The sequence below is a fragment of the Acidaminococcus nyctereutis genome, from assembly GCF_052216985.1.
GTDB classification, from domain to species: domain Bacteria; phylum Bacillota; class Negativicutes; order Acidaminococcales; family Acidaminococcaceae; genus Acidaminococcus; species Acidaminococcus fermentans_A.
This window is the reverse complement of the sequence record NZ_JBQOUY010000014.1, coordinates 1-57,671: the sequence shown is the minus strand read 5'-3', so window position 1 is coordinate 57,671 and position 57,671 is coordinate 1. Positions and strand designations below refer to the sequence as shown.

The window sequence follows — 57,671 nt, the reverse complement described above, 5'->3', positions numbered from 1 at the left end:
ACGAAATCAGGCTCCTTAGATCTGATGCTTTTATTATAAGGAAGCCTCCATTTATGTCAACTCCGATTTTAAATAGGTTTACTTATTTATTTTTTCAAATCGATATCTTTGCCGGATCTCCGGATACTTCTTGCGGTCTACTTCGCTGCTGAACATGGCGGCCGGTCTGACATACAGGCCGAAATCCCCGTACAGGGCCTGGTACACCATCAGCGGTTCCCGTGTTTCAGAGTGGACAGCTGGCCCTACGATTTGATACAGATACCGATTGGTCTTCCGCTCTTCTTCCGTCATCTGTTCCCGCTTGAAATGCTGTACAATATCCCCAGGATGAAAAATACGGTTTTCCATTTATCTTCTCCTCTCTCCGCTGATCATACCGCCCAGCACCAAAACGACTCCAGCTAGCTGCAAATGGGTAATGGGTTCCTGGAGCAGGAATACCGAAATACACACGGCTACCACCGGATCCACATAACTGAGGAGAGCCGTCGTCTGAGCCGGCACCCGGGTCAGGCTGCCGAAATAGATCCCGTAAGCCAGCCCCGTATGGACGATGCCCAAAAGCAGCGTCAGCCCCCACCCGGTACCATCCATGGCGGAGAAGTCCAGCTGTCCAGTCAGCAGGCAGTAGAGCAGCAGGAATAAGGCAGCCGTCCCCAGCTGCACAGCCGTCTGTTCATAGGGGTCCAGTCCGCTGATAGTCTTACTGAGGATGATGATCCCTGCATAAAAGAAGGCGCCTGCCAAGGCATAGAACACGCCTGTGATATCCCCCATCTCTCCCCGGCTTCCTAACACGCCGGAAACCAGCAGCATCCCGCCGACGGTAACGGCCCCGCAGACCAGTTTCCTGCCGCTGAGGGTTTCCCGGAACACCAACGGCGCTGCCGCCAGCATGAAGACCGGAGCCATATAGTAACATAGGGTAGCGATGGCCACCGTAGTATGATTGAAAGATTCAAAGAAAAAGACCCAGTCCAGCCCCAGGAGGAGCCCGCTGAGCAGGAGTTTCGGAGCCCGTGCTTTCAGTTTTTCCCTCTGGAAGGGGATCCGCTTCATCTGCATCAGGACCAGCAAGGTCAGGCAGCCCAGGGCCGCCCGCAGCAGGGCTAACGGCACAGAGCCCAAGGGAATGTGCCGGCGCACCAGGCCAATCGTCCCAAAAATGACCAGGGACAGGAGCATCCGGGAGCGGGGTGAAAGAAAAGAGAGATCCATAGCAGCGCCATCCTTTGCATCAAGATGATGAGTTGATTTGTCAGAGGCCAACAAAGAACAGGGACTGTGGATGGATATGGTCCACAGCCCCATACAACATCGTTGTACTACCTTTGTCCCAGGGTTGTCTGCTGGGTTCCCTCACCGATAAGCTTTCTGGTAAATAGCCACACATTCTTCCCGAGAAGGAGACCGCCGGTCATTCAGGAACAACCCTTTCATAGCCGTGGTGGCATTCTCTGCCATTTTAGGGAATTCTTCCGGTGAAATCCCATAATCGCTCATCTTCAGTCCGGCTACGCCGCATGCTTCCTGTAATTTCTCCAAGACATCCAAGAACTCGGTAGGCTTTGCGGCATTTTCTTTCCCCAGGAATCTGGCCATATCCACGAACCGGTCATCACAGATATGCTGGTCCAGCATCCAGCCAAAATATGACAGAGTGATCATCAGCAGCCCTGCCCCATGGGGAAGGGTTTCATGATAAGCGCTCATGGCATGTTCCAGGGAATGCTGGCTGGTGCAGCCTCCCGTCACCATGGCATAGCCAGAAAGAGTATTGGCAAAAGCCAGCTGGGTCCGGGCTTCCATGTCCCCACCGTCGGCTACGGCACGGGGCAGATATCGTCCCACCGCCCGGATGGCCGTAGAGGCCAGCATATCGCTCAGCAGATTGGCTTTGCAGCTCACATAGGTCTCCAGGCTGTGGAACAGGGCATCGAACCCCTGGTACGCCGTCAGACGGGCGGGGACGGTCAGCATCAGTTCCGGATCGACGATAGCCAGCCAAGGAAACAGATCCGGCAGCTTCAGGCCGATCTTTTCATGGGTCCCCTGGTTGGTGATCACACTGCAGGCATCCACTTCCGATCCGGTCCCAGCCGTGGTGGTGATGGCAATCACGGGCAGAGCCCGATGGGCATGCTGTACTCCCTTTCCGGTCCCTGCGTTGACGTAGTCCCACAGGCTCCCTTCATTGACAGCCATCAGGGCAATAGCCTTGGCCGCATCCATAACAGAGCCGCCCCCCAGAGCCACCACCATCTCGGCTTCCATCTCCCGGGCTGCCTGGGTCCCCGCTTCCACCGAAGCTAGGGTGGGATTGGCCTGGATCTGGTCGAAGATTGCTGTTGCGATACCAGCCACCGCCAGTTCTTTTTCCGTCCGCTCCAGATACCCGTTGGCCCGGGTAGACTTGCCGGAAGAAATCACGATCAGTGCCCGTTTTCCCGGCAGAGCCTGGGCATGGAGCTGTCCCAGCTGCCCAACCCCGAACAGCACCTTCGTGGGAATATCGATTTGAAATGGATTCATCTGCATTCCTCCTCACAAGAGATACCTCGAGTATAGCAAAAAAGCCGCTAAGAAGCCAGCCCCCTCCAGCTCAGCCTGCGGCTTTCCTGGCAGCCTGCCGGGCCCCCCAGGCTGTCAGCCCGCCGCAGACATTGCCAGCGGTGATCACCAGGAGGCGCACCAAGGCTTCCTGGCCCATCTGCCCAGCCATGAAATAGTAGAACATATCGGCTACACTGTGCTCGTACCCGCTCATAATGAACACAGTGATGCCCACAAAAATGGCCAGGTATTTTCCCAATGCCAAAGGAAAGGTCTTGTACCCTTCCACGGCGATGAAGACAAAGATGTTACAGAAAAAGCCTAGGATGAACAGGCTCAGCAGCGTATCTCCATTCTTTCCCTGCACCAGCACCAAGGCCGCTTGCCGGGCCGACGGACCGACGCGGGTCAGTCCCAGGAGCCCAGCCGCCAGCCCTGTGCCCAGCCAGTTCCCCACCCAGATCAAAGGGAAACGGAACCAGCTCCAGAGCGGCTGTTCCAAGGCATAACAGACCCTTCCGGTAAAGAGGTGGAACTGCATCTCGCAGATGGTATAAAGTCCCACGCAGAACAGCAACGCTCCCACCAGCTTTTCCGTCTGGAGCAGGAACACGGCACCGCCCAGTCCGATACAGAATCCCGCCGCTGCCGCAGAAAACAGCCCTTGGAAAATCTTCATCACGCACCTCCATGGTCGAAAAAGGATATTTGGCAAGACTATACCACAGAGGTTATCGGGAAAACGTCAAAAGAAAAAAGGGGGTGTGGATTTTTTCACAACCCCCTCTTCCGCCTTATGCTTCCTTCTCTTTGAAATATTTTTCCAGGGTATCTACGATGACCTGATGGTCTTCGTAATGCTTCAAGGCGGAGACACAGATCGTCCCCACCACGGCAGACCCTTTCAGCCGCAGCGGGAAGCCTCCGCCTTGGGCCAGATACTTCTTCTCATCCAGTCTGCGTTCCTTCAGCCCTCTGCCTCCGCAGGCGATATCCGCCCAGAAATGGTAGGTGCTGATCCGCATGGTGTCCACTGTATCCGCCTTGGCTTTCAGCCAGATGCACTGGTTGGCGCCAGTTCCCTCCGGCAGGAAACGGAAAACCGTCAGATGATTGATCCGGATCTCTACGGCAATCGGTTTGCCAAATTCTTCCATGCTTGTTTCATAAAGCATTTTCCCCAGTTGGAAAGCATCCGTCTGGGTGAAGGTAGTGAACTGATATTTTTCTTCCTCTTCGATGCATCTTTTCAGGATTTCTTCATTGGTCATGATGGTCTCCTTTCACAAAAAGGCGTGCCAGGGACGTTTTCATCCTTGGCACGCCCATAGAGAGGCTGGTTCTGAACTGATTGTCTGTTTTTTAGAAGTGGAGCTCTGTCCGCTGGATCAGGTCCTTCTGCAGCTTCTTACCCAGTTCCACGAAGTAGGCACTGTAGCCAGCCACACGCACCAGCATGTCTTTGTAGTCTTCCGGATGCTTCTGGGCTGCCCGCATGGTCGCCGAGCTCATGATGTTGAACTGGACATGCATGGCTTGATCTGCCATATACTGCCGGATGAAGTTCACCAGGTTATCCCGTCCGGTGATCCCCGCCACGGTATCTTCGGTGAATTTCATGTTCATCAGGGTCCCGTTGGTGGCCAGGCTGTGGTCCACTTTCGTCAGGGAGTTGGTCAGCGCGGTCGGGCCCTGGATATCGTGGGAACCGCCGTCCGTGTGGACAGGTCCCATGTTGTCCGAAATGGCTTCGCCTTTGGTCCGGCCATCCAAGGAAGCGTTGGTCGCCATACCCATGGCCACGTTGGCATTGACGGAATACACTCCAGGGCTGAATTCCCCGCCCCGCTGGTTCTTCCGGCCGGCAATGTGGCGGCAGTAGCATTCGAACATGTATTTGAACAGGGCATCGGCATAATCATCATCATTCCCATAATGATGGACTTTGGAACTGTTGACCAGGGCATACAGTTTTTCATGGCCCTTCCAGTTGTCTTTGATGGCCTGGAGCAGTTCAGCTCCGGTCACTTTCTTTTCATCGAACATCAACTGTTTGATGGTAGCCAGGCTGTCAGCACAGGTCCCCAACCCGGAAGCCTGCGGCCCGATACCGTTGACTTCGGCACCGCCATGGGCCAGATCCTTCCCGGTCCGGATGCAGTTCTGGAAGAAGCAGGATACATAGGGCAGCGGTTTCCGGTTCTGGTGTGCCCGGTCAATGATATTTTCGCTGCTGCACAGCTGATTGGTCCAGTATTCGAACTGCTGGTCTACACTTTCCAGCACTTCATCGAAAGATTTGTAGGTCAGGAGACTTCCCGTATTAGGACCATACTGGGTCTTGTCATCATCCAGGAATTTCCCGCCATTGAGGACCATTTCCATCATCTTTGCAGTATTCACATACGCTGCATCGTGCCAGCCATATTCCTTCCCTGGAACATCGATTTCTACGCAGCCGACTACACAGTATTCCCGTGCATCTTCCAGGCTGAAGCCTTTGCGCAAGCAGGCTTTGATGGCAGGGCCGTCGTTGTACAGTTTCGGATGGCCACAACCTACCCGGATGACTTCTGCCGTCTTCACATACAGTTCATAAGGAGTCTTTTCATGGAACCGGACGCACAGCCAAGGATTCATCATCCGCGTATGGGCCGTTGCTTCCAGGAACAGCATGGTCAGATCGTTGGTAGCATCGTTGCCATCCCGGTCCACCCCGCCGATGGTCAGGCTTTCGCCCCCGAACCCACGGCCGTTCCGTACTGCCATGGAACCGAAATCTTTCAGCTTCGTAGGATAGTTGACTTTCACATACTGGTCTTCGATCAGTTCCAGGGCAAATTCCTTGGTGATCTTTCCAGCATCCAGGTCTGCTTTGTAGTAAGGATACAGCCACTGGTCCATCCGGCCATAGGAGATGGAATGGCCGTTGCCTTCGGTCTGGATCAGCACCGTAGCGATATTGAACAGCTGCAGGGCCTGCCAGAAGGATTTCGCCGGGCCTCCGGCTACCTGGTTCAGGTTGGCTGCCATGGTCTCCAGTTCTGCTTTCCGTTTGGCATCCTGGGTTTCTGCTGCCAGCTTAGCTGCCAGATCCGCATACCGTTTGGTCCAGATCTTGGCCGCATTCATGCAGATGATCATGGCATCATAGGTGTCCCGTTTATCTGCGAAATAGGAATCGTGCATATCCAGCAGTTTCTGCTGGGCAGAGATATCTTCGATGATCCCATCAAAGCCTCTCCGCAGGATATACGCATAGTCAGCCGCCAGATGGCCTACCCCTGCATAGTGGTACAGGTTGGTCTGGAAGATCTTCTTGCCGGCTTCTGAACATTTCAGCTGATCATAGCTCAGCCGGGATTCGATTTCGTCGGCAACGGTCTGGCCCTGCCACCATTTGCACAATTCTACCGCTTCCGCTCTGTCTTCGTCGCTTTTGAAATAGAACTGGTCATGTTCCCGTTTTTCGAAAGGATGGTTATAGGCTTCATCGATGATCCAATCCACGGAAAATTCCGGATAGATCGGGGCATCTTTGGGAGCTGCAGACAGATCGCCAGCAATCAGTTCTTCATCATCGATATGCAGGGTCTCATTCTCCAGGACTTCCCGGAAGGCATAGGCCACCTTCAGCATGGTCGGGCATTTCACATGTTCTTTATAGGATTTGGTCACCAGTCTCAGACGATCCAGATCGATATCATAGGGTCTGGCCAGGAACTGTTTCCGCAGCCGGTTGATCCGCGGGAAGGGAGACCAGTCCTTATGATGGACCTGATACCCTACTCCATACTCATGATCAAAGGCTTCCGTACCGGCAGCTGTGGTGTGAGTGAACTTGTTTTCCATATCTAACATCCTCCTTTATCAAAACAAGGGACGATCAATCCCATTCTTTGGCACCTACTGAACAGTGGATTCCTCGGCTCCTGAAATAAGCGGCGTATTTTTCCATCCTTTTCTGGAAAGCCGGCCGATTCATCCTGAGGCCTTTCATTTTATAAGGGATCCCTAGGGACTCGTATTTTTCTTCTCCCAATCTCATGAAGCTGAGCAGCTGCAGAGCTTTTACCTTTCCCTGGAGGTTCTTTTCCAGGAAATCTGCCGACGCTTCCATATTTTCCATGGAATCATTGAACTTGGGGATCACCGGGATCCGCAGGACCAGACTGGCTCCTGCTGCACAGACCTTTTCCATATTTTCCAGGATCAGATCGTTATAAACGCCGGTCCTGGCTTTGTGGACTTCTCGATCCATATGTTTCAGATCTGCAATGAACAGATCTGTATACGGAATGACTTTTTCCAATTCTGACCAGTTGCAGTAAAAAGTAGATTCACAGCAGGTCTGGATATTTTCCTTTCGGCAAGCCTGGAAGAGTCCTGCGACAAAATCTGCCTGCATCAGGCTCTCTCCTCCGGAAACTGTGACCCCGCCGCCGGATTTTTCATAATAACCCCGGTCCCGCAGGATGATTTCCATACATTCTTCCACCGTCATCCATTTTCCCCAGGCCTTGATAGCATCTGAGGGGCATACCTCCTGGCATTTCATGCAGTTGGTGCATTTTTCCCGGTCGATGCCGGTCAATTTTCCCCGTTCGAACTGCAAGGCTCCCGGTACTGGGCACACGTCCAGACAGTCTTGGCAGATCTTTGTTCCCAGGCACTTTTTCCGATAGATCCCTGCCTGTACATAAGGCGCAAATCCTTCTGGGTTGCTGCACCATTCACAGCGCAGGGGACAGCCCTTCAAAAACAATTCCGTCCGGAGCCCGGGACCGTCATGGATGGTATACCGCTGGATGTTGAAGACATTTCCCCGAATGGGTTCCATCTTCGAAACCTCCCTTACGATTTCAGGAAAGCTACTCAATCTTCTTTCCTCTTGTTATCTGAATTTTATCAATCTTCATGTAGAAAAGAAGCAGGTAAGTTGGCTATCTTTTTATAAGGAATGTTCCTTATGGGCATCCTGATAAAAATAAAGGGGCTGTGAAAAAATGAAGATTCATTTTTTCACAGCCCCTTTATGCCTTCAAACGATTCTAATTTTCCCGGCTTTCGATCCATTTGTACAGCTGGTACCGGCTTTGGATGCCGCACTTGGTATAGATATTTTCCACATGTTTCTTGACGGTATGGTAGCTGACCACAAGCCGCATGGCAATGGCCTTATAGGTCAGCCCCTGGTACATCAGCTCGGCCACCCGCTGTTCCGTAGGCGTCAGCGGATCCAGATTCCGGGTGAATTCCACATGCTTGCGGCCTCCTTTGCTGCTGATGGTGATCCAGTGATACCGGTCGATGATCCGGTTGGAATAGCTCCGGTCATAGGTATAGATCCGGAACTGATAATTCTGGATCATCCGGACCCGCACTTTTTCCCACTCATCCTCTTTATCCCCGCTGCTCAGGAGGAAAGGCAGCCAGCCGCATACCCCTTCTCCTTCCAGCTGGCTGCGTACGGAAGGCCCCAGGATATCCTGCAGACACAATTCCGCTTCCTTATTGCAGTCCATCACATGCATGAAATCATCGGTGATCAGATAGGCTTTTTCTCCAGAATCGATGATACGGTTCTTGATTTCCGAAATGATCTTGGCCTGTTCATATTTCTTGAAATTCTTGTAAGCATTGGCGATATAGGCATAGATCTCGCTGAAATGCTGCATCTCTTCGTCCGTGAAATCTCCATTTTCGGCCTCTTTGAAAAAGGTCATCTGGATATAGGCATTGATCCCGAACGCCATGGTCACGCTGTATCTGGAATGGAATTGTTGTTGGATGAACTGGACATACGGATCCCTGTCATACTGATTCGGGGAGATTACATCCGTCGACTTGTACAGCCGGGGGATCGTATTGAAATAAGTCAGATGGTCCCGCAGGGCATCCATATAGACAACTTTCCGGACCGGATCCCGAGAAAGGATCTGCCGATAGGGATGGTTCTCCCCATCCAGCAGCAGCCCCTGTTGGTTCACCCAGGAAAGGAAATGATTCTGGGTGTCAAAATAAAGGATGATCATCTGGTTCAGGTCAAAATTTTTATTGAGAAAGTTCAATAAAGTAGGGCTGAAGAATTCACGGGCAGTGATCTGATGATGCTCCATTTCTAAAAAGAAATTCGTCTGCCCCTTTTTCTCGTATTTCATTGCTGGTTCTTCCTCCTTTACGGACTGGCTGCTCTTCCATCATACCTTGTTTCTTTGGGAAATAGGAATTTCCTCTCACAGGATTTCTCATGGAAAAAGTTATTTTTACATTATGCAACTCTTGCTTCAAAACGGGAAACTCATCCCTTATCTTTCGAGAATCTAGTTGAAATCGGTTGCCCCGGCTTTTCTCTCTTTGTTATGATGCTGATAAAGAATTCCGGAATTGCGCACAGCACCCCATTGTTTTCTGAAATTCAAGAATCTTCAAATACTCATTCTCTTTTCATACCTATTCCTGCCATTGAATTTCACTTATCCCATTTTCGTCCAAAAGGAGGACGGTGTCATGAGCATCAAAAATCGCACACTGCATATCTGGTTGGGTCCCATTCTCTTCGCTGTCTGCTACTTTGCCTTACAGGGAACATTCTCCGTCAAGGCCGCCAAGGCTATCGGAATCGCGCTATGGATGATCTACTGGTGGGTATCCCGGCCTGTCAATATTACGGTTACTGCCTTTGTCCCCATTGTGGCCAATGCCCTCTTCGATATCATCCCCATGAAGACCATCATCGCCCAATATTTCTCGGAAAGCATCATCCTGATCCTGGGTTCCGGCTTTTTGACTGTACCCTGGAGCGGCATCGGCCTGGACAAACGGATCTCCCTGAAGGCCCTGTCCCTGATCGGCCCCTCCATGAAAAGCCAGATTACCGTCTGGCTGCTATCCAGCATCATACTCAGCAATCTGATGCCCAATGTGGTGGTCTGTGCCCTGCTGACACCCATTGCCGTCGGCATGCTGAAAGCCGCCGGGTATGATGGGAAGAGCGAAGCGGCCATTCCCATCCTCTGCGCCATCGGCTGGGGCGTGGGGATCGGCGGGGTAGGGACGCCCCTGGGCGGCGCCATGAATATCACGGCCATTGCCCTGCTCCAGGATTTCACAGGGAAAGAATTCATGTACATCGACTGGATGACCCATCTGACCCCGTACACCCTGCTGGTCTCCTTGGCCTGTCTCGCAGCCATGCTGCTGCGCCCGGGAAAGATCAAACAGCTGGAAGGCACAAAAGAATACTTCAAGAAAGCCTATGCAGCCCTGGGGCCCATGAAGGGCGATGAAAAGATCTGTCTGTCCATGTTCCTGGTGGGACTGGCCGCCGTCTTCTTCCGTCCCCTCTATGCCCATATCCTGCCCCGTATGGTACCCGCCTATGTCTTCCTGATCCTGGGATTCGTCTGTTTCTTCATTACTTCCAAAGATTCTGCCCGTCCTCTGATGACCTGGGAAGATGCCCAGAAAGAATCCATGTGGGGCATGATGATCCTCTTCGCCGGCGGTCTGGCCATGGGTGTACTGCTCAGCGGTTCCGGAGCCAACGAAGAACTGGCCCAGATCGTAGCTGCGACCAATCTGCAGCCCGGGCTGCCTTTGATCATCGCCATCACCGTCCTGGCCTGCCTGGTATCGGAGACCACCAACAGCATCGTATCCGCTGCCGTCACCGTCCCCATCGTCATGAGTGTCACCACCAAGATGCATTTGGATCTGATGACCTACTGGTACATCGCCGTCATGGCCTTCAACAGTGAATTCCTGCTGCCAGTCAGCGTCCGGTCCATCCCTGTAGCCTACGGCCTGAGCCCGGATACTATGCTGCGCAAAGCCCTGCCGATCTTCCTGGTACGGGCCTTGGTGGTCATCGTCTGCAGCTATATAGTCCTGCAGATCCCTGGATTTGGAAAATAAGCAATTTTTTCTGTGAAAAATAAAGGAGGCCCTTATAATACAATGGATCGTATCCCTGAAAAATTACGTGCAAAAGTGATGTCAGCAGATGATGCAGCCAGACTCATCCAGTCTGGAATGACCATCGCCGTCAGCGGGTTCACCCGCACCAATTATCCCAAAGCTGTGCCGCAGGCGGTCACTCGCCAGGGAACAGCCCGGGACCTGACCCTGATCGTAGGAGCAGCGGTGGGAGACTGCATCGATGGTGCCTGGACCCGAGCCGGTCTCCTGAAACGCCGGTATGGCCATCAGTCCAACAAAGATCTGCGGAAAGCCGTCAATGCCGACCAAGTGGAATTCAGCGATATCCACATTTCCCATCTGCCCAAATACATGAATGAACAGACAGGTCCCCATATCCACATCGCCCTGATCGAATGCTGTGCCGTCACCGAAGACGGCCTGTATTTAGGGGCTTCCGGGGGGACGGCCGATGCAGCAGTCCGCAATGCAGACAAAGTCATCGTGGAAATCAACCAGAGCCTTCCCGTGGGGTTCATGGGCATGCATGATATCTTCGAAGTTGGAGTGGCTCCAGCTTCCCGGATCATCCCGATCACCCACCCCCAGGACCGGATCGGGACGCCCTATATCCCCTGTCCTTTGGAGAAAATCGCCGCCGTGGTCTTTACCGACGAAGCCGATGAAGCCCAGACCTTCAAAGCCGTGACTCCGGCCACTGCCAAGATTGCAGAAAACATCGTGGATTTCTTGAAGAATGAAATCCAGCATGGCCGACTGCCGGAAAATCCTGGGCCCCTGCAGTCCGGAGTAGGTTCCGTAGGCAATGCCGTCCTCGCTGGGCTGGCCAACAGTGGCTTCCACCATCTGAACATGTATACGGAAGTCATGCAGGATGCCGCCTTGGGGCTCTTGGACCAGGGAGTCCTGGACTTCATTTCCACCAGTTCCGTGGCCCTGACGGACGAAAACAGGAAAAGATTCTATGAAACGATCCAGGATTACCATGACAAGATCCTGATCCGCCCCAATGAAATCTCCAATCATCCGGAAGTGATCCGCCGGCTGGGCGTGATTTCTCTGAATACCCCGATCGAAGTGGATCTGTACGGAAATGTGAATTCCACCCACATCGATGGGACTGCCATGATGAATGGATTGGGCGGCAGCGGCGATTTTGCCCGGAATGCCCGGATCAGCATCTTCGCCTCTGAATCCGTGGCCAAACATGGCGCCATTTCCTCCATCGTCCCCTTTGTCAGCCACGTGGACCAGACGGAACATGATGTGGATGTCATCGTCACCGAACAGGGCATTGCCGACCTGCGCTGGCTGACCCCTAAAGAACGGGCCAAGGTCCTGATCGAGCACTGTGCCCATCCAGATTATAAGCCCATGCTGGAAGAATACTATCAGGAGGCCTATGCCTCTGCCAAGGGAAAGCACACCCCCCATGTACTGGAAAAAGCTTTTTCCTGGCATCTGAAGTACTTGCAGACAGGATCCATGAAATAACGGACTCTCACCAGAAAACAGGCTGTGGAAACAGGATTGACGGACGACCGTCAGACGCTTCCACAGCCTTATCTTTATTCCGGATAATATCCCAGTTTGCCGGAAATCTTCCCGGCCACCAGAGTGACCGTACGGGCGAACCGCTCCTCATCCACCTGGGCCAGGATCCGATGGCTCTGGGTGGAGATGCTGATGGCTCCCACAGGCCTCCGGGTCCAGTCAAAGATAGGGGCTGCAATGGACCCTCTGCCCATATGCAGCTGGTTGTTGTTGGCACAGTAGCCTTTTTTCCGGATGGTCTTCAGGGTTTCCATCAACCCCCGCAGGTCCGTCTGAGTCTCCGGCGTATACTTCTGCAGATCGCTGGCCTTTAGGATCCGTAGCGCTTCTTCTTCCGGCAGATACGCCAGCATAATCTTCCCCATGGCCGAACAGTACAAGGGCTGCCGATGCCCCAGAGGAAAGAGCATTTCCGTCTTGTCTTCGCAGCAGCAGCAGACCAGGTGGACCACATCCAGCCCATCAGGGATCCCCAGATGGCTCAACACCTTCATATTAAAAGACAACTGCTGCAGCTCCGGATAGGCATGGCGGTAAATGCTTTTATTTTTCAGAGCCACCCCTGCCAGGGTTATAATCTCCATCCCAGGGTAATAATACCCGGTGGCATCATCCCGCTGGAGGAATCCCCCGTCCAGCAGGGTGTTCAGATGCCGGGACACGGTGCTGATATTCATCTGCAGGCGATCTGCGATCTCGGAAGTCCGAAGCATCCGTTCCCCTTCTGAAAAAAGGGACAAAATCGCCAAAGTCTTACTGACACTCTTATTCCCTGAAGCGTATTTTGATTTCTGTTCCAATTCGGAATCCCCCTCATTAGTCCATTCTACAAATTCTCCCCTGTCTGCCGCAAATATGACTCAGGTCATATTTTCTATATTATTTTACCATAGATTAAGCCTTAGAACTGTAAATGATTTGTTCATAATTATAGTATCGGAAAAAACAAATAGCAAGAGACCTGCCGCAGCGCATCCTGCAGCAGGTCTTCTTGATGGATTGGCGAAGATTCTTCACCGTGCATCCCTTCCACCGAAAAGGGGGACGTGGAAGGGATGCCTATGGAGAAAAGGAGGTCAGCCTTTCCAGATACAGCCTCAGTCTTCCCAGGCTTTGGCCGGATCCGGCAGGTAGGATTGATCCAGAGGATAGCCTACCCGTGTCAGGTTCATCAGCAGCTTATAGGTAAAGTTGCCGCTGAAGCTGTTGTTGCCCCAGGAACCGCAGCCCAGTGTGGTGGTGGCTGTGAAACCGTTAGTGGGGCTGCCGCCGCCGGTGGTGCCAGCCGGCTGGTTGACGATCAGCCGGGACACCGGGCAGTGCAGAGCCGCATATTCCACATGTTCCGGAGTATTGGAGTGGACAGCCACACTGTGACCCTTCCCTTCATAATCCAGGTTGATCAGGGCCATATTGACCGCATCTTCAAAGCTCCCTTCATAGGGGATGATATTGATCACCGGGCACATCTTTTCCCGGTTCAGGTCATCGCCCCGACCCGGTTTGGTTCCCCGTACCGCCAGCACACGGGCATCTTCCGGCACACCAGGGAGCCCGATGATTTCGGCGATTTTAGCCGGGCTCAGACCCACGATTTTCCGGCTGATAGGACCGCCAGCCTCCGGGAACAGTCCTTTGCGGACGATATCCACTTCTTTGGGATCATCCACATAATAGGCTCCTGCCGCCCGGAAAGCTTCCAAGAATTCCTCGAATTTAGCAGCGGGGATATAGGCAGTCTGTTCGCCTAGGCAGATCAGGCCGTAATCGAAGCCTCTGCCCAGGACGATGTCCGCGGCAGCTTTCCGGATATCCGCATCGCTGTCCACGATGCACTGGACATTGCCCTGGCCTACGCCGTAGGCCGGCTTCCCGCTGGAATAAGCAGCTTTGACCATGCCCATGCCACCAGTAGCTACGATCACATCTGCCAGCTGCATCAGCTTGTTGCTGTTTTCCATGGAAACTTCATCCACTTCCAGTACCAAATCTTCTGGGAAGCCCAAACCTTTCAGGGCTTCGCGGAACAGTTTGACACATTCATGGCAGCACTGGATGCCCCGGGGATGGGGAGCGAAAATGATGGAATTGCGGGTCTTCAGGGCAAAGGCCGCATTGCTCATGGGAGTCACTACCGGGTTGGTGGAAGGGATGATGGAAGCCACCACGCCCATGGGTTTGGCCACCTTGTACAGCCGTTTGGCTTCGTCTTTCCCGACGATGCCCACAGATTTCTTATCTTTCAGATCTTCCCAGATCAAGGAAGATTTCGCCCGGCATTTGGAGATCTTATCTTCCACTTTGCCCATGCGGGAATCTACCACAGCCAGTTTGCCCAGCCGTTCTGCGTTGTCATAGATGCTCTTGCAGATGGCTTTGGCAGCTGCATCCACCTGTTCCTGGGTGGCGAATTCGAATTTTTGCTGAGCCGCACGGCTCCGTTCAATCAGTTCTTCAACAGTACTCATGGTAAAACTCCTTTCACATCCGTAAGTTTCTATCAATAACCGATTATAGGATGATGTTGGTTACAAGCTCCCTACTTGGGAGAAAGCCGGGATCTGCAGGCAGATATAGCCTACGACGATGACGCTCAAAGCACGGATCAGCATGATGGGGATCCCCCGTTTCATCTGCACATTGGGATCCAGCCCGTTCCCGCAGGTAATGGCACGGACACTGACCGGCAGTAGGAATTCAGAGTTGTAAGCCATGGCCGTGATGAAGAAATAGGGCATCAGCGGCAGGCCGGCTCTCTGGGTATAGGTGATGACAATGGGGACCACTACAGCAGCCGACACGGTGGAGTTCGTGGATTCAGACACTGCCACGGCAAACACCGTGATGGCAATGATCATAGGCAGGCCCGGAGGCATGTGCATCTGGCTGGCGATCAGTTCGGCAATGGCCTTGTTGGCTCCGGAAGCGCCCAGCAGGTTCCCCATGGCCAGGCCGCCGGCAAAGAGGATCATCATGCCCCACAGCATGTGTTTCTGGACATAATCCCAATCCACCAGGGGTTTGCCGTCATCGCCGGTGATGAAGAATCCCAGGAAACCCAGGATGGCATACAGGAAAGCAGGGACCAGACCCGGGAGGAGAGAAGCATACAGCGGACGCAGGAAGGATCCGATCAGGGCGATCACGAACAGAGCCATGCTGATTTTTTCCGTCCGTTTCATGGGTCCCAATGCTTCATAAGCTTCCGTGAAATATTCTTTCGTCCCTTCCAGGGATTTGACTTCCTGGGGCAGCATCAGTTCGCCGATGATGCAGGTGATGGACGTAAAGATCAGATAAGGAGCGATGTGGCTGACCCAGTCCATGAACAGGAATTCATGACCGGTGGTCTTTTCCAGCAGGGCGATGGCCACCACGTTCATGGCGCCGCCTACAGGAGTCCCGACACCGCCGATCCCGGCACACCAGCCGATGGCACAGAGGATCGGAGCCGCTGCCGCACTTTTCCCATCATAGCCGGCCGCTTTCAGCATGGCGATGGCGATAGGAGTAAAGAGTGCCACCACTACCACGTTGGGAAGTACGGTAGAGAACAGGATGGGGAAAATGGACCAGACAATGATCTGGGACCGCATGGAAGGCCCGATGACGGACAGGCATTTCAGGGCAACCCGCTGGTCCAGTCCGATCTTCGCCCAGGGCAGGGTCAGCAAGGTGGAACTGAACACCAAGATGATACTGGGGTTGGAATACTGGGAAACAAGCGCCCCCATAGGAACGATATTGAAAAGTGCATTACAAGCTACTGGGACAAATGCGGTGGTCGTGATGTCCACCGGGCGGGTGACCCACCAGAATACCATCCAGAGGGAAACCCCTACTGCCTGGGCTCCCTTTACGGTCAAGGCTGAAGCTCCTCCCATGCTGACTAGCAGGTAGATTACCGGGCCCAGCAGGGAAAGGATGATGCGGCGTGATGTGCTCATGAAAAAACGTACCTCCTTTGGTTTGGTTGGTCGGCCGACCACACATACAAATGAATTCTTTTGGAATTATTTGTCTTTTCTTGCTTTTCATTATAATCAGCCCGTCCATCTTGACAATACGACTTTTGGGGGTTTTGCGGCGAGCGAAAGGAATTTCCAGCCGATGATTTCCATTTGTAAGACTTGCAGGTGGAGTTGCACAGTATGCAACCGGAGTTTCGAAAGAAGAGAAAACCGCTTTCCCGCCTTTCTTTTTCTCTTTCCTTCTATTACATTGTAACCATACCGATTCGATTTTTTAAAAGGAGGCAATTTCAATGATCCACGATTTCTCTTTTGCAGTTCCTCAAACCATCCAATTTGGCATGGGCAGCCTGAAGAAGCTGCCAGAGATCCTGCAGGCCAACCAATCGACCCATGTATTCCTCGTATCCGATCCCGGTATCGCACAGATCGGGCTGGTCAAAAAAGTCCAGGATATCCTGGAAGCTGCGCAAGTCGACTGCCATACCTACCTGGATGTGACCCCCAATCCGGCCATCGAAACCGTAGAGAATGCGGCCAAAGCTTTTGTGGAAAGCGGCTGCACCAGCATCATCGCCCTGGGAGGGGGCGCTCCCATGGATACCGGGAAGGCCGTAGGCATCCTGGCCCGTTATGGGGGCAAAGCCACGGATTATGAAGGGCTGTCCAAAGTCCCTGGCCCCATCGTCCCTCTGATCGCCATCCCCACTACCGCAGGGACAGGGAGCGAAGTCAGTGCTTCCACGGTGATCACCGATCCTGAACGGAATTTTAAATTTTCCATCATCGACCATAATATCCTGCCCAAGTATGCCCTCCTGGATCCGGAACTGATCATGACGGCTCCGGCCTCCGTCGCTGCCGCCTGCGGCCTGGATGCCCTGATCCATGCCATGGAAGCCTACCTGTCCCGTTTCGCTTTTCCCTATACCGATGCGATGGCAGAAAAAGCAATGGCCCTGATTGGAAAGAACCTCCGGGCATTCGTTGCCAACCGGCAGGATGCAGACGCCGCCTGTGCCATGATGCTGGGCTCCACCTTTGCCGCCATGGCCTTTGCTTGGAGCAAGCTGGGAGATATCCACGCCATGAGCCACCCGGTGAGCGCCTATTTCCATGTAGCCCATGGGGTCGCCAATGCCATCCTGATGCCCGCTGTAATGGAATTCAATGCGCTGGCTGACAAAGGCCGGTATGAAACCATTTATAATTTCATCCGGGAAGAAAAAGATCCGGCAGGCAACTTCCGTCCCCAGATGCTGGTAGACGCCCTGAAAAAGCTGAACGACGACCTGAATATCCCGAGACATCTGCAGGAAGTAGGCGTGACCCAGGACAAATTCGAAGCCATGGCAAAAGACGCCATGAAAGCGCCCAATACCCTGGCCAATCCCCGGCAGACGACCGTAAAGGACTTCATCGCCCTCTACGAAAAAGCCTTCTGATTCTGAAAAGGATAAAAAATGGCATCTTTTACAGGAACAGATTCCTACATTGCCTCTGAAGAACTGCAGCGCAGCGTAAACATCGCAGCTGCTCTGGAAAAGCCCCTGCTGCTCAAAGGTGAACCAGGCACCGGGAAAACAGTCCTGGCGGAAGCCGTAGCAGAAGAGCTGGGGCTTCCCCTCTTCGTCTGGAGCATCAAATCGACTACCCGGGCCCAGGACGGACTGTACGTCTATGATACCGTCCAGCGGCTCTACGACAGTCAGTTCGGCACAGAAGGCGTGGAGGACATCTCCCGTTATATCCGGCTGGGGAAACTGGGGGAAGCTTTCCGCAGTCCCCAGCGGGCGGTCCTCCTGATCGACGAAATCGATAAAGCTGACCTGGAATTCCCCAATGACCTGTTATGGGAACTGGACAAGATGGAATTCTATATCCCGGAAACGGGGGAAACCGTCAGAGCCCGACAAAAGCCCCTGGTCATCATTACCTCCAATGCAGAAAAAGAGCTGCCGGACGCCTTTCTCCGCCGCTGCATCTTCCACTACATCGCCTTCCCCGATCCGGCTGCCATGGCCCAGATCGTCCATGCCAAATTCCCTCATTTGGAGGATGATCTGCTGACAAGTGCCATAGACGCCTTTTACCAGCTGCGGAAGATTTCCGGCCTGAGCAAACGACCCAGCACCGCAGAGCTGCTGGACTGGATCCAAGCCCTGGCGATCAGTGGCATTTCCCCGGAAAAACTCACTTCCCATCTTCCCTTCATCGGCGTCCTGCTGAAAAAGACGGAAGACTTGAAACGGGCCGGTTACTGATATGTTCACGCCGTTTCTCTATTGTCTCCGGAGCCATGGTCTCCATACCACCTTGACCGAGTGGTCCGTCTTTCTCCACGCCCTGGAACTGGGCCTCCACGGGAACAGCCTGCTGGGATTCTACCATCTAGCCCGGACCGTCCTGGTCAAGAAAGAGACGGATTACGATCGTTTTGATGAAGCCTTCTCAGTGTTTTTCCAACACATAAAAGATCCCAGGGAGCTTCCCCCAGAATTCCAAGAATGGCTGGCCCAAGCCAGCTCTCCCACGCCTTTTGATAAGGAAACGACGGATCTGGTCTGGGGAAGATTCTCTCGGGAAGGGATTGAACAATTGATGGAAGAACGGCTGAAACAGCAGAAAGAAGCCCATCATGGCGGCACCACCTGGATCGGCACCGGCGGCCAGACTGCCTTTGGCCATTCCGGGTATGCGCCCAAAGGCATCCGAGTCTTTGGAGGATCCCATCAGCACCGGGCATTGGCCGTTGCCGGAGAACGGCGCTTTGCCGACTTCCGTGACGACCGGATCCTGGAGATCCGGCAGTTCCAAATGGCCCTGCGGAAGCTCCGCCGGCTTTCTGATCAAGAGAATATCCCCAAGACAGAATTGGATGTTGACGGGACCATCAGCGCCACGTCTCAAAAAGGCGGTTTCCTGGATATCGTCCTGAAGCGGCCCCGGAAGAACCGGACGAAGCTGCTCCTCCTGATGGACAGTGGCGGATCCATGTGGCCCTATATGGATCTTTCCCGCCGTTTATTCCAAGCCGTAAGCCAGGGCTCCTCCTTCAAAGAACTGAAGATCTACTACTTCCACAATATCTTCTATGATCAGCTTTTCACCTCGCCAGATTGTGCCTGGGAACACCGGATTTCCACCCAGTGGGTATTCCAGCAGTGCTCTCGGGAGTACAAGGTCATCCTGGTAGGCGATGCCCGTATGGGAGAAGAGGAACTGATGGCGGTCAATGGGAATATTGAATACAAACGGGGAAACGACCGCCCCGGGATCGCCTGGCTGGAAGAGCTTCTCCAACGGTATCCTGCCACCGTCTGGCTGAATCCAGTGGAACAAGACTACTGGCATTTTTATTACAGCACGGCCCGGATCATGGAAAAGGGGATCCATATGTTTCCTTTGACGCTCAAAGGATTGGAAACAAGCATGGATTATCTGCGCAAAACTGAAGCATGAAAAACAAGGGTTGCGGCACTAAGATGTGTCGCAGCCCCTTTTTTCATGCCTGTCTTTTACAGACACATTTCATAGATTTTCACCAAATCTGCTTCTTGCAGGTCTTTAAACCCTCTGACGATCCCGCCTTTTGTCCGGCAGGCTTTTTCGGCCATGACGGAAAAATCTTCCGGCCGGATCCCCAATTCTGTCAGTGAGGACGGCAGCCCCAAGGTCCCAAAAAAGAACTCTGAAAGCCTTTGGATGCTTTCCCGGGCGATTTCCATAGGCTCTCCCGCCGGATCCAGTCCGAAGACATTGACGCCCAACCGGACATACCGGTCCACGTGCTCCTGATCCAGGCAGTATTCCAAGAACCGGGGTGTCAGGATGGCCAAGCCCAGCCCATGGGTAATGTCATAGAGGGCTGACATCTCATGTTCCAGAGCGTGGCAGCTCCACACCTGGTTCTGACAGCCCTTGATGAAGCCATTGATGGCCCAGGTAGAAGTCCACAAGAGATTGGCTCTCGCCTCGTAGTCATCCGGCTGTTCCAGGGCAATGGGAGCATATTTCAGGACCGTCTTCATCAACCCTTCCATGACCGCATCCAGCATATACATCCCTTCTCCCGGATTGAAATACGTTTCCAGGATATGGGACAGGATATCTGCCGACCCGCAGGCAGTCTGGTATCGGCTGACGGAATACGTCAATTCCGGATCCAGGAAGGAAACTTGCGGCTGGAGTGCCGGGGCAAAACGGGCCAGCTTCTCCTGGGTCTCCAGGTTGCTGATGACACCCCCATCATCCATTTCTGATCCAGTGGCCGCAATCGTCGGAATGGTGACCAGCGGGAGAGCTTCGGTCAGCGGGGCCTTCCGGGCAAAGAATTCCCAGGGATCGAAATCCACACAGGCACCAGCCGCTGTGAATTTCCCCGTATCCAGGCAGGAACCGCCGCCGGCAGCCAGCACCACCTGGATTCCCTGCTCTTTGCACAGCGCCACCCCTTTGCGTACGGACTGGATCCGGGGATTGGGATCGATTCCCGGAAGCTCCGTCAGTTCCAGATGGTACTTCCGGCTTTCTGCCAGGATCCGATCATATAAGCCACTTTTCTTGATTGAACCTCCCCCATAGATCAACAGGACCCTGTCTCCAAAAGATTTCAGGGTTTCCCCCAAATGGTCCAGTGCGGTCCTTCCAAAATAAATCTTTGTGGGAACATGATAGATAAAATCCTTCATCGCCAAAACCTCCATCTTTTTCAGCAGCCTTGGACGCCGCATTCTGCTTTTCCTTCAGTATAGCAGAATCGGCCCCCGCTGCATGACAAAAGAAGAGATTTGCAGTACAGGAACAAGATTTGCATCTTTTGAAATCCAAACATCTGGAGAACGAAGCTTATTTCAAGAAAACACTTTCTCTTTATACGCTTTCAACTCTTCCCGGAAATCCGGATGGGCAATGCGGATCATGGCCTCTGCCCGTTCTTCTAAAGACAAACCTGTCAGATGGGCCACCCCGTATTCGGTAGCCACATTTTGGATCAAGGCCCGGGGCCCTGAAATGGCACTGCCGGCCGCAATGGCCGGGACGATATTGGAATGGCGCACACCCTTTTTGTCCACCCGGGAAGATTCAATGCAGATATACCCTGCACCGCCCCGGGACAGGAAGGCTCCTTCCAGGAAATCCAGCTGTCCTCCCACGCCGGAAATCTGACGAGTCCCTACGGATTCGGCATTTTCCTGCCCCATCAAGTCCAGCTGGATACCTCCATTGATGCTGATATACCGGGAAATCCGCTCCATCACACGGGGATTATGGATATAATCCAGTTCGGCCGGATAAAACGCATCCGGTTTTTCCCGGAGCCAATCATATAGTTCCTGGGACCCGCTGACCAGATTCCAGGAAGAAAGTCCTGTTTTCTCCTCCTTCCAGCGATTGGTCAGTTTCCCTGCTTTATGGAGCATGAGGAACGCATCACTGAGGGTCCCCGTATGGCAGCCTAGATCTTCCTGTTCTGATTGCGCCAGCAGCTGGGCAATGGTAAAGGGGATGGCCCCCACCCCTAAGGATAAGACAGCTCGGTCCGGGATTTCCCGGACTACATTCTTGGCAATCTGGAGATCTGCCTGGCTGGGTTCTCGATAACTGGATACGCAAAGGGGCTGATGTTCCCCTTCTACGATATAATCGGCTTCCTCCAGGGAAACCCGATGGGAGCCGTCAATCCCCTGAAGACCGGGCATTTTTTCATTGATTTCAAAGATGATAGTCCTGGCTTTCTGGATAATGGTTTTCCAGCAGTAATTGGCCAGCCCAAGCCCGCAATAGCCCTGAGCATCCGGTTTGGATACCGGCACGATGGCCACATCCACCGGCAGATAATCCCGATACATCTCTGGCAAGAGACGCAGCAGCATAGGGACGAAATGCAGCCGCTTGGCCGTGAACATCTTCCGTTCGTAGTTCCCTAGATGCCAGCTATAATATTGGAAATGCTTTCTCTCCGGGTCGCAGTCGATGGTATGGATGATGGGGCGATAAACCAATCCGCCCCGGATCTTCACATCCCTGAGCTCCTCCTTGTGGCGGGCCAAAGCCTCATCCATCAGTTCCGGGAACCCATTGCCAAAGCCAAAATCCACCCAATCCCCTGATTTGACCCCTAAACAGACAGCTTCGTCCGGACTCACAAATTTATGGAGATATCCTTCCATCTTCTCTTTTCCTCCTGCCACAGGCTTCCTTTTTCAGGCGAAAAGCGGCTGCCCTGCCCAGAGGCATCACTGCAGCCGCTTCCCGCTATGAGAAAGGAAAGGACTTATTCGGCCCAGATTTCTTCATCCGTAGGGATATACATATCCGGAACACGGTAAGAAATGCGAGTCAGGTTCATCAGATGGTAATAGGTGAAGTTTTCACTGATACTGTTGTTTCCCCAAGTCCCACAGCCCAGTGTAGTCGTCGGATTCAGCCCGTTGTCCATGGCACCTCCCAGGTTGGTGCCGCCTACCTGGTTCACGGCGAAACGGCTGACCGGGATTGCTTCCGCCACCGCTTCGATATGCTCCGGCGTATTGGAATGGATCACCACGCTGTGCCCGATGCCTTCCATTTCCAGATTGGTCTTGGCGATATGGATGGCATCTTCCCATTTGTCATAAGTAAAGAACGCCAGCACAGGGAAGAGTTTTTCTTTGGCCAGCGGTTCCGCCTTCCCATAGCCCCGGGTACAGGAAACGATGACTTTGGCATCTTCCGGGATGCCCTGGATCCCGGACAGCTGTGCGATTTTCTTCACACTGGCTCCTGGATATTCCTTGCTCACAGAGCCACCATTGGGAAACGCCGTATCTCTCAGCTTGGCTGCATCTTCCGGATTGTCGATGTAATAAGCGCCATGTTTCTTCAGCGCAGCAATCATTTCTTCTTTTTTATCCACCGGGCAGATGACATTCTGTTCACAGGTGCACAGGACCCCGTTATCGAAAGTCCGTCCTTTGATGACCATGGCTGCTACCTGATCCAGGTCCGCATCCCGGTCCACCAGGACCTGGACATTCCCCTGTCCTACCCCTATAGCCGGTTTCCCGGAAGAATAGGCAGCCTTGACGAGCCCCGGACCGCCGGTGCAGATGCACAGATCCACCGCACTCATCAGACCCGCAGAAAGTTCCATACTGGGTTCTGTGATCACCTGGATCAGATTCTTCGGCATTCCCAGCGCATCTAAAGCTTCATTGATCACTTCTACTGTTTTCACGCTGGAATGTTTGGCACGGGGATGCGGGCTGACAATCATAGAATTCCCGCATTTCAAGGCGCACATAGCATTTTGCATCACATTGATGACCGGGTTTGTGGTCGGTGCTACGCAGCCAATCACTCCGATGGGTTTCGCAACTTCCACCAAACCCAATTCCGGGATCCGTTTGATGATGCCCCGGCTCTTCTTGTCTTTCATCCGCCACCAGACACTCTTGGATTTATTGACGCATTTAGCAATCTTATCTGCGTAATTCCCCATTTTGGTTTCATCCACCGCCATATGGGCCAGAAGTTCCGCATTATCATAAACTGCTTTCCCCACTGCCCGCACGGCCTGATCCACTTTTTCCTGCGGGTATGTTTCAAATTCTTTCTGTGCAATACGGGAAGCTTCTACCATTTTGTCCAAATACTCTTTTACTGCCTGTTCCATAAACGTAAGCTCCTTTCTCGATGTCCCCTGCAAGGGGAAAGCCGCCAAACATTTCTAGCTGTGCATTTTAATGATCAGGTCATCAGACTTATTTTTTTACAATAATTTTCGATACAGCGCTTCGATATCCTTGATCGTCGTCTGCCGCGGATTGACCACAACATTGACACTTTTCATGGCATCGATGGCCATCACGCCGATTTTATCTTCTGTCACTCCCACATCGGAGAGCTTCTCCGGGATCCCTAATTCCCGATTCAGCTTCCGTAATTCTTCCACCAGCATTTCAGGAACAAAAGAAGCATCCGCTTTAGCCCCCTGGGTAATACAATCATAGATTACCCGGTATCTTCCCTGATCGGCCAGCGCGTTGTATTCCACGATAGCCGGCATCAGGATGGCATTGGCTACCCCATGGGCCACATGGAAAAATCCGCTGACCGGATGGCTCATGGCATGGATATTTCCCAGTTTCCCCCAGGCAAAAGCCAATCCTGCCAACATGGACCCTACCAGCATATTGGAAGCTGCTTCTTCATCATCCCGGGAAGCCACATAGCGCCGGATATTACCGCCAATCATCCGCATGGCATGTTCCCCCATGGCATCCGTGAAAGGTGACGAGGTCTTTGATACATAAGCTTCCATAGCATGGATGAAAGCATCGACACCGCAGGCGGCTGCCACCGAACGGGGCACTGTCATGACCAATTCCGGATCCAGGAGCGCGTAGGTAGGACAGATATTGTAACTGATGATGGCCATCTTGAAATGGGTCTTTTCATCCGTAATCACAGAGGAAGCTGTCACTTCACTGCCAGTCCCAGCGGTCGTAGGAATAGCGATTAAAGGTAAGACAGGACCAGGCACTTTTCCCAATCCGGCATAATCCGTGATCTTTCCCCCATAAGTCACCAGGATAGCTACCGATTTTGCCACATCCATAGGACCGCCGCCGCCCAGGGCCACAATGCTTTTACACCCGGATGCTTTGAACGCTTCCGTCGCAGTTTCCACATTCGCTACCGTAGGATTGACCGACAGATCGACGAATTCCTGACAGGCGATTCCTTTTTCCGCCAAGATTGTTTTCGTCTTATCCACCAGCCCCACCTGCTGCAGGCCTTTATCAGCAACCAGAAATACGGAAGACGCATTTTCTGTTTGTAAGATATCAGGCAGCTGTTTCAGAGCCCCCTGCCCGAAGACGACATTTTGCGGGACTTTAAACATAAAACTCTTCATCGATCTTCCCCCTTCCAAATTATTTATGGGCACGCATGAGCTCAACCAGGAACGTCGAAAATCCTGGCACATAGGTAACCAACATCAGCACCGCGACCAGTGCAATAAAGAGCGGCCAGACATTCTTGACCTGTTCATTGAAATTCACTCGTTTATCCAATCCATCCGCAACAAAAAGGTTAATGCCCAACGGTGGTGTCACCAGCCCCATAGTCAAGTTCATCACGATGATCACGCCAAACTGGACAGGATCCACCCCTAGTTTTTTGATCAAAGGATACAGGATCGGTGTATAGATGAAGGTGGAAGCCGTGGTTTCCATAAAGCATCCGTTGATCAGCAGGATGATATTGATCAGCAGGAGGATCAGGAATTTGCTGTGGGTGATCCCCAGTACCAAATTAGAGAGCTTCATAGGAACCTGCTGCGTAGAAACGATGAAGCTGAAGATATTGGCCGTCGCCACGATAAAGAGGATCATGGCAGAGGTTTTCACCGCTTCGAAAGAAATCTCCATCATATCACTAGGTTTCAGCGCATGGTACACCAGCCAGGCCACCAGGAATCCGTAGACACAAGCCACGGCAGCCGCTTCCGTTGGCGTAAACACTCCGGAGTAAATCCCCCCCAAGATGATTACCGGCATCAAGATCGCCCAAATGGCCTTAAAGAATGTCTTGATCACCCGATCCAGATGGACACCATCCGTTTTGCTGCCCCAGTGGTTCTTCCGGGCTTTTACAAATGTCATCAAACACAGCGCCAGCCCCATGATGATTCCCGGGATCACCCCTGCTGCAAACAGTTCACTGACGGACTGCCCGGTGATCAGGGCATAATTCACAAAAGGAATGCTGGGAGGGATGATACATCCGATGATCCCGCCGCAGGCCACCAGTGCCGCAGCAAAGCCTGGAGGATATCCATCATTGATCATAGCTGGGATCATGATGCTGCCAATGGCAGCCACCGTGGCCGGAGCCGATCCGGAAATCGCTGCAAAAAACATACAGGCGATGGTGGCCACAATACCCAGAGAACCATCGATCCATCCAAAAAGTTCATAACAGAAATCAACGATCTGCTTGGAAATCCCACCCTTTCCCATAATGACCCCTGCATATACGAATAAGGGAATGGCCAGGAGGGGCGTAGAATCCAGTGCGGTAATCATCCGCTGGGCTGCGATGAACATCTGCCGGCTGTTTCCAGCCACCGCCATGGCCAAAAGAGGGGCGCCTCCAATACAGACGGCAATGGGGACTCCTATAAACAGGAGGACCGCCAAGCCGACGAACAGTACGGTAATCATAGCTGCCTTCCTTTCTCAGTAATTCATTCTTTACTTGCAAAATCCCTTTCCATTCTTGATCCAGTCCATCTCATTCCATCGGATTTCGATAGGCTTGATGCTTAAAAAGCTGCAGGAGCAGCTGTATGATGGAAAGGATACTGGTCAGCGGCACGATTCCATACAGCAGATACATCGGCAAATGTAAAGCCGGAGAAATCTGCCCGCTCTGGATGATCCGTTCCACCAGCACCAGGCCAAAATACGTACAAGCCACCATAAAGATCATCGTTATGATATAGGTTAGGACCCGAGTCGGTACTTTGAGGCATTCAGGAAAAAGTTTTTCCACGAACAAGGCCACCCGTACATGAGAATTATACCGCCAGGCTGCCGCAATGCCCAGGAAAGACATATATACGCAGATATACCGCAGGATTTCATCTCCCCAGTTAAACGAAAAGCCGAATCCATAGCGAAGGACCACATTCAGTGTCATGATCACTGCCATGGCCATCATGAGGATGCTGGAAATACAGCGGGTGACCGGTACATTATCGATAAAATCAAAGATCCTTTTCATGTCTTCACCTCTCTCCGGAAAGAGCCGGCGGAAAATCGTCCAATCCAGCTTTTCCGTCGACTCCTGCTCCGTCTGACACCTTAGGATTCTGCGACTGCCTTTTTGAAAGCGTCCACGATTTCATCCCCCGCTTTGCTGCGGATCATAGGTTCCACATCTTTTGTCGCTGCTTTGAACTGAGCAGCTTCAGCAGCCGTAGGTGTATAGGTCTTCAGTCCATTCTTCTTTTCCATAGTGGACAGGAATTCCTTATCATTTTGTTCATTCAGGTTTCTTTCATCTTTGATAAACTCTTTCACACATTCCTGAAAGATCTTCTGCTGTTCCGGAGATAGTTTATTCCAGCTTTCTTTACTGATAGCCACGATATACGGATCATAAATATGAGGCAGCAGTGTCATGTATTTCACGACTTCAGCAAATCCCATGGAATAGGTCAACGCTACGCCATTTTCCTGTCCATCCACAGTTCCTTGCTGCAGCGCTGTGTAAAGTTCACCAAACGCAATGGGAGTAGCAGATGCGCCCAAATCATTGACAATCTTCATATGCACATCATTTTCCTGAGTCCTGATCTTTAAGCCAACCATATCAGCCGGAGTACGAATCTCTCTCTTGGAGTTAGAAAATTGACGCAGGCTGTTTTCTGCCCATCCCAAGAACTTCCAGCCGCCTTCTTTTTCCGTCAGCGCTCCAAGCTTCTGCCCAAAGGGCCCGTCATAGATTTTCCAACCTTTTTGCCGGTTTTCAATCATATAGGGTAAATTTGTCACGTTTACGCTTTTGGAAAAACCGGCAACCACAGCAGAAGAGATGACCCCGCAGTCGATGCTGCCCAGAGAAACCCCTTCCATTACTTCCCGTTCCGATCCCAGCTGATTGGCTGGATAATGATTGATCAGGATGGTCCCCTTCGATTTTTTCTCTACATTCTTCTTGAAATTTTCACTGGCCTTGCCCAATCGGTCTTCCGGGGAAGAACCATGGGCCCAGGATAACGTGACTACACCTTGTTTATCCGTTGATGCAGCTTTCTTATCTGATGAATTCCCGCCACAGCCAGCTGTAAAGATCAGCAGACTCATAGAAAGTAACGCCATTGCCAGCATGCTTTTCCTTTGCCACGATTTCTTCATTGCCCTTCCCCCTTGACAAAAATTGTTTTGCTATTTTTCCTGCCACAAAGGAATCGTGACAGGCTGCAACCTTCTCCAAATGGAAAGCAAACCATTTTCATTAAATACAGCCGCATTGTTGTTTGATTTGTTATTATTTTCTGCATTTTTTATTTGTTAGTAATCAGGTCATCAGACCTTTATTGGTCCGCATATGATTCCCCCTTTCCAACGCCTGGATTTCTTGCACGTAACTTTCCTATTTGTTACCCTGGGAAATAAGGACGACGCGTTTCGCCGTCGTATCCAGATGCTGCAACACAGCTTCCACACAAGCAACCCGATCTCGGGATTTCAAAGCCTGCAAGATGCGGTGATGAGCGACCCTTGCATCTTCGATGATTTCTTCATGCTCAAACAACTTCCACAGCAATTCTGTCCGCATATTTTCCAACAATTTGCTGATTTGCAGCAGCATGGGATTTTTCGTCAGTTCTAGCAAATAAGCATGGAATTGTTTATCAGCTTCCACATACTCTTTTTCGGGGTGTTTCTCATCGAATACCGATACCAGCCTGTTCAGGACGGCAAAATCTTCCTCACTGACCTTGTCATAGATGGTAAGGATATTCCCTACTTCGATGACTCTCCGCAGTTCCAAAAACGGCAGTCGATTCTCTTGGCTTGGAAAAAAGCCAAGGAACTCTGAAAAATTCTGAGCACAATGATCGACCACAAAAGTCCCTTCTCCTTGACGGGACTCGATCACTCCGTAAGCCGCCAGGATTTTCATACCTTCCCGCAGAGAAGAACGGCCAACGCCCAGTTCTTTGGCCATATCGGCTTCTTTGGGGAGCCTGTCTCCCACATGCAGTTTTCCCGTATGAAGGGCGTCTTTCACGGAGTTTACGACGATATCTGTAGCATTGACTCTAATCATATGGACCTCTTTCTGCCTTGATGCGATGCGCTGGTGATGATCTTAGTTCATTTTCATATTCAACAATCTAAGTGTTGCTTTTCTGCGGTCGCCTCTTAGACATCTGATTGTCTGATGTATTACGGCTTTAGTATAATAAACCGAATTGGGGATGTCAATACTGAATTTCCAGAAAATTTGGTGTTCATTCCATATTCTCTCCGGAAGAGAATCTCTTCTCCTCCCGCCTGCCAAATCTATCTGTTTCCCCTCCCTTCTATATGCTATAATGAATTGATAGATAATTTACACAATACTGTATCGGACAATAGAAACACCAAGGGGGATGAAAGCATGGTTATGGACAAGGAAGAGATCCAGGCGATCCTGGAAAAAGCACTGGCTGAAGGAAGGAATGTATTATACGAAGGCAGGGTGGCCAGCTACATCCCGGAACTGGCCAAGGCCAACTCCGGAAATCTGGGAGTCTGCCTTATGCGCAAGGACGGCAGCACGTACTGTGCCGGGGACTATGATATCCCCTTTACCATGCAGAGCATCTCCAAGACATTTTCCCTGATCCTGGCTCTCCAGACCGCCGGGTATGACAAAGTGTTCAGCAAGATCGGCATGGAACCTACCGGTGACCGTTTCGACAGTATCCTCCAGCTGGAACTGAAAGACTGGCGTCCCTTCAACCCTATGATCAATGCGGGGGCCATCGTGACGGCCAGCTGCATCGAAACACCGGACCCTTACCAATCTTTCCTGGAGCTGGTCCGGACCTTGTGCGGGAATCCCCGGATCGGGCTCAATGAGTCAGTCTACCGCTCGGAGAAAAAGACAGGGACCCGGAACCGTTCCATCGCCTACCTGCTGAAAAGCGACAATGTGCTGGATGGAGAACCGGAAGAGGTCCTGGATGTGTATTTCCGGATGTGCTCCGTCATGGTGACGGCCCGGGATCTGGCCCATTACGGGATGGTCCTGTCCAACCACGGGGTGGATCCCCAGACCGGAAAACAGCTGGTGGATTCCACCATCGTCCGGATTGTCACTACCTTGATGATGCTCTGCGGTATGTATGATGAATCAGGAGAATATGCGGTGAAGATCGGTCTGCCCAGCAAAAGCGGTGTGGGTGGCGGCATCTGTGCCATCGCCCGGCATGGCATCGGCATCGGCACCTTTGGTCCCATGCTGAACAAAAAAGGGAACAGTGTGGGTGGGGAACGGATCCTCCGGGTCCTGTCCGAATCCCTGGGGCTCCATGTGTTCGATACGAAGGAATTTTAAGAGGGGGGACTGTTGCTCATGCAACAGTCCCCCCTCTTATTTTTACAGCGTCACGAAATCGGCGCTCTGAATTCCGTCCAGGCCGGCGATCATCTGCAGGGTCGCCTTTTCCACCGGGCTGTCCACGGTCATGATCATCATGGCATTGCCGGTCTTCGGCTTCCGGGCCACCTGCATGTTGGCAATGTTCACATGGGCAGCCCCCAAGAGAGTCCCCATCTGGCCGATCATCCCAGGCTTGTCGTCGTTCTTGGCCAGGATCATATAGCGTTCCGGCACCAAATCATAATGATATCCCTGGACTTCCGTGATATGGGGCGTTTCATCCGGTGCCACCATCCCGGCCGCCGTGAATTCCTTATTGCCGCTATAGAATTTCACCGCTACCCGGTTCAACCGGTTCTCCCCGTTCATTTTTCCTTCTACCACGGCTACTCCCCGGGTTTCCGCAGCCAGTTCCGCATTAACCATGTTGACCCGTTCCTTCAGGATGGGATCGAACAGGCCCTTCAGGATGCTCCGGGTGATCAGGGTCGTTTCCAGGTTGGCGGCCGGACCTTCGTAGACCACTTCTACTTTGTCCACGGGATCCTTTTCCATCTGGTAGTACAGCTTGCCCAGGCATTCACCCAGCTGCAGATACCCCAGCATCCCTTCCAGTTCCTGGGGATGGAGTGCGGGCAGGTTCACTGCATTGGGGACCATCTGTCCCTTCAGCACGTTCACCACTTCCTGGGCAATGGAAATCCCCACTTTATCCTGGGCTTCCGCCGTATCGGCTCCCAGATGGGGAGTCAGGACACACTGATCCAGACCGATCAGCGGGGAAATCGGTTTCGGTTCATCCACCAGCACATCCAACCCGATGCTGGCCACCTGGCCTTCTTTGATGGCGTCAGCCACAGCCTGTTCATTGTAAAGGCCACCCCGGGCGCAGTTCACCAGCCGTACACCCCGTTTGCATTTCTTCAGTTCTTCCTTCCCGATCATATTGATGGTTTCTTCGGTCTTAGGAGTATGGATGGTGATCACATCTGCTTTGGCCAGCAGTTCATCCAGGGTTTCGCATTTTTCTACGCCCAGCCGTTTGAACCGGGCATCAGGGATATAGGGATCATACGCAATGACCTTCATCTCAAAAGCCTGCATCCGTTTGGTCACCAGGGTGCCGATCCTGCCCAGTCCGATGATGCCCAGGGTCTTGTGGTACAGTTCCACGCCCTTCAGATTCTTCCGGTCCCACACCCGGCTTTCAATCATCTTCTGGGCCCGTACCGTATTCCGGCAGGAAGCCAGCATCAGACCGATGGTATGTTCCGCTGCAGAGATTACGTTGGCTTCCGGGGTATTCACCACGATGATTCCCCGTTTGGTGGCCCCATCGATATCGATGTTGTCCACCCCGTTGCCGGCACGGCCTACCACCTTCAGATTCTTGGCGGCCTTATAGAATTCTTCGTTGACTTTGGTGACGCTGCGTACAATGATGGCATCATAATCCCCTACGATTTTCAGCAGTTCTTCCCGGGGGATATCGAACTTTACATCCACTTCCAGATCCGGCTGGGCTTTCAGCATTTCTACGCCTTTGTCCGAAATCCGTTCCACCACGATGACTTTTTTCTTATCCATGTTTTTTCTCTCCTTGTTTTCCGCCGAAAGGCAAAATAAAAACTCCCGTGCCTGACCCCCTAAACGGGTATGTCAAGGACGGGAGAACCTCTCACGTGGTGCCACCTTATTTCGCTGCAGCGCAGCCTCATTTCCAGGATAACGGCTTGGCCGGATGGGTTGCTGCCCCCATCGTCTCAGGAGTGGATTCCACAGGACCTTCCGCTGCTTCCCACAACCAGCAGCTCTCTGTCTGAAAAGGCCTTATGTACTTGGTTCCTTCATGGACATTTTCTTCAGTATATCAATTTAGGCAGTTCAAGCACTTGCTTACGATTTTAGTCATTATCCCCACTGTTGTCAAGAGCTTTCGTAAATTTTTCTGCCCGGTCCAAATGTTTTTTCAGGATCCGCGTACGGTCTCCTACGGACTCCATGGCAGACTGGGCTTCTGCCAGCTTCTTTTCTGCCCGTTCCACGGCGGTCTCGAAAGCTCCCAAGTCCGTGTTGATCTGGGCCACCAGCCGCCAGATCTGGCTGGTCTGTTTCTGGACCACCAGGGTGCGGAAGCCCATCTGGAGGCTGTTCACCACTGCGGCCAGGGTAGTCGGTCCCACCAATGTCACCCGATATTTCCGCTGGATTTCACTAAGAAGGCCGGACCGGGACACAGCTTCTGCAAAAAGGCCCTCTAAGGGCAGATACAGCAGCCCGAAATCCGTGGAATAAGGGGGCGCGATGTATTTGTCCCGGATGTCCTTTGCCTCGCTTTTCAGCCGGATTTCCAGCTGTTTCAGGGCCAGTGTCTCAGCGTCTGCATCTCCCTCTTCCCGGGCCTGTACCAGCCGCTGGTAATCTTCCAGAGGGAATTTGGCATCAATGGGCAGCCACACTGGATTCTCTCCGGTCCGTCCTGGCAGGCGGATGGCAAATTCCACCCGTTCCTGGCTCCGGGGACGGATGGCCACATTGGTCCCGTACTGCTCCGGAGCCAGCATATCTCCCAGCAGGTTTCCCAGCTGCATCTCTCCCCAGATCCCCCGGTTCTTCACATTGGTCAGAACCTTTTTCAGATCCCCCACCCCCTGGGCCAGGGACTGCATGGATCCCAGCCCCCGGTTCACCATAGCCAGCCGGTCGCTGACCACACTCATGGACAGGGTCACCTTCTGATCCAGGCTGTCCCGGAGCCGGTCCGCCTCTTCCCGGGCCTGTTGGGCCCTGATTTCCTCCTGGGAACCCAAGGACCTCTGGAGCTGGATCAAGAGTACGATGAGCACAAGGAGGGCGCACAATACCGCCCCCAGCAAGATGGTTTCCATGACAGTTTCCGCCTTTCGTAAAAGTCTCCTACCATTATAACAAAAAAGAAGGTCAGCGAACAGGTGTTTTTACCTTTACCCTCTCTTTTTTCTGCGCTATAATTAAATTAATCACATAACTAATTATTTGCAAAGAGGGGAAGTCTCATGCACAGACGGAATTCGGAAGAAACCATGCAGCGGCTCAGGGATGCTGGAGCGGAACTGTTCGATAAAAAAGGATATCACAATGTCTCCATCAAAGAAATCGGCCGGCTGGCCGGTTGCAACAGCGCTTTGATTTCCTACCATTTCGGCAGCAAGCAGGCTCTGTACCAGGCTATCATCGACAGCCAGCTGGACGTCCTCCACCAGTTGGAGTCAAACATCGAAAAGGAAGAAAAAACTCCCCTCCAAAAGCTGAAACAGTATCTCCACGCCATCTTAGAAAGCCAGCTGGATCCCCGGCAGCATATGATCATCCTGTATCAGGAACTGCTGAACCCTTCCGGCCTCCTGGATGAGGATTCCTGGCATAAATTGATCCAGATGGGCGACTATGTCCAGAGGCTGCTGATCCAGGCGGTAGAGCAAAAGGAGCTTCAGGCTCCTGTCCAAGAAAACGATTATGCCTTCGTAACCTTCATCCTGACGGCCATCACAGAAATGCTGTTCTTGGTAAAAGACCGGCCCTTGTCCCTGAACCCAGAAGGGCACCCAGCAGAAGAACTGCTGGACCGGCTGATCGGATTCGTGCTGAGGCCGCTCAAGCCGTAAGAAAGGGGCTGTGAAGAAATGAAAAATCCATTTCTTCACAGCCCCTTTTTTCACGCTTCCATCAGATCCGTCATGCTGTGGAGACTGATGGCTATGGTCGATCCGTTGTGGAGCAGGGCCGTTGTGGCCGGAGGCAGGATACCCATCACCCCCAGGCCGATCAGGCCTGCATTGAAGGACACGACGAAATCGTAGTTGAAATTCACCCGCTTCATCAGCAGATTGCTGATCTGTTTCAGTACCACCAGCTGGCGCAGGTCGTGGGCGGAGACGGTGATATCCGCAATCTCCCGGGCGATGTCCGCCCCTTCGGCAATGGCCACCCCGGCATCCGCTTCGGACAGGGCCGGGGAATCGTTGATGCCGTCCCCCACCATGACTACCCGGTGGCCGCTGGCTTTGGCTTCTTTCACGAACCGTGCCTTGTCTTCCGGCAGCACCTCCGCATAGAACTTATCCACACCGATTTTCGCCGCCACGGCCGCGGCAGTCCGTTCGCTGTCCCCGGTCATCATCACCAGGTGCTTGAAGCCGGCTTTCCGCAGATCCTGGAGCACCGCCGGCGCTTCCGGCCGGAGCGGGTCCTGGATGCAGAGGATGGCCACCAGTTTGCCGTCCAGGGCCATATAGATATGGGAATATTCCTCCGGACGGCTTTCATAGAGGGCTTCTTCCCCTTCCGGGATCACGCACTTCTCGTCGTCGAAGATGAAGTGCCCGGACCCGATCACAATCCGTTTGCCTTCCACCATGGAGGCGATCCCGTGAGCCACGATGTATTCCACTTTGCTGTGCATTTCCTCGTGGATCAGCCCTTCTTCCGCTGCCTGGCGCACAATGGCGTTGGCCACTGAATGGGGGAAATGTTCCTCCAGACAGGCCGCGTAGCGCAGCACGGTGGCACGGTCATACCCACTGAAGCAAAGTACATCTGCCACTTTGGGTTTGGCCAGGGTCAGGGTACCGGTCTTGTCGAAGACAATGGTATCCGCCTGGGCCACCGCTTCCAGGAATTTGCCGCCTTTGACGGTGATCTTGTGGGTACTGCATTCGCGCATGGCCGACAGCACCGCCAGGGGCATGGACAGTTTCAGGGCACAGGAGAAGTCCACCATCAGGATGGACATGGCCCGGGTCAGGTTCCGGGTCAGCAGATAGATGAGCAGGGTCCCTCCCAGGCACCAGGGCACCAGGCTGTCCGCTAGATGGTTGGCCCGGCTTTCCAGGTTGGACTTGAATACTTCGGAATCCTGGATCATCTGCACGATCCGGTCGTACCGGTTGGAACCGGCGCCGCCTTTCACCCGGATGGTGATTTCCCCGTCTTCCACCACAGTCCCGGCGTAAACAGTAAGCCCCGGGGTCTTGTGCACCGGCAGGGATTCCCCGGTCATGGACGCCTGGTTCACCATGGCATCTCCCCGGGCCACTGCCCCATCCAGGGGGATGGTACTGCCCATCTTCACGCTGACCAGGTCCCCAGCCTGGATATCGGACAGGGACACTTCCACTTCCGTCCCATCCACCACTTTCCACACCGTATCGATGTGGAGGGACATATTGTCCGCCAGATCGTGGACAGATTTTTGGTAGGTCCATTCTTCCAGCAGTTCCCCGACCCGCAGCAGCAGCATTACGGAACCGGCGGTACTGATGTCCTTCTGGAGCATGGCCGCAGTAATGGCCGTGGCGTCCAGCACCGGCACATCCAGCCGGCCGTGGCGCAGGGATTGCAGACCCAGCCGGATAAAGCCCAGGGTATGGTACCAGCCCCGGACCATCCGGATAGGCAGTGGCAGGAACCACTTGCAGGCAAAGTGACGGGCCAGGAGAGTGAGCAGCCGGTTCCGGTACTGCCGGTTCAGCATCAGGGCTCCAGCCTTTTCTTTGGTGGCTTTCCGCAGGTCCGGATCGTTCATGTTCAGCCGGGCCAAGGCCTTCAGGATCCCTTCCCGGATCTTCCCCAGATCATCGGGCCGGTACAGCACGGCAATGCCCGCTGCTCCCGAATACAGCTTCACCTTCCGGATCCCGGGGACCCGTTCCAGGCCGCCCAGGATGGCCGCTCCCTGTTCCAGGCTGAAGGAACGGACACTCCGCCCTTCCTGAGCCAGGCAGCGGACCCGGAGCCGGCCGGCTGTTTCATGTTGGATTTGAAATTTCATGGCGTTTCCGCTCCTTTCTCAACGAAAAGAGCTTACTTCGCTTCGTCTTCAACTACGGCAGCCGCCGCTTCTTCCTTGGCTTTTTCTGCCGCTTCTGCTTCTTCCAGCTTCTGGTTTTCTTCCTTGGCCGCTGCTACGATATCGTCAGCCTGAGCCTGGAGGGAGGCAGAGCTTTCCGCAGCACATTTCTGCACCCGCAGAGCAGCAGCCGTGGTCTTCACCAAAGCCTTTTTCACCAGCTTGGATTTCACCACCCGTTCACCCAGAAGTCCCAGGACAGCGCCCCCAGCAACCAAACCCGTTTTAATCCAATCTTCTCTTTCCATGACACATGGCTCCCTTCTCGGCCCACAGAATCTGCGGGTCTCTGTGTATTTGTCCCGGATCATTTCGCACATTAGGAAGCTGTTTCACATGAGTACGGCAGAGCGCCCGATCTCCCGGAACGGCCTAATACCACGTCCCAGAAGCCGCATTCAAATCAGATCTCAGGTACCTTACTCCAGTATCAACCGGGATAATAGAATATTATAGCACAGATGTAGGGGATCGAGGAACAGGAGATTCCGTCACTTCCTCACCCTCAATTGTTCCACCAGGGCGTTCAGCCGGCCGTTCCTGACATCCAGCTGGGTGTCAGATCAAACTTTGTTGGAATAACAGCAAAATTTACCGTTTTTCATTTGAGCAGAAATAACTTATAGAAGTCATAATAACTATCTGGAAAGGTCTACCACAGAGATCCTGCGATACCCTTTAATCGGTTTCGGCTGCTTATGGGTTGTAAAGGATGTTGTGAAAGATGAGACGGCTATCACTGATATTCCTATAGGCATGACGGACATCTGCTTTAAAACGGATGCTTTCCCCTTCACAAAGGCGAAAGCTTTCATGTTCTATTTCCAGTTCCAACGCCCCAGAGAATACGGTGATAAACTCAATGGTCCCCCGCATATGCATCTCAGACTCCCACTGAGCCCCAGGATCTATATCCATGTAATAGACACTGAAACGCTGGGAGCCATCCCCAGGAAAAATAACATAGTTCCTGACCCCTGCATCACCTATGATGGGATCGATATCCGCTAATTTCACAACTTCATAAGGCAAGTGAGGCCGTGTCACAAGCGTGTTAAAGGGAACCATGAGACCATTGGCAATCTTCCAAAGCGTGGACAGCGACGGATTTCCTTTACCTCGTTCAATTTGAGCCAGCATAGATTTGCTAACGCCGCTGATTTTGGAAAGCTCCTCTAGGCTGATACTTTTTTCATTACGGATCCTGCGAATATTTTTGGATACGATCAAGTTGATAGTGTCCAATATAAAAAACCTCCTTGACAATATAATAACACGAAGCGTATTATTATATTAGCATTTGGCATGTCAATATATTGCTACTTGTTCTCTCATCAGGATATCCTATCTGCTGTTTTTTTTCAACCTCCATGCAGCTTCATCGTAAAAGATACCGAGAAAGGATGAGTCTATCGTGACTTTTGATGAATTGATCACTGCGGTTGATAATTTTGCCTGGGGACCTACGTTGGTCATATTTTCCCTGGGCTGCGGCCTTTTATTTTCTATTGCCTTAAAGTTTCCTCAGATACGACTCTTTAAGGAAATGGTCCGCTGTTCTTTCCGCAATAAAAAGGGAAAGGCCGGGCTGACCCCTTTTCAGGCGTTGTCTATCGCTATTGGGGGAAGGGTTGGAACAGGCAATATAACAGGGACTGCTAGTGCCATTATGTTTGGGGGGCCGGGTGCTGTTTTCTGGATGTGTGCGATGGCCATTGTCTGTTCCGCCTCTGCTTACATTGAATCAGCCTTAGCCCAGATATGGAAACGCCGTGTCAATGGTGAATATGCCGGTGGCCCTTCCTTTTACATGGAAAAAGGCCTTGGCTCTTCCTGGATGGCGGGATTCTATGGTTTTGTCAGTGTCGTTTTTTTGATCATCTTCGCAGGCGTGCAGACAAATGCATTCAGTTCCATCGTAACGACCAGTTATGATGTGTCCCCACTCACAGTCGCAATAGGATATACACTCCTCCTGGTCTTTGTGATATTTGGAGGTTCAAAGGTCATTGCCAGCGTTGCTGACAAAGTAGTACCTTTTATGTCCATTGCGTACGTAGGAGTTGCACTCCTACTTATTTTAATCAATCTTTCTCATGTGCCGTATGTACTTTCATTGATTGTATCATCTGCGTTCAGTACTCATGCAGTTTTTGGCGGAATGGTGGGAACATCTATATCATGGGGTGTCCGCAGAGGTGTGTTTTCGAACGAAGCAGGTCTTGGTACAGGAGCTTGGGTGGCAGGATGTGCCGACGTATCCCATCCCGCACGCGCGGGTTTATCTCAGGTCTTTTCTGTCTTTATTTCTCTCTGTATTTGCTTGGCCACTTCTCTCATGATCCTCGTGACGGAAAGTTATAGTGTCGTATCGGGTGATGGCAGTTATGTCGTGCAGCATATCCAGGGAGGCTACGATGTCTTCGTCACAGAGGCTATCAATTCAACCGTCCAAGGGTTCGGTTCCTTTTTCATAACAGCTGCCATGGGGCTCTTCACTTTTACGACCATCATGGCCTATTCCATGTATCTGTCTCGGATTTACTACTATTTTTTCAGTGATCGCTTAGATAAACCCATTGTAAAAGCCGTCAATATCGCTATCAATGCCGCTACTGTCGCACTTGGATTTGTCGGTCCATTGGTCCATTCCACATTAATATGGAATATGGCTTCAGCACTTTGCGGCCTGCTCTCTCTCGTAAACCTTGCCTGTCTTGCTTTTCTGTATAAACCAGGTGTCGCTACCCTTCGCGACTATGAGCGACAGCTTGCGAAAGGCATTGAACCGGTTTTTATTCCGGAAAGATGTGGCATCAAGGGTGCTGAGTATTGGAACCAAATTATAAAAGAAGATTATCCTGAAGAGTTATCTGCCTACCAGAAAGCTTTTGCAAAAAAATCATGAGGAGGAACCAAGTATGGGCAAATTGAATCTTGATGAATTGCATGACAGAAGAGGGACCGATTGTGTAAAGTGGGATTTCATGGATTTCGTCGATCCCCGTGTCCCTAAGGATGCCCAGCCATTATGGCTGTCCGATATGGAATTCCCGGTAGCCAAAGAAATCCAGGAGGCATTGATTAACCGGATCAAACAGGGCTTCTTAGGGCATTCCATGCCTGGCAGCCGCTATTTTGAATCCGTCCAGGGATGGTATAAGAGACGTTTTAACTGGGATATCGAAAGACGCTCTATATTCTACTCTCCTGGTACCCTACCTGCACTTGGATTTGCCATCCGGGCTTTCACAAAAGAAGGTGATGGCATAATCATTCAAGAACCCGTTTTCTATCCCTTCGCTGAATTGATTGAAGGAAATGGCCGCAAAGTTGTTAACAACCAGCTGATCAATGAAAATGAAAACTATAGTATGGATTTCGATGATCTGGCCGATAAAATCAAAGATCCTAGAAATACCATGATGATTCTTTGCTCACCACATAATCCCGTAGGCCGTGTATGGACAGAAGAAGAAATTAAAAATGTGGCTGACCTCTGCCAAAAGTACAATGTCCTTCTTTTCTCTGATGAATTGCACTGTGATGCAACGAGAAAGGATGTGACACATCATCCTACTATGACAGTTACCGATTACCCTAAGGTCATTACAGCTGTAGCTTTAGGGAAAACGTTCAATGTCGGAGGTGTCCCCATTTCCCAAATCATTATCCGGGATGAAGAACTGAGAAAGATTTGGTATCATGAAACACGGCTGAAACATTATATCAGTTTCGCACCGCCTCTTGATATGGTACTGACAGAAACTGCCTATAACAAATGTGACGGATGGGTCGATGAAGTCATGGAATACATCGAAGGAAATTTCGATTTTCTGGTCGAGTATCTCCAAAAACACTTGCCTCTGGCAAATTATAAGAAACCAGAAGGGACCTTCCTTGCTTGGATTCATTTGGGAGCATACGGCGACCCTGAGCGGCTCTTTGAATTGATGATAAAAAAGCACAAAGTCCTTATTGAAGATGGCCGTGTTTTTGGTCAAGGAGGCAGCGGGTATTTCAGGATGACGGTTGCCTGTCCGCGTTCCTTCCTAAAAGAAGGACTCGATAAAATCGTGGCCGCAGTCAATGATCTGCAAGCTGAAAACAACAAATAGCACACATGGCTATCTAAGGAAATGGAGGGAGTGTTGCACATCCAGTGCAACACTCCCTCCATTTCGTCTTCCTTACAGACCTTCTCCGACTTCAGCCGCAGCCTGTCGGCTGTCCTCTCTCCGGCAGTCAGCCGATACTTCGAAAGGGATCCGGTTCTCCCGGACCGTCCGTCGGGCAAAAATGGTGAATGCAGTGGTCATATTCATTCCCACATTGCTGCAGAATGATTCGAATTCTTTTTTCAGTTCCGCATCCATACGGATATTTACATTTACCGATGCCATATCCATCAACCCCTCTAGCTGTGATGTTTTGCATTATACAGCCATTGCAACGGAATGTCAACAAGAAGGTGTTGTCAATAGCAGCAACTCCTTGTTGGTTTCCGCCAGGCGCACGAGATGTGCCCAGATGCACGAAAGCGGAAATTTTCGAATGGGGCATAGTACTAAAAGGTACATGCCGCTTTCAAAAATCCCCGCTGACAAAGCAGATGGGCCCATATCGTGTGCCTGGGTTATCCGTTAGCAATCAGTAAGCCGCCACCGTCCCATCCGTCCTGGGCTCCGTCGCCCCTACCAGGGTCCCGTCGTCCCGGCGCCAGATGATCTGTCCCCGGCCGAAAGAGGTCCGGTCCTCCTTCACCACGATTTCGTGGCCTCGCTGCCGGAGCCCTTCGATGATCTCTGCTCCAGCCTGGGCTTCAATTTCCACCTTCTTCCCTTCGATCCACTGCCACCGGGGTGCATCCAGGGCAGCCTGGGGATTCATATGGAAATCCAGGGTATTCAGAAGTACCTGGAGATGGCCCTGGGGCTGCATGAAGCCGCCCATGACCCCAAAAGGCCCTACGGCTTTCCCATCTTTCGTCAGGAAGCCAGGGATGATGGTGTGGTAGGGTTTCTTGCCGGGAGCCAGGCAGTTGTCCATGGCAGGATCCAGGCTGAAATTATTCCCCCGGTCATTAAGGGCGATCCCTGTACCAGGGATCACGATACCGGAGCCGAAGCCTCGGAAATTGCTCTGGATGAAGGAAATCATATTTCCCTCCCCGTCGGCCGCACACAGGTATACAGTGCCGCCACTGAAGGGCTTGCCCCAATGGGGTGTCAGTGCCTGTTCCCCGATCAGGCTCCGGCGCTGGTCCGCATAGGCCGGACTCAGCATATCTTCCACCCGGGTATGCATGAACCGGGGATCGGCTACATAGTGCTGGGCATCAGAAAAGGCCAGTTTCATGGCTTCGATCTGTTTGTGCCAGCTGTCTACGGTTTCCCGCCGGTCCAGCTGGAATCCCTGCATGATGTTCAGGGCCATCAGCGCTGTGATCCCGTGGCCGTTGGGGGGGATCTCCCAGACATCATAGCCCCGGTAGTCCACATGGAGCGGAGTTACCCACTCTGCCCGATAAGCCGCCAGATCTTCCTTCCGGAGGCAGCCCCCGGTTTCCCGGCTGAAACGGTCTATCCGGTCCGCCAGTTCTCCCCGGTAGAACGCCTCCCCCTCGGTTTGGGCAAGGATCTCCAAGGTCCGGGCGTGATCCGGCAGAGTGACCGTCTCTCCCACTTCCGGAGCCCGGCCTTCGGGGAAGAAGGTAGCGAACAGTCCGGCAAAAGCCGGATCTTCTTTATACGGGGCAAAAGTCCCTTCCGCCGCCTTCCACAATTTCCGGATGGTAGGCGAAACAGGGAAACCTTCCCGGGCGTATTCCAGGGCCGGTGCAAACAGTTTGGCAAAAGGCAGCCGGCCGAACCGGCGATGGAGCTCTGCCCAGGCCGCCACCGCACCAGGTACCGTCACCGGCAGCCAGCCCCGCTGAGGCATCTCCTGGCAGCCAGCTGCCAGGACTTTTTCCCGGGTCAACAGGCCAGGAGCCGGACCGCTGCCGTTCAGGCCATACAATTTTCCGCCGGTCCAGACCAGGGCAAAGGCATCGCTGCCCAGCCCATTGCTGGTCGGTTCCACCACAGTCAGGCAGATGGCCGCCGCCAGGGCTGCATCCACCGCATTCCCTCCCTGGAGCAGCATCCGGAGCCCGGCCTGGGCCGCCAGCGGCTGTCCGGTGCACACCATGCCCTTCCGGGCGAAGATGGTCCGCCGCCGGGAAGCATACGGATAAACAGACGCATCAAATTCCATTTTTGCACCTCCTATGGATCAGTAAGCCCCTACCAAAAAGCCGAAATATAAAGGCAGTTCCAGGATTTTTCCCTTCCGGGCCACATTATCCATCCCCAGCTGGATGGCCTGTTCTACCTGGTACTTTTCCGGCTGCTGGAGGAGGGTCTTCAGGCTCTTGGTATTCCCGGTGGAAGGGGTCGCTTTGACCAACGTGCTTTTTCCTTCGTGGAGGATGACGAAATCCACTTCCAGCCCAGAATTTTTGTGATAGTAGTACAGCTTCCGGCCGCTCTTGCTCAGAAGATCCGCCGCCAGGCTCTCATAGACAGCTCCCTGACAGCCGGACAGATCTCCCTGGAGGAGCTTCTGCCGGTTTTCCCCGGTGAGCATGGCCGCATACAGCCCCACATCTTTCATATAGACTTTAAAAATGGTGGGGACCGCATGGCGTTCCAGGGGCAGCCCCGGCTCCGTCAGGTTATAGCTCCGAGTGACGATGCCAGCTTCTTCCAGCCACAGCAGCGCCCCTTCGAACTGGGAAGCCTTGGACCCTTTCTTCAGCTGGGCATACTGGTATTTTTTATTTTCCTTGTCCAACTGGAGCGGGACAGCCTCCAGCACCGTCTTCAGTTTGGCCCGGGCCCTTTTGTTCACCTGGACGAACAGGTTCTCTTCATAATCCTGGAGGATCTTCTGCTGCATCTCCAGGACTTTCTTCAAGTCATGGTTCCGGACGTATTCTTCCACCACAGCCGGCATCCCTCCTACCAGGGCATACTGGCGCAGCAGCTCATTGAGCCGCAGGTGCAGGGCTTCCGGCACCGGGGTTTCCCGATCCAGGCTCTGGTGGAGCATATCCAGGACCGGGGACGTGATCCCGTTGGCCCAAAGGAACTCCTCGAAATCCAGAGGGACCATATTTACAACGGTTTCGCAGCCCACGGCAATGGGAGCCCCTTCCTTACCGTAGCCTTTGACTCCCAGCAGGGATCCGGCCGCGATCACATCATACCGTCCGTCCATTTTGAAGGCCTTCAGAGCGGTCCTGGCTTCTGGGCATTCCTGGATCTCATCCAGGACCAATACCGTCCGGTAGGGTTCGAATACGGCTTCCGGCCCGGCTAGCGCCGTGATCAGCATCACCAGATAGTTCACATCCAGGGAATCTTTGAAGATAGCGGCGTAATCTGGTTTTTCCTGGAAATTCAGGTAAACCACATGGTCATATTCCTTCCTGGCAAAATCCAGGATGGAGGTGGTCTTTCCGCAATGGCGGCACCCCTTGACCACCAGGGGATTGTGTTTCGGGACCTGTTTCCAGGTCTGCAGGAACTTTTCAATCTTGCGCTGAAGCATAGGACTCCTCTTTCTTTTCCAATGGGATACGGTTCGTGATTATACTGAGCTCCTTACACTTTACAGGAAATGGAGCCATTTTTCAAGGAAGTTTTATGCTTTTTTCCCGTTTTATTTTTCACAAGCAGACTGAAATACTTTTTCTACCAGTTTCAAGGTCACCTGGCAGGATTTTTCCAAAGATGGCAGGGGCAGGAATTCGTACCGGGAATGGAAATTCAGGGCCCCTGTAAAGTAATTGGGGGTGAAGATGCCCTGGGTGGACAAATAAGAGCCGTCTGTTCCTCCCCGCATAGCAAGGGTCTTGGGAGAGATGCCCAGTTCTTCCAGGGCTTCGTAGAGGAAATCTACGGCTTCCCGATTATCCGGAGTCATAGCATCGGCGATGTTGCCGTAGATGTCTTCCAGGGTGCAGCGGATCCGAGCCCGGGGTTCCTGGGCTTTCAGCCGTTCCACATTGGCCAGGATGGTCTGTTTCCGGGCTTCGTACCGGGTTTTGTCGTGGTCCCGGATGGCCATCTGTACCGTGGCCTGGGACGCATTGGACTGGATGCTCTTGATCCAGATATACCCTGCCTTCCCTTCGGTACATTCCGGGGTTTCCTTCCGGTCGAAGAAATTGGCGAAATCCACGGCTAGCAGGGTGGGATTCACCAGGTTTCCCTTGGCGTTCATGGGATGGGCGCTGATGCCCTGGATCTCCACGGTGGCAGACCCGGCATTGAAAGTTTCATACACCACTTCTCCCAGAGCGCAGCAGTCGATGGTATAGGCGAAATCTACCGGGAATCGGCTGCAGTCCAAGGCTTTAGAACCCTTCAGTCCCACTTCCTCGTCCGGGACGAAAGCCACATAGATAGCTCCATGGTGGATCTCCGGATGGTCCGTCAGGTATTGGAGCAGGGTCATCACATTGGCGATGGCCGCTTTGTTATCGGCACCCAGGACGCTGGTCCCGTCCGTGAACACAATATCCTGCCCCACATAGGGAACCAGTTCCGGATGGTCAGCAGCCTTCATGATGAGCCCTTTAGCGGCGTTGAGGACCACGTCGCCGCCAGGATAGTTCCGGACCACCTGGGGATGGACTTCCGAGCTCAGGTCCACGTCCACTGTATCCAGATGGCAGCAGAAGCCGATCTTGGGCACGGACCCGATAAAACCGGCGGGCAGGTTGGCAGGCAGATATCCGGTGAGGACACAGTGCTCACTGAGATGGAGATCTTCCAGATCCAGGATCTCCAATTCCGCTTCCAGCTGCCGGGCCATATGCCATTGCTCTGGAGTACTGGGGACCTGGGCTGCTCCCGCCCGGCTCTGGGAGGGAATATTCACATAGCGCAGGAAACGGTCGAGCAGTTGGTCGGTGAGTTGGGACATGGGCAATTCCTCCTTGCAGGGTTATTTTGGGGATATTATACCATAAGAAGTCAGGGGGGTAGGTAGGTAGGTGGGTGGGTGGGTGGTTAAATCCGTAGGGGCGGACCAAGGGTTGCACGGCAATCCCGCCAGGTCCGCCCGCAAAGGGTTCATCGTTCATCGTGGGTCGTTTGTCGTTAAGGAGGAAAACCCCACGGGTTTTTCTGGAATGGAAACGCAGCTGACACCGCTAACCCACCACCAGCCTGACGGCCGGTCCCCCGCCCTTGAAAAGGGCGGATAGAAAAAGAAGCCAGGCGCACGAGATGGGTCCAGATGCGCGAAAGCGGGAATTTTTGAATGCGTCATAGTACATGGTAGTACATGTCGCTTTCAAAAATTCCCGCTGACAAAGCAGATAGGCCCATATCGTGCGCCTGGGTTATGCGTCAGCCTTTACTAAAGCAAGTCCGATTCTCCCCCTCTTCTCCTCCACACTGATGACCTTGACCTGGACCGTCTCTCCGGCGCTGACCACATCCAGGGGATGTTTGACCCGTTTTTCGCTCATGTGGGAAATGTGGATGAGGCCGGCGGTTTTGATGCCTATATCCACGAAGGCCCCGAAATCAGTGACGTTTCGGATGGTGCCCCGGAGGATGCTCCCTACTTTGATGTCGGACAGCTTCACGATGTTCTGCCGGGTAAGGGGGACCGGAAGGTCGGCTCGAGGATCCCGTCCGGGAGCCACCAGGGCAGCTAGGATATCATGGACGGTAGGTTCCCCGGCCTCCAGTTCCCGGGCCAGCCGGGCTTCGTCCACCTGTTTCCGCCGATCTGCCAGCCGGGCCAGCTTTTCTTTGTCCTGCAGGTCTTCCAGGGTAAATCCCAGCTTTTCCAGGATCTGATGGGCCAGTCCATAGGATTCTGGATGGACGGGGGTATCATCCAAGGGAGATTTGCCTCCGTGGATCCGCAGGAAGCCAGCACACTGGGTAAAGGCAGCCGGACCCAGCCGGGGCACCTTCAGCAGCTGCCGCCGCCCGGTGAACCGGCCATGGGCATTCCGGTACGCTACGATATTCCCGGCGGTAGCCGAAGTGATCCCGGCCACATGGCGGAGCAGGGCGGGAGAAGCGGTATTCAGGTCCACCCCAACATGGTTCACCACCCGTTCCACCACTCCATCCAGGGTGCCAGCCAGGGCTTTCTGGTCCACATCGTGCTGGTACTGTCCCACCCCGATGGCCTGGGGATCGATCTTCACCAGTTCTGCCAAAGGATCCTGGACCCGCCGGGCCATGGATACGGCACCCCGGATGGTCACATCGTATTCCGGCAGCTCCTCCTGGGCCAGTTTGGAGGCGGAATAGACGGAGGCGCCGGCTTCGTTTGTAATCAGATAATGGACATCCTTCAGCTGATTCTCTTGGATCAGCTGAGCGGCAAACTGCTCCGTTTCATAGGAAGCTGTGCCATTGCCAATAGACAGCAGGGTCACATGATACTTTTTGATCATAGAAAGGAGCAGGGTTTTGGCCTTTTTCTTCTGACCTTCGCTCTGGGTCACCTGGATCACTCCATGGTCCAGTACCTGGCCGGTAGGATCCACCACTGCCACTTTGCACCCGGTCCGATAGCCTGGATCAAGGCCCATTACCGTATGGCCTCCCAGCGGAGCCTGGAGCAGCAGCTGTCCCAGATTGGCACCAAACACTTTGATAGCCTGGGCTTCCGCCTGTTCTGTCAGTTGGTTCCGGATTTCCCGTTCCAAAGCCGGGAACAACAGTCGCTTCCAGCTGTCCGCCAGGGCTTCCTTCAGCTGCTCCCGGTAGATGCAGGGCCGGCGGAGGACCCGCCATTCCATCTTCCGGAGCGCGTTCTGTTCATCCCATACCAGATGGACTTTCAAACAGCCCTTCTTTTCTCCTCGGTTGATAGCCAGTACCCGGTGGGAAGGCAAGGTCCGGACCGGTTCCCGGTAATCGGCGTACATCAGGAAGGTTTGGGCTTCTTCCGCCTCTTCCACCAGTTCGGTCTGGAGGAAGCCGTGGTTCCAGAGTTGTTCCCGGAGCGTCTGACGCAAGGTGGGATCTTCCGCTGCCATTTCCGCCACGATGTCCCTGGCTCCGGCCAGGGCGTCTTCCGCCGTTTCCACGCCCTTTTCCGGATCAACATAAGCCCGGGCAGCGGTCAGGGCATCCCCCTTCAGGTCCCGTTGGATCAGGAACGCAGTAGCCAAGGGTTCCAAGCCTTTTTCTCTGGCTTGTTGGGCACAGGTACGCCGTTTTTGCTTATAAGGCAGGTAATAATCTTCCAGTTCAGTCAATTTCTGGGCGTTTTCGATGACCTGGCGCAGTTCCGGCGTGAGTTTTCCCTGTTCGTCGATCTTGGCCAGGATCTCTTCTTGGCGCTTTACCAGGTTCCGGAGAGTCCCCAGCCGTTCCTCGATGGTCCGGATCTGTTCATCCAGCAGGGACCCTGTGGCTTCTTTCCGGTAACGGGCGATGAAGGGAACCGTATTCCCTCCATCCAGTAATTCTACAGTCCTTTCCACCTGCCAGGGCTGGACGGAAAGTTCCCGGGCAATGGCCGGGGCGATGTCAGTTTGTTTCATTTTATTGTCCTTTCGTGAAAAGGTGTGCCCAGATACGCGAAGACGGAGATTTTGGTTCGTTGTATAACCTCCGACTTCTTCCCTGCGCACAAGAAGGCCCCAGATGCACGAAAGCGGAGATTTTGGAGTTGGGCATAGTACATAGTGGTACATGCCCGGCTCCAAAATCTTCGCTGACAAAGCAGATGAGGTCTTATTGTGTGCAGGGGTTATGCGTTAGCTAAATATGCTTTACCCATATCGGATATGTACTAAGAATGACCACCACCAGCAATGTAGCATAATCCCCCAGGTGCAGTTTCATGGGCCGGCGGTTCTTGTAGGTATTGGGCCCGAAACCCTTCAGTTCCATGGAAAGGGCCAGGGTGTCCGATTTGGCCACCGCCCGCATCACCAGGGGCTTCACCACGGCTAGATAGGCGTAGAGCCGTTTGAAGGCATTCCCCCGGTTGGAATAGCCCCGGCAAGACTGGGCATCCAGGGTAATGGCGGAATCCGACAGGAAATCCGGCACGAACCGCAGAGCCGTGGTGAGCATGAAGGCATATTCATAGGGCATATGGAATTTCTCCACCAGAGCCTGGGCAATGTCCTGGATCCGGGTGGAAGCCAGGAGGCACAGGAAAGCGGTGGTCATGACGAACATCCGCAGGCCCCCGGTGAGGGCCACATAGAGGGGAGAGCCGAACAGCAGCTGGAGCACCACCATCATCCCGGTGAACACTGTCAGGGTCCCGATGGCCGCCATGGTCATCCGGTCCCGCTTGATATACAGCAGGATCACCAGTTCCAGCGCCAGCAGGGTAGCCACCGCCGGGATGGGCAGCAGGAACACCCAGGCCGTCACCGCCAGCACCAGGATCAGTTTGGTAAAAGCTGTAATCTTCATGCTTCGGCACCTTCTTTCGGCTGGATCTTGCTGCACAGGTCTTCCGGACTGTCCGCAGCCACTCCGAACAGAGCCCCCAAACGGGCCAGGACCGGCTGCTTCAATCCCCATTCTTCCACAGGCCGCTTCCCATCGAACAGTTCCGCCGTCTTCCCGTCATAGACCAGCTGGCCGTTATGGAGTACCAGGGCATGGTCCGTATATTTCCGGGCGATTTCCATATCGTGGGTGATCAGGATCAAGGTCATATGTTTTTCTTTCTGGAGCCGGGACAGGTACTCCATCATGTGCTGTTTTTCCTGTTCATCCTGGCCGTTGGTGATTTCATCCAAAATCAGGGTCCGGGGCTGGAGAGCCAGAGCCACAGCCACCCCCAACCGCCGTTTCTGCCCGAAGGACAGTCCCCGGGGATACTGGTCCAGATAGGGAGTCAGCCCCATGGCTTCCACAGCCTCCCGGACCTGCCGGTCCAAGGTCTCCTTGGGCATCTTCCGATTCTGGAGCCCGTAAGCCACTTCATCATAGACCGTATCCCCCAGCAGCTGCAGATCCGGATTCTGGAACACATATCCTACCTTGTCCGCCAGATCGGCCGGTTCACAATCTACGATATCCACTCCATCCACCAGCACCTGGCCGCTCCGGGGATGGTCCAACGCCATGAACAGCCGGCTCAGGGTGGTCTTGCCGCTGCCGTTATGGCCCAGCAGGGCTGCCGCTTCCCCGTCTTCCACCCGGCAGCTGATATCCTGCAGCACAGGGACACCTCTCCGATAGGCAAAGTTCACTGCTTTTGCTTCAATCATGCCTTACCGCCTCCCTGAAATTTCTGGAGCAATTCTTTTTCTGCTTCTTCTTCCGTTCTCCAGTTCCCCAATGGCATCTGATATTTTGCTTCCATTCCTAGTTTCACCAGCCACAGTTCCGGCAGATTTTCCCGCAGGTCTTCCTGGGCAAAGGCAGCCCGGGCCGCTTCTTCAAAGTGTCCCTGGACTCTTGCCTCTCCGCCGCTGATCAGCACCAGATCCGTCATATAGGGCAGCAGGTAGTTCAGGTCATGTTCTACTACCACCACCGTCATCCCGTGCTGCTGGTAGATTTTGTACAGGAGCCCATACAGGGACCGGGCTCCATCCGGATCCAGGGCAGAAATCGGTTCGTCCAAGATCAGGACTTCCGGCCGGCAGGCCAGTACAGAAGCCAGCAGCAGCCGTTGGCGCTGGCCTCCGGACAACTCGTCCAGCTGATAGTTTTCCCGGCCAGGAAGCCCTACATCTTCCAATGCCTGGCTCACCCGGGCATCCACTTCTTCCGGAGAGAAGCCGTGGTTCAAGAGGCCGAAAGCGATTTCTTCTCCAGCCGTCAGGGAAACCATCTGGCTTTCGTAGTCATCCAGCATGATCCCCACCCGCATGGCGATCTCTGAGATCTTCCGGCCCCGGATGTCTTCTCCCAGGACTTCTACAGAACCGTGGTACCGGCCGCCATAATAATGGGGGACGATCCCCGTCATGGCTTTACACAGAGTGGTCTTGCCCGCACCGCTGGGACCAGCAATGGCCGTGAAGCTGCCCTTCTGGATATCTAGGTTGATGTCCTTCAGGACCAGATCACTGTTCAAGTAAGCAAAATAAAAATCGGAAATCCGGATAGCGCTGTCACTCATGGCGTTTTCCCTCCGTAGCAAAGAAAATCTTCCGTACCGGGCCATAGAGCACTTGGGTCACCACACCGTTCAGGACGCCCACGGTGAGCACCACCGGCAGCATGGCATGGGTCCACACGGTAAGAGGTAAGCCCAGCACCAGCTTCAGGATATAGGTGAACACGCTGCCGCTTACCGAAGTGGCCAGAAAACCTATGATGAACGGTTTGACCTTCAGTCCGTCCAAATGGGCCAAAGCAAACGTCTTCACCAGGAGACAGGCCGTCAGGGCACCGCTCAGTTCACTGGCGATGTTCCCCAGGGGAAAGGCAGATTTGGAAGAGGGGATCAAGGTCAGTCCAGCCACGAACCCGATGCCCAGCGCCCGGGTAGGGCCTGGTTTGGTCAGGCTGATGGTGATGGAATACATGGCGATGGTCCAGTTGGGGGTTACCCCGCCCACATTGGGGCTGATGGTGTGGAGGATGACACCGATGGCCAGCAGCAGCGCCGTCATAGCTACCCAGCGATGGGTGTCCCGTGCTGCTTCCACCGTGATCAGATCCGGAATCGGTTTATCCATGATACGATGCTCCTTTGCTGCAATGGATTATAGAATATAGTTTATGGGGCCGCCGGGTGGATGTCAAGAAAAAAGAGAAACTGCTGCCTACGCAACAGTCCCTCTTTTTCTTTCAGCGGAGATTCGCTTCCGATTCCCGTCCTTCGGGCCGAAAAATCTGACAGCAGACTTCCAATAATTTTTTCTTTTGGGTTTCCAGTTCTACCAAAAGCATTTCGATCCGCTCCGACGGCACCTGGAAAACTTCCAAAGCCTGTGTCAGGATCAGCCTCTTCAGCTGTTCCCGGGGAAACAGGTATTTAAAGTCATGGGCCATGATATACCCGCCCAGGGAAGCCCGGACCACCAGCACTCGTTCATAGCACTCCTGAGCAGTAAACTGCTGGGCAAAGGTCAGGTGGGCATAGGAAGCATGCCGGTCCACCAGCAGTTCGAACAGCCGGGATGTGGTATACAGGGTCCGGAAAAGGCTGCAAAGCAAAGCACTTTTATCCACGGCTTCCAAGGCTATGGCCAAGGGCACGATGTACTGGTACAGGGCCAGCATCTCTTTGGGGTCCTCTTTCAGCAGGATGGCCGAAGGCGCCAGTTCCGCTTCCATCACTTCCTGGGCCCTGGCCAGCAGCATCTCCGATATATCCGCCAGCAATTCGTCCTTGGTTTTATACCAGCGATGGATTTCCCCTTCCCCCACACCGGATTCAGCACTGATCCGGCGAAGAGTCATCCGCTGGTAGCCGGTTTCCTGCATCAGCCATGCTGCCGTTTTCAGGACTTTGTCCCGGCGGTTCCGATCCTGTGGAGTGACGTCTGCCAACGATTGTCTTCTGTTTCTGCCCATAACCCTTGTGACTCCATTCTTCCTAGTAATGAATTGTACTCCATCGATAAAATAGTTCTCTAAGAACACACTATAACACGTGTCAAAACCTCTATCAATTTTTAGAGGAAGAATTCACTTTTTTCATTCTTTTGCCACATTGCTAGATTGACTTCTCCGTAACATGCTTGGGCAGCGGCCGACCAGAAAAGCAAAAGGACTGCCGCTTTTGGCGACAGCCCTTTTGTCTCTGGGAAGTCCCGACTCCCTTTCGGGTCCTTCCTCCCTCGTTATCCTTCGATAGCGATGTATTTCTTGTTTTCTACCTTCTGGGGTTCCTTCTTAGGAATGCTCAGTTCCAGGATCCCATTCTCGTACTTGGCCGTCACATCAGCCTCGGTGACCCCTTCACCCACATAGAAGCTCCGGGCGCACTGGCCAAAGGTCCGTTCACGGCGGATGTACTGACCCTTCTTGTCTTTTTCATCCTTGTCCACACCCTTGCTGGCACTGATGGTCAGATAACCATTTTCCAGCTGTGCATGGATTTCATCCTTCTTGAAGCCCGGCAGATCGATATCCAGTTCGTAGTGGTCGCCCACGTCCCGCACATCGGTCTTCATCATATTTCTGGCATGTTTCCCGTACAGAGGGTTCCGTGCGGTGAACACATCATCAAAGTCATTCATGAGATCATCGAACACATTGTCATTGAAAACGCTAGACAGTAACATAAGCCATTCCTCCATTCAATCTTGGCCTTGAAGGTCAGCTTTTGGAACTACCGAAAGGCTGGATTCCTGTGGCTCCCCAAGGAGCCCATTCTACGTTTCAGGTTCTCTTGGGAACCCTTCTCTGTGGTCTTTCCTTCGTTCTGGTATTATAATAGCACATGTTGTTAGCACTGTCAAGTGTTGAGTGCTAAAAAGTCAAATTTTCTTTGACTTTTACATCTTCACCCTTGCCGGAGAAGCAATCAGGAACAGATTATGGTTTCCCCCTTCTTTTTCCGGGAACTGTCCGTACATATCAAAGGTGGAGAAGAACCGGGCCGCCGGATAGATACCGTAGCCGTCCTGGTTGTGGTCCGTGGTATCATAGGGATCTGCCACGATCAGTACATCATCCTGGATATCCGCAGTCCCCATATCGTCATAACCGATGATCACCTGCCAGTGGCCACCCCAATCGATCCAGCCTGCCAGGATGGGCTTCCCTGCCTTCAGGGTGGCTTTGATGTCTTCCGGGCCAAAGGTCTTCCCGGCCTTGGCGTAGTCTTCCGTAGTGACCAGATCGAAGCCCCCCACCTTTTGGAAGATGTCTTTCATCTGTTCCAAGGTCGTACCGGGATAGCCCTCTGGGAAGCCAGGGACGGTCACATCTTTCAGGGGATGGCGCAGATTCGCCAGTTTCTGCTCCGTCCAGTCCTTCTGCCGGTCGTACCAGCGGAGGACCATCAGGGCAGCAGCCGGTCCGCAGGACCATTCGCTGGACTGCTGGATCGTCTTGAAAGCCGGCAACAGAGTCAGGGACCCTTTGGAATGCATATGATAGAAATCCGGATGGGCATAATAAATGGATTTCTTATGATCCAGCTTCCGTTCGATAGACGCAGCCCCCTGATCCTGGGTGATTTTGGCCGGTTCCTGGAATTTCATGTCATCGCTGAAATTCCGGTGGGAAGCCGCCAGCACCGGCAAAAAGGATCCAGTGGCCAGCAGGCCGGCCAGTACAGCAGAAGTCAACTTTTTCATGATTTTCATGGTGATTCACCTCAGCGTTCAAATAAATAGAGATACTCTATTTTTTATTATACGAAATTCCACAAAAAAAGCCTATCTTCTTTCTCTGGATCGGTGTATAATATTAATGTAACATATTTTATTACAGGAGCGTGATTTCTATGGAAAATCATGAAGCTTTGGTTGCAGAAGTCAAAAATCTGGCAGCAGCCCCCAGCGTCTATAGCGGGCTGAAGGAATTAGCAGAAAAATGGCTGGCTGCAGATGGTACAGCAGCCCAGGCCAACCTGACAGCCCTCCTCCGGGCAGCCCTGAAAGAAGATGTGTGCACCATTGATGAAGTGCTGCCCTTCTTTGCTTCCGAGGAAGCCAAAAAGGCCTTTGGAGAAGAAGCCGCCGCTCAGATGCTGGCCCAGGGCCAGAAAGTCAAGGCGGAAGGGGGCAAATATTGCTTCTGCCCGGCCTGCACCGCCGGTGCCAAGATTTTGGAGATGTTGGGAGAATAAAAAAACGGGGGTGTTGCACGTTACGTGCAACACCCCCGGTCTCATAAGCCGCATAGCGGCTCGGTCTCGGGTCTCGAGTCTCGAGCCGAATGAGAAATTTGCAAGCAAATTTTTTGAATGTACAAACCCTAATCTGCTAACGATAAGATATTCGTTTCTATATCCAGCACGATACTGATTCTACACCTTCAAAAGAACCTGGCCATGGGGACAGGTTCTATCCAACGGCTCGAGACTCACGACTCGAGACCCGAGACCTCAAAAATGGGGCTGTTGCGCATGCAACAACCCCATTTTTTACACCATCTTCTCCGGATGGAACACCTTGTCGAATTCTTTTTCTTCCATGAATCCCAGCTTCAGCACCGCTTCTTTCAGGGAAATATTGTCCTTGAAAGCCAGTTTAGCCACTTGGGCACATTTATCGTAGCCGATATAGGGACTCAGAGCCGTCACCAGCATCAGGGAATGGTGCAGGTTATGGGCCATCTTTTCCTTGTTGGCTTTGATCCCCACCACGCAGTTTTTCCGGAAGGATTCCATCACATCGCCCAGGAGCCGGACGGACTGGAGGAAATTATAGATGGTCACCGGCAGGAACACATTCAGCTGGAAATTCCCTTGGGAAGCCGCAAAGCCAATGGCTGCATCGTTTCCCATGACCTGGACCGCCACCATGGTCACCGCCTCGCACTGGGTTGGGTTCACTTTCCCAGGCATGATGGAGGACCCTGGTTCGTTGGCAGGGATGGTGATTTCCCCCAAGCCATCCCGAGGACCGGAGGCCAGCCACCGCACATCATTGGCCATCTTCATCAGGTTGGCCGCCAGGGCTTTTAAAGCGCCGTGGGCAAAGACCATGTCATCTAAGCTGGTAAGGGCATGGAACTTGTTGGGGGCTGTCACAAAAGGAAAGCCGGTATTCTTGGCAATGAAAGCGGCTGCTTTTTTGTCAAAGCCCTTGGGAGCGTTCAGGCCGGTCCCTACAGCCGTGCCGCCCAGCGCCAGTTCCAGGAGGCCTTTTTCTGCCGCCTTGATCTCCTGCCGATTCCGTTCCAGCATGGTCCGCCAGCCGGAAATTTCCTGAGAAAAGGCCACGGGCACCGCATCCTGGAGATGGGTCCGTCCGGTGGTCACAATCCCCTTATTGGCTTTTTCCAGCTTCTTGAAAGCCGCTACCAGCTCATCCAGGGAAGGCAGCAGGTGCTTTTCCAGTTCCCAGACTGCAGCGATGTGCATGGCCGTAGGAAAGGTATCGTTGGAACTCTGGGACATATTCACATGGTCGTTGGGGTGGAGCAGGGCTTCCCCGGCCATTTCATTTCCCCTGTGGGCGATCACTTCGTTGACATTCATATTGCTCTGGGTCCCGCTTCCCGTCTGCCATACCGCCAGGGGGAAGTTTCCATCCAGCTTCCCCTTGAGGATTTCATCGCAGACTTTGCCGATGGTCTGGCAGCGCTTCTTATCCAGCTTCTCCATCGCCTCATTGGCCTGGGCAGCACTTTTTTTCAGATACGCAAAAGCCCGGATCACTTCCATGGGCATCTTTTCCGTACCAATCTTGAAATTTTCGAAGCTCCGCTCCGACTGGGCGCCCCAATATTTATCTGCTGGGACTTTGATTTCTCCCATAGAATCCCGTTCCACACGCCATTCCTCTTTTTTCGCCATGCTATCCCCTCACTTTTCTCATGATACCTGCATTATTCCATAGCCATATCTGTTTGTCAAACGAATCTGACCTGCAAAAGAAAAAGACCTGTCCATACGGGACAGGCCTTGCAATATCCAAATGGTGATCCACCCGGGACTCGAACCCGGGACACCCTGATTAAAAGTCAGGTGCTCTACCAACTGAGCTAGTGAATCATTGCATTGCAGCTTAATTATTATAGCGTGGCTCAGTCGATTTTGTCAACTGTTTTTTCCAGATTTTGCATATAAAGATCCATTTCATCGGCTATTTTTTTGGAATACTCTACCGCATGGACCACCGTTTTAGCACCGGTGACCACATCTCCGGACGCAAAGACCCCGGGCAGGGTAGTTTCCCCGTCTTCTGTAGTCTTCAGATTCCCCCGGTCGTTCAGTTCCAGGCCCTGGTTGTGTTCCACCAGACGGCGCTTAGGCACCTGGGAAACCGCGATCACTACGCTGTCCACGGGTACCAGCCGGGCGGTATCTTCCAGCACGATTACATGGCCGTCTTCCACTTTGGTATCTGCTACCATGGGACCTTCGTCTTTGATAGCCACGGCGGTCTTGTTGAATTCATACTTTACGCCGTCCAGGAGAGAATACTCATATTCATCCTGGGAAGCGGACACATGGTCCCTACGCACATAGACCGTGACGTTCTTGCAGCCGTGCCGCACCGCGGTACGGGCTACGTCCATGGCAGAGTTCCCGGAACCGAAGATAGCCACACTCTGACCTAGATCCACCGCATCTGGGTTATTCAGGTAACTGATGGCATAATGGACATTCCCAAAGGTCTCTCCCGGGATCAACATCCGTTTAGGCCGCCAGGCGCCGGTGCCGATGAATACGGACTGATAACCGTCCTGGAACAGGTCCTTTAAAGTGATGTTTCCGCCGATGGTGAAATTGAACCGGAATTTGATCCCCATTTCCTTCATCCGGTCTTCGAACCGGTCCAAGATGTAGCGGGGCAGTCGGAAATCAGGGATCCCGTAGCGCATGATCCCCCCGATCTTGTCCCGGGATTCAAAGACGGTGATTTGGTAGCCCCGTTTGGCCAAGATGATGGCAATGGTAATCCCTGCCGGGCCAGCACCGATGATGGCGACTTTTTTCCCGTTGGAAGGGGCTTGCTGGATCTTCAGTCGGTCGAAACAAGAATCAGAGATGTAATTCTCGATGGCAGAAATATGCACTGGAGCCCCCTTGATCCCCCGGATACAGTGCCCCTCACACTGGGCCGCATGGTTGCACACCAGGCTGCAAACTACAGAAAGGGGATTGTTATCGAACAGCATCTGAGCCGCCGTCATCAAATCATTTTCCTTGAACAGACGGATCATTTCCGGGATATTGGTATGGATGGGACAGCCTTCCCGGCACATAGGCTTTTTGCACTGGAGACACCGGTTGGCCTCTTCTAATTCATGGATGGACATACGAAGAACCTCGTTTTCAAATAGTGTTTTTGTATAGTTTATAGAAGCAGCAGGGTTCCTGTCAAGCTCTTGAATAAAAATCTGCGGTCGCGAGCCTGGATGTTTTGACCGTATGTTCTTTTTCTATAGGATGATAAGACAAACCCAGTTGAAATCTGCAAAGCTGGATTTTCGGTCTGCACCAACAAGCCTGCGACTCACAGCCCGCGACCCGCGACAAAAAGGCCTGCATCTTTCGATGCAGGCCTTTTCTCCTAACCGGCAGCTCCCTATCCTCCCGGACCGTTTCCAGTCGAGTACTTTCGGCGTATAAGGGCTTAACTGCTGTGTTCGGCATGGGAACAGGTGGATCCCCTTAGCTGTCGCCACCGGATTTTCAATTGAAGGCATGAGCCCTCAAAACTTCATGAAGAGACGTTTTAGTTCATCGTTGTTCGTTGGTCGTTCATCGCTGAACCACCTTCGTCAACGGCCTGATTTAAGTCAAGCCCTCGACATATTAGTACAGGTCAGCTTAACATATTGCTACGCTTCCACACCCTGCCTATCGACCTGGTCTTCTTCCAGGTGTCTTACCAGCTTATGCTGTGAGAGATCTCATCTTAAGGATGGTTTCACGCTTAGATGCTTTCAGCGTTTATCCGTTCCGGACGTAGCTACCCAACTATACCCTTGGCAGGATAATTGGTACACCAGCGGTCCGTCCACTCC

The 57,671-nt window shown here is 53.0% G+C and carries 49 protein-coding genes, 1 tRNA gene and 2 rRNA genes; 10 read left to right on the top strand and 42 right to left on the bottom strand.

The window, feature by feature from the left end; all coding sequences use genetic code 11:
- Window positions 1-78: 78 nt before the first annotated feature.
- The 9 genes from ACTUHY_RS08125 to ACTUHY_RS08085 form a co-directional block, all read right to left on the bottom strand.
- A complete protein-coding gene (locus ACTUHY_RS08125; protein WP_442827325.1) occupies window positions 79-351 on the bottom strand; it encodes a DUF1653 domain-containing protein in 273 nt (90 codons plus the stop codon).
- Window positions 352-1,221, bottom strand: coding sequence for a DMT family transporter (locus ACTUHY_RS08120; RefSeq protein ID WP_442827324.1), 870 nt, complete (start codon window positions 1,219-1,221; stop codon window positions 352-354). It lies immediately after the preceding gene.
- Window positions 1,222-1,362: 141 nt separating this feature from the next.
- The gene (locus ACTUHY_RS08115) at window positions 1,363-2,535 is read right to left on the bottom strand and encodes an iron-containing alcohol dehydrogenase (RefSeq protein WP_442827323.1); all 1,173 of its coding nucleotides are present in this window, start codon (window positions 2,533-2,535) and stop codon (window positions 1,363-1,365) included.
- Between the two features lie 70 nt (window positions 2,536-2,605).
- A complete protein-coding gene (locus tag ACTUHY_RS08110) occupies window positions 2,606-3,235 on the bottom strand; it encodes a formate/nitrite transporter family protein (protein ID WP_442827322.1) in 630 nt (209 codons plus the stop codon).
- 115 nt (window positions 3,236-3,350) lie between these two features.
- Entirely contained in the window at window positions 3,351-3,827 is a 477-nt protein-coding gene (locus ACTUHY_RS08105) for a heme-binding protein (protein WP_442827321.1), read from the bottom strand.
- Window positions 3,828-3,918: 91 nt separating this feature from the next.
- Window positions 3,919-6,408: a (2S)-3-sulfopropanediol dehydratase gene (gene hpfG, locus ACTUHY_RS08100; RefSeq protein WP_442827320.1), complete on the bottom strand. Its 2,490-nt coding sequence runs from the start codon at window positions 6,406-6,408 to the stop codon at window positions 3,919-3,921.
- Window positions 6,409-6,442: 34 nt separating this feature from the next.
- Complete coding sequence (hpfH, locus tag ACTUHY_RS08095; protein ID WP_442827319.1) at window positions 6,443-7,396, bottom strand: (2S)-3-sulfopropanediol dehydratase activating enzyme; 954 nt, start codon at window positions 7,394-7,396, stop codon at window positions 6,443-6,445.
- Between the two features lie 211 nt (window positions 7,397-7,607).
- Window positions 7,608-8,675, bottom strand: a complete 1,068-nt coding sequence (locus tag ACTUHY_RS08090) for a response regulator transcription factor (protein ID WP_442827318.1) — start codon at window positions 8,673-8,675, stop codon at window positions 7,608-7,610.
- The gene (locus ACTUHY_RS08085) at window positions 8,647-8,847 is read right to left on the bottom strand and encodes a hypothetical protein (protein WP_442827317.1); all 201 of its coding nucleotides are present in this window, start codon (window positions 8,845-8,847) and stop codon (window positions 8,647-8,649) included. The genes ACTUHY_RS08090 and ACTUHY_RS08085 overlap by 29 nt, the downstream gene beginning before the upstream one ends.
- 219 nt (window positions 8,848-9,066) lie before the next feature.
- Here ACTUHY_RS08085 and ACTUHY_RS08080 point away from each other — a divergent pair, with 219 nt between their 5' ends.
- Window positions 9,067-10,473, top strand: coding sequence for an SLC13 family permease (locus ACTUHY_RS08080; protein WP_442827316.1), 1,407 nt, complete (start codon window positions 9,067-9,069; stop codon window positions 10,471-10,473).
- A gap of 42 nt (window positions 10,474-10,515) precedes the next feature.
- Window positions 10,516-11,991: an acetyl-CoA hydrolase/transferase C-terminal domain-containing protein gene (locus ACTUHY_RS08075; protein WP_442827315.1), complete on the top strand. Its 1,476-nt coding sequence runs from the start codon at window positions 10,516-10,518 to the stop codon at window positions 11,989-11,991.
- 74 nt (window positions 11,992-12,065) lie between these two features.
- Here the strand turns inward: ACTUHY_RS08075 and ACTUHY_RS08070 are convergent, their stop codons facing one another.
- The 3 genes from ACTUHY_RS08070 to ACTUHY_RS08060 all read right to left on the bottom strand — a co-directional run bounded on the left by ACTUHY_RS08070 (window position 12,066) and on the right by ACTUHY_RS08060 (window position 15,998).
- Window positions 12,066-12,851 carry an IclR family transcriptional regulator gene (locus ACTUHY_RS08070; RefSeq protein ID WP_442827314.1) on the bottom strand — a complete coding sequence of 262 codons (786 nt, stop codon included), beginning with the start codon at window positions 12,849-12,851 and terminating at the stop codon, window positions 12,066-12,068.
- Between the two features lie 297 nt (window positions 12,852-13,148).
- Window positions 13,149-14,519, bottom strand: coding sequence for an aldehyde dehydrogenase family protein (locus ACTUHY_RS08065; protein ID WP_442827313.1), 1,371 nt, complete (start codon window positions 14,517-14,519; stop codon window positions 13,149-13,151).
- Window positions 14,520-14,579: 60 nt separating this feature from the next.
- Window positions 14,580-15,998 (bottom strand): SLC13 family permease, encoded by a 1,419-nt coding sequence (locus ACTUHY_RS08060; RefSeq protein WP_442827312.1) that lies wholly within the window; start codon window positions 15,996-15,998, stop codon window positions 14,580-14,582.
- Window positions 15,999-16,318: 320 nt separating this feature from the next.
- Between ACTUHY_RS08060 and ACTUHY_RS08055 the strand changes: the two genes are divergently transcribed.
- From ACTUHY_RS08055 to ACTUHY_RS08045, 3 genes are read left to right on the top strand one after another with little or no spacing between them, the layout of a single operon-like run.
- Window positions 16,319-17,467 (top strand): iron-containing alcohol dehydrogenase, encoded by a 1,149-nt coding sequence (locus ACTUHY_RS08055; protein ID WP_442827341.1) that lies wholly within the window; start codon window positions 16,319-16,321, stop codon window positions 17,465-17,467.
- A gap of 18 nt (window positions 17,468-17,485) precedes the next feature.
- Window positions 17,486-18,286 carry an AAA family ATPase gene (locus ACTUHY_RS08050; RefSeq protein WP_442827311.1) on the top strand — a complete coding sequence of 267 codons (801 nt, stop codon included), beginning with the start codon at window positions 17,486-17,488 and terminating at the stop codon, window positions 18,284-18,286.
- 1 nt (window position 18,287) lies between these two features.
- Entirely contained in the window at window positions 18,288-19,484 is a 1,197-nt protein-coding gene (locus tag ACTUHY_RS08045; RefSeq protein WP_442827310.1) for a VWA domain-containing protein, read from the top strand.
- Window positions 19,485-19,540: 56 nt separating this feature from the next.
- Here the strand turns inward: ACTUHY_RS08045 and ACTUHY_RS08040 are convergent, their stop codons facing one another.
- The 8 genes from ACTUHY_RS08040 to ACTUHY_RS08005 all read right to left on the bottom strand — a co-directional run bounded on the left by ACTUHY_RS08040 (window position 19,541) and on the right by ACTUHY_RS08005 (window position 28,853).
- Window positions 19,541-20,713, bottom strand: a complete 1,173-nt coding sequence (locus tag ACTUHY_RS08040; protein ID WP_442827309.1) for an iron-containing alcohol dehydrogenase — start codon at window positions 20,711-20,713, stop codon at window positions 19,541-19,543.
- 162 nt (window positions 20,714-20,875) lie between these two features.
- Window positions 20,876-22,195, bottom strand: coding sequence for an acetyl-CoA hydrolase/transferase family protein (locus tag ACTUHY_RS08035; protein ID WP_442827308.1), 1,320 nt, complete (start codon window positions 22,193-22,195; stop codon window positions 20,876-20,878).
- A gap of 104 nt (window positions 22,196-22,299) precedes the next feature.
- Complete coding sequence (locus ACTUHY_RS08030; RefSeq protein WP_442827307.1) at window positions 22,300-23,712, bottom strand: aldehyde dehydrogenase family protein; 1,413 nt, start codon at window positions 23,710-23,712, stop codon at window positions 22,300-22,302.
- A 63-nt stretch (window positions 23,713-23,775) separates the two neighbouring features.
- The gene (locus ACTUHY_RS08025; RefSeq protein WP_442827306.1) at window positions 23,776-24,912 is read right to left on the bottom strand and encodes an iron-containing alcohol dehydrogenase; all 1,137 of its coding nucleotides are present in this window, start codon (window positions 24,910-24,912) and stop codon (window positions 23,776-23,778) included.
- Between the two features lie 31 nt (window positions 24,913-24,943).
- Window positions 24,944-26,236, bottom strand: a complete 1,293-nt coding sequence (locus ACTUHY_RS08020; RefSeq protein WP_442827305.1) for a TRAP transporter large permease — start codon at window positions 26,234-26,236, stop codon at window positions 24,944-24,946.
- Between the two features lie 70 nt (window positions 26,237-26,306).
- Window positions 26,307-26,798 (bottom strand): TRAP transporter small permease, encoded by a 492-nt coding sequence (locus tag ACTUHY_RS08015; protein WP_442827304.1) that lies wholly within the window; start codon window positions 26,796-26,798, stop codon window positions 26,307-26,309.
- Between the two features lie 80 nt (window positions 26,799-26,878).
- Complete coding sequence (locus ACTUHY_RS08010; RefSeq protein WP_442827303.1) at window positions 26,879-27,883, bottom strand: DctP family TRAP transporter solute-binding subunit; 1,005 nt, start codon at window positions 27,881-27,883, stop codon at window positions 26,879-26,881.
- 289 nt (window positions 27,884-28,172) lie between these two features.
- Window positions 28,173-28,853 (bottom strand): FadR/GntR family transcriptional regulator, encoded by a 681-nt coding sequence (locus tag ACTUHY_RS08005; RefSeq protein WP_442827302.1) that lies wholly within the window; start codon window positions 28,851-28,853, stop codon window positions 28,173-28,175.
- A gap of 333 nt (window positions 28,854-29,186) precedes the next feature.
- On the opposite strand from ACTUHY_RS08005, the gene glsA reads away from it, so the two are divergent.
- Window positions 29,187-30,128 carry a glutaminase A gene (glsA, locus tag ACTUHY_RS08000; RefSeq protein ID WP_442827301.1) on the top strand — a complete coding sequence of 314 codons (942 nt, stop codon included), beginning with the start codon at window positions 29,187-29,189 and terminating at the stop codon, window positions 30,126-30,128.
- 42 nt (window positions 30,129-30,170) lie between these two features.
- Here the strand turns inward: glsA and serA are convergent, their stop codons facing one another.
- Window positions 30,171-31,760, bottom strand: a complete 1,590-nt coding sequence (serA, locus tag ACTUHY_RS07995; RefSeq protein ID WP_442827300.1) for a phosphoglycerate dehydrogenase — start codon at window positions 31,758-31,760, stop codon at window positions 30,171-30,173.
- Between the two features lie 317 nt (window positions 31,761-32,077).
- A complete protein-coding gene (locus ACTUHY_RS07990) occupies window positions 32,078-33,061 on the bottom strand; it encodes a DNA recombination protein RmuC (RefSeq protein ID WP_442827299.1) in 984 nt (327 codons plus the stop codon).
- Between the two features lie 147 nt (window positions 33,062-33,208).
- On the opposite strand from ACTUHY_RS07990, the gene ACTUHY_RS07985 reads away from it, so the two are divergent.
- Window positions 33,209-33,817 carry a TetR/AcrR family transcriptional regulator gene (locus ACTUHY_RS07985; protein ID WP_442827298.1) on the top strand — a complete coding sequence of 203 codons (609 nt, stop codon included), beginning with the start codon at window positions 33,209-33,211 and terminating at the stop codon, window positions 33,815-33,817.
- Between the two features lie 50 nt (window positions 33,818-33,867).
- On the opposite strand, the gene ACTUHY_RS07980 is transcribed toward ACTUHY_RS07985, so the two are convergent.
- From ACTUHY_RS07980 to ACTUHY_RS07970, 3 genes are all read right to left on the bottom strand, one after another.
- On the bottom strand, window positions 33,868-35,982 hold the full coding sequence (locus tag ACTUHY_RS07980; protein ID WP_442827297.1) for a heavy metal translocating P-type ATPase: 2,115 nt from the start codon (window positions 35,980-35,982) through the stop codon (window positions 33,868-33,870).
- A 32-nt stretch (window positions 35,983-36,014) separates the two neighbouring features.
- Window positions 36,015-36,308 carry a DUF6110 family protein gene (locus ACTUHY_RS07975; RefSeq protein ID WP_442827296.1) on the bottom strand — a complete coding sequence of 98 codons (294 nt, stop codon included), beginning with the start codon at window positions 36,306-36,308 and terminating at the stop codon, window positions 36,015-36,017.
- A 448-nt stretch (window positions 36,309-36,756) separates the two neighbouring features.
- On the bottom strand, window positions 36,757-37,305 hold the full coding sequence (locus tag ACTUHY_RS07970; RefSeq protein ID WP_441374114.1) for a helix-turn-helix domain-containing protein: 549 nt from the start codon (window positions 37,303-37,305) through the stop codon (window positions 36,757-36,759).
- Window positions 37,306-37,474: 169 nt separating this feature from the next.
- Here ACTUHY_RS07970 and ACTUHY_RS07965 point away from each other — a divergent pair, with 169 nt between their 5' ends.
- Window positions 37,475-38,968, top strand: coding sequence for an alanine/glycine:cation symporter family protein (locus ACTUHY_RS07965; RefSeq protein WP_442827295.1), 1,494 nt, complete (start codon window positions 37,475-37,477; stop codon window positions 38,966-38,968).
- A gap of 13 nt (window positions 38,969-38,981) precedes the next feature.
- Window positions 38,982-40,178, top strand: a complete 1,197-nt coding sequence (locus tag ACTUHY_RS07960) for a MalY/PatB family protein (RefSeq protein WP_442827294.1) — start codon at window positions 38,982-38,984, stop codon at window positions 40,176-40,178.
- A gap of 72 nt (window positions 40,179-40,250) precedes the next feature.
- Here the strand turns inward: ACTUHY_RS07960 and ACTUHY_RS07955 are convergent, their stop codons facing one another.
- From ACTUHY_RS07955 to ACTUHY_RS07900, 12 genes are all read right to left on the bottom strand, one after another.
- On the bottom strand, window positions 40,251-40,463 hold the full coding sequence (locus ACTUHY_RS07955; protein ID WP_278674898.1) for a type II toxin-antitoxin system RelB/DinJ family antitoxin: 213 nt from the start codon (window positions 40,461-40,463) through the stop codon (window positions 40,251-40,253).
- Window positions 40,464-40,710: 247 nt separating this feature from the next.
- A complete protein-coding gene (locus ACTUHY_RS07950; RefSeq protein WP_442827293.1) occupies window positions 40,711-42,318 on the bottom strand; it encodes a gamma-glutamyltransferase family protein in 1,608 nt (535 codons plus the stop codon).
- An 18-nt stretch (window positions 42,319-42,336) separates the two neighbouring features.
- Window positions 42,337-43,656 carry an ATP-binding protein gene (locus ACTUHY_RS07945; RefSeq protein WP_278674895.1) on the bottom strand — a complete coding sequence of 440 codons (1,320 nt, stop codon included), beginning with the start codon at window positions 43,654-43,656 and terminating at the stop codon, window positions 42,337-42,339.
- A gap of 111 nt (window positions 43,657-43,767) precedes the next feature.
- Window positions 43,768-45,036, bottom strand: a complete 1,269-nt coding sequence (pepT, locus tag ACTUHY_RS07940; protein ID WP_442827292.1) for a peptidase T — start codon at window positions 45,034-45,036, stop codon at window positions 43,768-43,770.
- Between the two features lie 421 nt (window positions 45,037-45,457).
- Window positions 45,458-47,632, bottom strand: coding sequence for a Tex family protein (locus ACTUHY_RS07935; RefSeq protein ID WP_442827291.1), 2,175 nt, complete (start codon window positions 47,630-47,632; stop codon window positions 45,458-45,460).
- Window positions 47,633-47,852: 220 nt separating this feature from the next.
- Window positions 47,853-48,521, bottom strand: a complete 669-nt coding sequence (locus ACTUHY_RS07930; protein WP_278674890.1) for an energy-coupling factor transporter transmembrane component T — start codon at window positions 48,519-48,521, stop codon at window positions 47,853-47,855.
- Window positions 48,518-49,327, bottom strand: a complete 810-nt coding sequence (locus tag ACTUHY_RS07925; RefSeq protein WP_442827290.1) for an energy-coupling factor ABC transporter ATP-binding protein — start codon at window positions 49,325-49,327, stop codon at window positions 48,518-48,520. The genes ACTUHY_RS07930 and ACTUHY_RS07925 overlap by 4 nt, the downstream gene beginning before the upstream one ends.
- On the bottom strand, window positions 49,324-50,187 hold the full coding sequence (locus ACTUHY_RS07920) for an energy-coupling factor ABC transporter ATP-binding protein (protein ID WP_442827289.1): 864 nt from the start codon (window positions 50,185-50,187) through the stop codon (window positions 49,324-49,326). The genes ACTUHY_RS07925 and ACTUHY_RS07920 overlap by 4 nt, the downstream gene beginning before the upstream one ends.
- The gene (locus ACTUHY_RS07915) at window positions 50,180-50,749 is read right to left on the bottom strand and encodes a tryptophan transporter (RefSeq protein WP_442827288.1); all 570 of its coding nucleotides are present in this window, start codon (window positions 50,747-50,749) and stop codon (window positions 50,180-50,182) included. Before ACTUHY_RS07915 ends, ACTUHY_RS07920 begins: the two co-directional genes overlap by 8 nt.
- Window positions 50,750-50,861: 112 nt before the next feature.
- The gene (locus tag ACTUHY_RS07910; protein ID WP_442827287.1) at window positions 50,862-51,566 is read right to left on the bottom strand and encodes a TetR/AcrR family transcriptional regulator; all 705 of its coding nucleotides are present in this window, start codon (window positions 51,564-51,566) and stop codon (window positions 50,862-50,864) included.
- 293 nt (window positions 51,567-51,859) lie between these two features.
- The gene (locus ACTUHY_RS07905) at window positions 51,860-52,303 is read right to left on the bottom strand and encodes an Hsp20/alpha crystallin family protein (RefSeq protein ID WP_442827286.1); all 444 of its coding nucleotides are present in this window, start codon (window positions 52,301-52,303) and stop codon (window positions 51,860-51,862) included.
- Window positions 52,304-52,516: 213 nt separating this feature from the next.
- Window positions 52,517-53,332: a C39 family peptidase gene (locus tag ACTUHY_RS07900; protein WP_442827285.1), complete on the bottom strand. Its 816-nt coding sequence runs from the start codon at window positions 53,330-53,332 to the stop codon at window positions 52,517-52,519.
- Window positions 53,333-53,472: 140 nt separating this feature from the next.
- Here ACTUHY_RS07900 and ACTUHY_RS07895 point away from each other — a divergent pair, with 140 nt between their 5' ends.
- Window positions 53,473-53,817, top strand: coding sequence for a heat-shock protein Hsp90 (locus ACTUHY_RS07895; RefSeq protein WP_442827284.1), 345 nt, complete (start codon window positions 53,473-53,475; stop codon window positions 53,815-53,817).
- Window positions 53,818-54,114: 297 nt separating this feature from the next.
- Here the strand turns inward: ACTUHY_RS07895 and fumC are convergent, their stop codons facing one another.
- The 5 genes from fumC to ACTUHY_RS07870 all read right to left on the bottom strand — a co-directional run.
- On the bottom strand, window positions 54,115-55,491 hold the full coding sequence (gene fumC, locus ACTUHY_RS07890; protein ID WP_442827283.1) for a class II fumarate hydratase: 1,377 nt from the start codon (window positions 55,489-55,491) through the stop codon (window positions 54,115-54,117).
- 122 nt (window positions 55,492-55,613) lie between these two features.
- Window positions 55,614-55,689: transfer RNA gene (locus tag ACTUHY_RS07885), tRNA-Lys, on the bottom strand.
- A gap of 32 nt (window positions 55,690-55,721) precedes the next feature.
- On the bottom strand, window positions 55,722-56,960 hold the full coding sequence (locus ACTUHY_RS07880; protein WP_442827282.1) for an NAD(P)-dependent oxidoreductase: 1,239 nt from the start codon (window positions 56,958-56,960) through the stop codon (window positions 55,722-55,724).
- Between the two features lie 256 nt (window positions 56,961-57,216).
- Window positions 57,217-57,333 (bottom strand): 5S ribosomal RNA (gene rrf / locus ACTUHY_RS07875).
- Window positions 57,334-57,439: 106 nt separating this feature from the next.
- A 23S ribosomal RNA gene (locus ACTUHY_RS07870) occupies window positions 57,440-57,671 on the bottom strand; the annotation flags it as partial.

Excerpts from the sequence above, each read along its gene's own strand:
- ACTUHY_RS08125 (WP_442827325.1), bottom strand. The coding sequence starts at position 351 with ATGGAAAACCGTATTTTTCATCCTGGGGATATTGTACAGCATTTCAAG.
- ACTUHY_RS08120 (WP_442827324.1), bottom strand. The coding sequence starts at position 1,221 with ATGGATCTCTCTTTTCTTTCACCCCGCTCCCGGATGCTCCTGTCCCTG.
- ACTUHY_RS08115 (WP_442827323.1), bottom strand. The coding sequence starts at position 2,535 with ATGAATCCATTTCAAATCGATATTCCCACGAAGGTGCTGTTCGGGGTT.
- ACTUHY_RS08110 (WP_442827322.1), bottom strand. The coding sequence starts at position 3,235 with ATGAAGATTTTCCAAGGGCTGTTTTCTGCGGCAGCGGCGGGATTCTGT.
- ACTUHY_RS08105 (WP_442827321.1), bottom strand. The coding sequence starts at position 3,827 with ATGACCAATGAAGAAATCCTGAAAAGATGCATCGAAGAGGAAGAAAAA.
- hpfG (WP_442827320.1), bottom strand. The coding sequence starts at position 6,408 with ATGGAAAACAAGTTCACTCACACCACAGCTGCCGGTACGGAAGCCTTT.
- hpfH (WP_442827319.1), bottom strand. The coding sequence starts at position 7,396 with ATGGAACCCATTCGGGGAAATGTCTTCAACATCCAGCGGTATACCATC.
- ACTUHY_RS08090 (WP_442827318.1), bottom strand. The coding sequence starts at position 8,675 with ATGGAGCATCATCAGATCACTGCCCGTGAATTCTTCAGCCCTACTTTA.
- ACTUHY_RS08080 (WP_442827316.1), top strand. The coding sequence starts at position 9,067 with ATGAGCATCAAAAATCGCACACTGCATATCTGGTTGGGTCCCATTCTC.
- ACTUHY_RS08075 (WP_442827315.1), top strand. The coding sequence starts at position 10,516 with ATGGATCGTATCCCTGAAAAATTACGTGCAAAAGTGATGTCAGCAGAT.
- ACTUHY_RS08065 (WP_442827313.1), bottom strand. The coding sequence starts at position 14,519 with ATGAGTACTGTTGAAGAACTGATTGAACGGAGCCGTGCGGCTCAGCAA.
- ACTUHY_RS08060 (WP_442827312.1), bottom strand. The coding sequence starts at position 15,998 with ATGAGCACATCACGCCGCATCATCCTTTCCCTGCTGGGCCCGGTAATC.
- ACTUHY_RS08050 (WP_442827311.1), top strand. The coding sequence starts at position 17,486 with ATGGCATCTTTTACAGGAACAGATTCCTACATTGCCTCTGAAGAACTG.
- ACTUHY_RS08045 (WP_442827310.1), top strand. The coding sequence starts at position 18,288 with ATGTTCACGCCGTTTCTCTATTGTCTCCGGAGCCATGGTCTCCATACC.
- ACTUHY_RS08040 (WP_442827309.1), bottom strand. The coding sequence starts at position 20,713 with ATGAAGGATTTTATCTATCATGTTCCCACAAAGATTTATTTTGGAAGG.
- ACTUHY_RS08035 (WP_442827308.1), bottom strand. The coding sequence starts at position 22,195 with ATGGAAGGATATCTCCATAAATTTGTGAGTCCGGACGAAGCTGTCTGT.
- ACTUHY_RS08025 (WP_442827306.1), bottom strand. The coding sequence starts at position 24,912 with ATGTTTAAAGTCCCGCAAAATGTCGTCTTCGGGCAGGGGGCTCTGAAA.
- ACTUHY_RS08020 (WP_442827305.1), bottom strand. The coding sequence starts at position 26,236 with ATGATTACCGTACTGTTCGTCGGCTTGGCGGTCCTCCTGTTTATAGGA.
- ACTUHY_RS08015 (WP_442827304.1), bottom strand. The coding sequence starts at position 26,798 with ATGAAAAGGATCTTTGATTTTATCGATAATGTACCGGTCACCCGCTGT.
- ACTUHY_RS08010 (WP_442827303.1), bottom strand. The coding sequence starts at position 27,883 with ATGAGTCTGCTGATCTTTACAGCTGGCTGTGGCGGGAATTCATCAGAT.
- ACTUHY_RS08005 (WP_442827302.1), bottom strand. The coding sequence starts at position 28,853 with ATGATTAGAGTCAATGCTACAGATATCGTCGTAAACTCCGTGAAAGAC.
- glsA (WP_442827301.1), top strand. The coding sequence starts at position 29,187 with ATGGTTATGGACAAGGAAGAGATCCAGGCGATCCTGGAAAAAGCACTG.
- serA (WP_442827300.1), bottom strand. The coding sequence starts at position 31,760 with ATGGATAAGAAAAAAGTCATCGTGGTGGAACGGATTTCGGACAAAGGC.
- ACTUHY_RS07990 (WP_442827299.1), bottom strand. The coding sequence starts at position 33,061 with ATGGAAACCATCTTGCTGGGGGCGGTATTGTGCGCCCTCCTTGTGCTC.
- ACTUHY_RS07985 (WP_442827298.1), top strand. The coding sequence starts at position 33,209 with ATGCACAGACGGAATTCGGAAGAAACCATGCAGCGGCTCAGGGATGCT.
- ACTUHY_RS07980 (WP_442827297.1), bottom strand. The coding sequence starts at position 35,982 with ATGAAATTTCAAATCCAACATGAAACAGCCGGCCGGCTCCGGGTCCGC.
- ACTUHY_RS07975 (WP_442827296.1), bottom strand. The coding sequence starts at position 36,308 with ATGGAAAGAGAAGATTGGATTAAAACGGGTTTGGTTGCTGGGGGCGCT.
- ACTUHY_RS07960 (WP_442827294.1), top strand. The coding sequence starts at position 38,982 with ATGGGCAAATTGAATCTTGATGAATTGCATGACAGAAGAGGGACCGAT.
- ACTUHY_RS07955 (WP_278674898.1), bottom strand. The coding sequence starts at position 40,463 with ATGGCATCGGTAAATGTAAATATCCGTATGGATGCGGAACTGAAAAAA.
- ACTUHY_RS07950 (WP_442827293.1), bottom strand. The coding sequence starts at position 42,318 with ATGGAATTTGATGCGTCTGTTTATCCGTATGCTTCCCGGCGGCGGACC.
- ACTUHY_RS07945 (WP_278674895.1), bottom strand. The coding sequence starts at position 43,656 with ATGCTTCAGCGCAAGATTGAAAAGTTCCTGCAGACCTGGAAACAGGTC.
- pepT (WP_442827292.1), bottom strand. The coding sequence starts at position 45,036 with ATGTCCCAACTCACCGACCAACTGCTCGACCGTTTCCTGCGCTATGTG.
- ACTUHY_RS07935 (WP_442827291.1), bottom strand. The coding sequence starts at position 47,632 with ATGAAACAAACTGACATCGCCCCGGCCATTGCCCGGGAACTTTCCGTC.
- ACTUHY_RS07930 (WP_278674890.1), bottom strand. The coding sequence starts at position 48,521 with ATGAAGATTACAGCTTTTACCAAACTGATCCTGGTGCTGGCGGTGACG.
- ACTUHY_RS07925 (WP_442827290.1), bottom strand. The coding sequence starts at position 49,327 with ATGATTGAAGCAAAAGCAGTGAACTTTGCCTATCGGAGAGGTGTCCCT.
- ACTUHY_RS07920 (WP_442827289.1), bottom strand. The coding sequence starts at position 50,187 with ATGAGTGACAGCGCTATCCGGATTTCCGATTTTTATTTTGCTTACTTG.
- ACTUHY_RS07915 (WP_442827288.1), bottom strand. The coding sequence starts at position 50,749 with ATGGATAAACCGATTCCGGATCTGATCACGGTGGAAGCAGCACGGGAC.
- ACTUHY_RS07905 (WP_442827286.1), bottom strand. The coding sequence starts at position 52,303 with ATGTTACTGTCTAGCGTTTTCAATGACAATGTGTTCGATGATCTCATG.
- ACTUHY_RS07900 (WP_442827285.1), bottom strand. The coding sequence starts at position 53,332 with ATGAAAATCATGAAAAAGTTGACTTCTGCTGTACTGGCCGGCCTGCTG.
- ACTUHY_RS07895 (WP_442827284.1), top strand. The coding sequence starts at position 53,473 with ATGGAAAATCATGAAGCTTTGGTTGCAGAAGTCAAAAATCTGGCAGCA.
- fumC (WP_442827283.1), bottom strand. The coding sequence starts at position 55,491 with ATGGCGAAAAAAGAGGAATGGCGTGTGGAACGGGATTCTATGGGAGAA.
- ACTUHY_RS07880 (WP_442827282.1), bottom strand. The coding sequence starts at position 56,960 with ATGTCCATCCATGAATTAGAAGAGGCCAACCGGTGTCTCCAGTGCAAA.